This window comes from Nocardioides sp. 503 (genome assembly GCF_004522095.1).
GTDB lineage: Bacteria > Actinomycetota > Actinomycetes > Propionibacteriales > Nocardioidaceae > Nocardioides.
On sequence record NZ_SPUI01000003.1, the window covers coordinates 1,016,431 to 1,072,975 of the forward strand.

Consider the following 56,545-nt stretch of genomic DNA (forward strand, 5'->3'; position numbering starts at 1 on the left):
CCAGCCCCACGCCGACGCCCACGGCGGCGCCGGTGACGTTGTCGATGATGTCGGTGACGTCGCAGGCCCGGTCGATGCGCGCCAGCTCGAGCTGGGTCTTCTCGATGCCCACCGAGTACGCCGCCAGCAGGGCCAGCCCGAGCGGCACCGTCACCCAGCCGCTGCGCCAGCGGGTCGCCGTCAGCGGGAGCAGCACGCCGGACGGCACGAAGATCACGGTGTTGAGCAGCCGCTGCCCGCCGGAGAAGATCCAGAAGCCCTCGGGCGCGGGCCCGCCGATGTCCCAGGAGCAGGTCGCCATCCGCCCCTCGGCCGGGACGATGCCCGGGGCGCCGCCGGCCGGGATGAGCGTCACGAGACCGATGACGACCAGCGACCACAGCAGCGCCGCCAGGGTCCACGCCGTCACGCCGAGCCGGGGGCGCAGCGCGAGGGCGAGCAGCACGAACACCACCGCGGACACCACGGCGCCGAGGAGCATGTACTCGACACCACCGACCGGAAACACGCGACCGACGCTACCGACCCGACCTGTGAGGGTCGGCCACGGTCCTCGTCCCACCGGCCTCAGCGACCCGGTCCTCCTCGACGCCCCGACCCTCGAGGACGTCGGCGCCATCCACCTCCCCGGCCGGGTGCCGGCGGGGTTCCGGGGCAGCTGGGCGCCCGCCGCGGGCCGGTGAGGGGACCGCTCAGTCGAGCGGCGGCAGGACGACCTCGCCGCGGGGCAGCAGCGGGAGGTCGCGGCCGAGGGTGAGGTCGACGGGGTTGGTGAGGCAGCGGATGGAGCCGCCGCCGAGGTGGAACTCCGAGACGTCCACGATCACCACGTCGAAGCCCCAGGCCTCCAGCTGCGCGCGGACGCGGTCGGGGCAGGCCGGCATGACGACGGTGCGGCCCACGACGACGGAGTTGGCGGCGAACGTCGTCAGCGCCTCCTCCTCGGTGAGCACCAGCGGCTCGGGCACCAGCTCCATGAGCGCGCGGGCCGACGGCGCGTCGAGCGCGGCGGGGCAGACGATCGCGCGACGGGAGTCGAGCGGGCAGAAGGCGAGGTCGAGGTGGTACATCCCGGGGTGGGTGATCCGCAGGCCGCGCACGCGCACGCCGAGGTCGAGCGCGAGGTGCTTGAGCGCGAGCTCCTCGGTGCGCGGGCCGTAGCCGACCACGAGGGCGTCGCCGAACGGGAACACGTCGCCTGCCTCGAGGTGGGCGCCCACGCCGTCGCGACCGACGTACGACGTCGTCGCGCCGCGCCCGGCGAACCACTCCTGGGCGGAGCCGGTCTCCATGCGGCGCTGGGGGTAGCGCATGTGCGACATCACGACGCGGTGCTCGCCGTCGGCGCCGACGAGGCCGAGGCCGAGGTTCATCGCGTAGACCATGTCGGGGGCGTCGGGGCGCTGCGGGAGCACGTCGACGGTCGCGCCGAGGCCGCGCAGCGTGGCGACCATCGTCTGCCACTGCTCCATCGCGAGCGCGGGGTCCGGCTGGACCTCGGGGTCCATGAACGGGTTGATGGCGTAGTCGATGCGGAAGTGGGTGGGCTCGACCGCGACGTAGTGACGGCCCCACGCCAGCTCGGCGGTCTCCGTGGTCTCGGTGGTCTCGGTGGTCTGCTCTCGGACCAGCTCAGCGGACTCGGTCAACGCCGTCACCCCATCTCGTGGAAGAATTGTCAGACAATCTGACATTCAGCAGTGTAGGGCACCGCGCGGCGCCGCGCACCAGCGACGGCGCGGTGTCATGGCGCACAATGGCGCCCATGCCCGAGACGTTCGCGACCCTGCACCTGGAGCACGCCTCCACGGTCGACCGGGCCGCCGACGAGCTGCGGCGCGCGATCTTCGACGGCGAGCTGGAGTCGGGCACCAACCTGCGCGAGGTGGCGCTCGCCGCCTCCCTCGGCGTCTCGCGCCCCACGGTCCGCGAGGCCCTCACGATCCTGGTCGCCGAGGGCATCGCCACCCGCGAGCCGCACCGCGGCGTGAGCGTCTCGACGCCGGAGGCGGAGTCGGTGCGCGACGTCTGCGCCGCCCGGTGGGTCCTCGAGGGCGCCGGCGTACGCCGCTGGCGCGCGGCGAGCGACGCCCAGCGGGGCCGCGTGCACGAGACCCTGGCCGACTACATCTCCGCGGTGCGCCAGGGCGCCTCCTACCAGCAGCTCAACGAGCGCCACCTCGCCTTCCACGTGTCCCTGGTGGGCCTCACCGGCAGCGAGCGGCTGGTGCACATGGCCGACAACCTCGTCGTGGAGCTCAAGCTGGCGCTCGCCCAGGTCGACCGGATCCGCCGCAACGCCCACGACCAGGCCGACTCCCACGCGGCGCTGGTGCAGCTGCTCGACGACGGCGACGTGGACGGCGCCGAGGAGTTCCTGCGCCGCCACCTCGAGGACGCCGAGGTCGCGATCATCGAGGCCCTCGGACTCGGCTGACCTGTCAGACTGGCCTCCGTGCGCTTCCTGACCTGGCTCCTGACGACCGCGATCGCCCTCGCCACCGCGGCGTGGCTGATCGACGGCATCCGCTTCACCGGCCCCGACTCGGGCACCGCGGAGCTCCGGGAGAAGCTGCTGCCGCTGCTGCTCGTCTCGCTGATCCTCGGCGTCATCTCCTCCTTCGTGAAGCCGGTGCTGACCGTGCTCTCGATCCCGTCCATCATCGTGACGCTCGGGCTGTTCCTGCTGGTCATCAACGCCGCGACGCTGCTGCTCACCGCCTGGCTGGCCGACGGACTCGACATCGGCTTCGACGTCACCGGCTTCTGGCCGGCGGTCGGCGGCGCGATCGTGATCACGCTGGTCACCTGGATCGTCGACGGCGTCATCGGCCGCCCCGACGAGAGGAAGCGGTGAGGCCCGTCCTCCCCCCGCCGCGCACGCCCGGCTCGTACGCCGTCGCGCTGGTCTGCCTCGGCAACATCTGCCGCTCGCCCATGGCCGACGTCGTGCTGCAGCAGCGGCTGGCGGACGCCGGCCTGGACGACCGGGTCTCGGTGTCCAGCTGCGGCACCGGCGACTGGCACGTCGGCCACCCCATGGACTCCCGCGCCGCGGCCACGCTGCAGGCCGCGGGCTACGACCCGACGCGCCACCGCGCGCAGACCCTGGACGCCACGTGGTTCGAGCGGTTCGACCTGCTGCTCGCCATGGACGCCACCAACCTCGCCGACGTCCGCGCGCTGCGCGGCTCGACCCCCGACCCGGACCGCGCGATGCTGTTCGGCAGCCTCGACCCGGTCGACCCCGGGAGCGAGGTGCCCGACCCGTACTACGGTGGGGATGCCGGCTTCCAGGAGGTGCTCGCGATGGTGGAACGCACCACCGACGCGCTGGTGGCCGCCCTCGCCGAGGAGCTCGACCGCCCGTGACCCGCCAGCCGCTGGTCGCCCGCCGCGCCGAGGAGCTGCTCGGCTCCGCGGTGGTCGCCACCGCCCCGGTCGCCGGCGGCGACGTCTGCACGGCCACCAAGCTGCGCCTCTCCGACGGCACGACCGCCCTGATGAAGACGCTGTCCAACGCGCCGTCGGGCTTCTTCGAGGCCGAGGCGACGGGCCTGCGCTGGCTAGCCGGCTCCGGCGGCGTCCACGTGCCCGAGGTGCTCGCGGTGGACGCGGACTGCCTGGTGCTGCGCTGGGTCGAGCCCGGCCGCAACGGCGTCGAGGCCGCGGCGGCGTTCGGCCGCGCGCTGGCCGCGACCCACGCCGCCGGCGCGCCGGCGTTCGGCGCCGAGACCGACGGCTTCATCGGACGGCTCCCCCTGCCCCACCGCACCGCCCCCACCTGGGCGGAGTTCTACGCCGTCCGCCGGGTGCTGCCCTACCTGAAGCTCGCCCGCGACCGTGGGGCCGTGACCGACGAGGAGGCCGTCACCGTGGAGTCGCTCGTGGGTCGGCTCACCGACCTCCTGCCCGACGAGCCCCCCTCCCGCGTGCACGGCGACCTGTGGAACGGCAACGTCCTGTGGGGCCAGGACGGGCAGGTGTGGGTGATCGACCCGGCGGCGTACGGCGGTCACCGCGAGGTCGACCTCGCGATGCTGGCGATGTTCGGCCTGCCCCACCTGCCCCGGGTGCTCGACGCCTACGACGAGGCCGCGCCGCTCGCCGACGACTGGGAGGACCGGCTCGGCCTGCACCAGGTCTTCCCCCTGCTCGTCCACGCCTGCCTCTTCGGCGGCGGCTACGGCGCCCGCGCCGCCGAGACGGCGTCCCGCTACCTCTGAGCACCGCCTCTCGCCGTCCCGGCGGCGGGAGGTTCTGGGCCTTTCCTGTCGCTTCTGGGGCGGAATTTCGGCCCAGAACGTCAGGTTTTTCAGCATCTGCTGAAACCCCTGCAGCGCTCAGCCGTGCAGCCAGAGGTTGCGCTCGTGCAGCTCGCGCAGGCTGTGCTCGAGGCGGACCAGGAACTCGTCGACCTCGCCGATGGCGTACCCCTCGCGCCACCGGACCAGCTCGAAGCGCGCGTCGCGCACGGCGTCGGGCCCCATCATCCGCGTAGACGCCGGTCCTCCGGGCACCTCGCTCCCGGCGACCCGGCGCGTCTCCAGGTCGTGGTTCTCGGTGCTGAGCGCCAGGTGCGCGGCGGCCGCCTCGTCGAGGAACGCGTCCACCGCATCCATCGCGTAACCGTGGCGGAGCCGGACGGGCGTGAACCGCTGACCCTGGATGTCCTCGGGGCTGAGTGCCATGGCCCCAGCCTGTCACCCACCCGTCACGCCCGACCGGCCCACCGGCAGCGGCGAGGTGAGGTGAGGCGGCACCTTCTGGGCCTTTCCTGTCGCTTCTGGGCCAGAATTCCGGCCCAGAACGTCAGGTTTTTCAGCATCTGCTGAAAACCTGCCCCCGCACGCGCCTCAGCAGTCGGGGCTGGTTGTCCGGGCGCCCGGCATCACCGTCTCGGCACACCCGTCGCCGAGGACCGCGCGGGCGACCGAGGCGCCGACGTCGCGCAGGGCCGCGAGCTCGGCCTCGGTGCGGCCGTCGATGAGCAGCCGGCGTACCTCGGCGGCGTGCCCGGGCGCGGCGGCGACGACCTTGTCGTAGCCGGCGTCGGTGAGGGTGGCGACGATGCTGCGGCGGTCCTGCTCGTGGGGGGCGCGGGTGAGCCAGCCGTGCGCCTCGAGCCGGCCCACGGCGTTGGAGAGGCGCGAGGGGCTCGCGTTGGACTGGGCGGCGAGGTCGCTCATCCGGCGCTGCCGACCCTCGGCCTGGGAGAGCGAGCTGAGCACGAAGTAGTCGAACAGGTTGAGGTCGCTGTCGCGCTGGAGCTGGGCGTCGAGCGGGCCGGGCAGCAGCCACATCATGGCCGTCACCCCCACCCAGGCCAGCTGCTCCTCATGCGTGAGCCAGCGCGGCTGCGTCTCGTCGTCCATCCCACCTCCGCTCCCTGGCGGCGATCGTACCGCCCGATTCATTTCAACCTTGAAGTTTCCATGCTACCGTTATTTCAAGCTTGAAACATCTACGAAGGAGCTCACCATGACCCTGTTCCGACTCGACGCCAGCATCCGCGTGGAGGGCTCGCACAGCCGCGCCCTCGGCGACCTGGTCGAGCACGAGTGGACCCAGGCGCACCCCGGCGACGAGGTCGTACGTCGCCACCTCGGCACCGACCCGCTGCCCGCCACCGCGTGGGCCGACGCCGTCGGCGGCGCCTTCGCCGCGCCGGAGGACCGCTCGCCCGCCCAGGCCGACGCCGCGGCGCTGGCCGCCGGCCTGGTCGACGAGCTGGTGGCCGCGGACGCGCTGCTGTTCGCCGTACCGCTGTACAACTTCGGGGTCTCCCAGCACTTCAAGACCTACGTCGACCTGGTCATCACCGACCCGCGCATGGCCGCGGGCGTGGAGTCGGCCATCGCCGGCAAGCCCGCCGTGCTCGCGACGGTGCGGGGCGGCGCCTACGGGGCCGGCACGCCGCGCGAGGGCTGGGACCACGCCACCGGCTGGATGCGCCGGATCCTCCAGGACGTCTGGGGCCTGGAGCTGCACGCCGTCGAGGAGGAGTTCTCCCTCGTGGGCGTCAACCCGGCGCTCGACCAGTTCGCCGACCTCGCCGAGACGATCCGCGCCGACGCCGCCCGCCTGGCCTCCGAGCACGGCCGCTCGCTCGCCGCCCGTCGTCGCGCCGCCTGAAGGGTCACCTGAGGCGGTGGTTGAGGCGCGCTCGACGCACCTCAACCATCGCGTCACGCGGGCGCCGGGAGTACGAGCGAAGCGAGTACTCCCAATGGAGGCGAGCGAAGCGAGTCTCCACACTCTCAGTCGCGGCTCAGGCACTCCTGGCACAGTAAGGGCGTGCCTCCCGTCCCCAAGCCACGCGTCCTCGTCGTCGAGGACGACCGCGCCGTCCGCGAGTCGCTGCGGCGCTCGCTGGAGTTCAACGGCTACGAGGTGCACCTCGCGGCTGACGGCGCCGAGGCGCTGGCCGGTATCGCGGGGGTCCACCCCGACGTCGTGGTGATGGACGTGATGATGCCGCGCCTCGACGGGCTGGAGACGACCCGCGCGCTGCGTACGGCCGGCAACGCCGTCCCGATCCTGGTCCTCACCGCCCGCGACGCGGTCGGCGACCGGGTCGAGGGCCTCGACGCGGGCGCCGACGACTACCTCACCAAGCCGTTCGCGCTGCAGGAGCTGCTCGCGCGGCTGCGCGCGCTGCTGCGCCGCGTCGTCCTCGACGAGGACGCCCCCGACGAGACGCTGGCCTTCGCCGACCTCACGATGAACGTCGCCACCCGCGAGGTGCTGCGGGGCGCGCGCTCGATGGAGCTCACCCGCACCGAGTTCACGCTGCTCGAGATGTTCCTGCGCCGCCCGCGCCGCGTGCTGGAGCGCTCGTTCATCCTGGAGGAGGTCTGGGGCTACGACTTCCCCACGACGGCCAACTCCCTCGAGGTCTACGTCGGCTACCTGCGGCGCAAGACCGAGGCCGAAGGCGAGCCGCGGCTGATCCACACCGTCCGCGGCGTGGGCTACGTGCTGAAGGAGTCATGACGACCGGCACTCCCCCTCCGCCCGACGTCCTGGGCCGCGAGCCCGATCAGGCGCCGGACGAGGGCTGGTTCCACTACCGCCGCTCCCTGGCCAGCCGGGTGACGCTCCTGACCACGATGGCGGTCGGCCTGACCGTGGCCTTCCTCGCCGCCGGCGCCTACGTCACCGTGCGCATGCAGCTGCAGTCGACGCTCGACGACACGCTCAAGGAGCGGGCCTACCAGACCACCAAGGCCCCCACGCTGATCGACCGGCGCACCGGCGACGAGCTGCCCGCGTGGGCGGTGCTGGCCACCGACCTGCGCATCGCCGTGGTCTTCGCCGACGGCACCGCGCCCTACCGTCCCGAGCAGCTCGACGACGCGCCCCGGCTGGGCGGCCCCGAGCTCGCGGTCGCGCGCGGCGACGCCAAGTCCAGCGTGCGCACGGTGATCGGCGGCGACGAGGAGTACCGCGCGGTCACCGTGCCCTACGGCGACGGCCAGGCGCTGGTCATCGCGCAGTCGCTCGAGGGCCAGCAGCGCGTGCTGACCAAGCTCGGCGTCGTGATGGCGACGTTCGGCCTGCTCGGGGTGCTGGCGGCCGGCATGGCCGGCTGGGGCGTGGCCCGCAACGGCCTGCGCCCGGTGCGGCGGCTGACCCGCTCGGTGGAGCGCATCGCGCGCACCGAGGACCTCACGCCGCTGCCGGTCGAGGGCGACGACGAGATCGCCCGCCTCGCCTCGGCGTTCAACCAGATGCTGCTCGCGCTGGGCGCCTCCCGCGACCGGCAGCGCCAGCTGGTCGCCGACGCCGGCCACGAGCTGCGTACGCCACTGACGTCGCTGCGCACCAACGTCGACCTGCTCACCCAGGCCTCCTCCCCCGACGGGCCGGACCTGCCGCTGGAGGCGCGGACCGAGCTGATGGAGGACATCCGCGCCCAGATCGAGGAGCTCACCACGCTGATCGGGGACCTGGTCGAGCTCGCCCGCGACGAGCCGCTAGCGCTGGTCGTCGAGCCGGTGGACCTCACCGGCATCGTCGACCACGCGGTGAGCCGCGTGCGGCTGCGGGCGCCGTCGCTGGCCTTCGACGTCGACGCCGCCCCGTGGTGGGTGGTCGGCGAGGCCGGCGGGCTGGAGCGGGCGGTGACCAACCTGCTCGACAACGCCGCCAAGTGGAGCCCGCCCGGCGGTCGGGTCCGCGTGCGCCTGGCCCACGGCGTCCTCACCGTCGACGACGAGGGGCCGGGCATCGCCGAGGCCGACCGGCCGCACGTGTTCGACCGGTTCTGGCGCGCCGACGAGTCCCGCGGGCTCCCGGGCTCCGGGCTGGGGCTCTCCATCGTGCGCCAGGTGGTCGAGCGCCACTCCGGCTCGGTGGAGGCGACCGTCTCCCCCTCCGGTGGCGCGCGGCTGGTCCTGCGGCTGCCCGGGTCGGACGTCCCCGCCCCGCCGGAGCCCCCGACCCCGAGGGTGGACGCGCATGCCTGACCGCCGTACGGCCGCGGCGCTGGTGCTGCTGCTCTCCGCCGCGCTGACCGCCTGCTCCGGCGACGACCCGCCCCCCAAGCCGCACGGCGACCCCGCCCCGGTCTGGAACCCCTGCGACGGCATCACCCCCGAGCAGGCGCAGCAGGCGTTCGGCACCGCCTTCACGATCGACGACGGCGAGGAGGGCGACCTGCGCTGCGTGCTCACCCCCGTCGAGGAGGGCGGTCCGGCCCTGGAGGCCAACTACCAGGTCTTCCCCTCCGGCCTGGACGCCGTCTTCGCCGGCATGGGCACCGTGGCCGGCGAGACCCGGGTGGTCGACGTCGCGGGCGCCGACGACGCCCGGCTCGTCGTCAACGCGGAGACCACGTCGCTGCTCATCAGCGGGTTCGTGCAGAACGGCGACCTCATCCAGACCGTCAACCTGGTCGACCCCGCGCCGTTCGACCGCGCCGCCGGCGTGCGCGGCGTCCGGCGGGTGCTGGCGGCGTTCTCTGCGCACGCGGTCGCCGAGAAGGTGGAGTGAGGCCTTGGTCCGCGCCGCTCGGGTAGGGCGTGAGTTTCACCGGGTACCCGGTGAAACTTGGGGCTGGTGGGACCAGGTCAGTCGACGAGCGCCGCGAGCAGGCGCTCGGCCTTGAGGGCGGCCTCGGCGTGCTCGGAGGCGACGTCGGACTGGACGGTGACGCCGCCGCCGGTGCCGAGCAGGTAGGTGCCGTCCCCGTTCGTGGTGAGGGAGCGGATGACGACGCCGAGGTCGGCGCGGCCGTCGGCGGCCACCCAGCCGAACGCACCCGCGTAGACGCCGCGCGGTGAGCCCTCGACGGCCTCGATGATCTGCATCGTGCGGAGCTTGGGCGCCCCGGTCATGGAGCCGGCGGGGAAGAGGGCGCGCAGCGCCGCGACCGTGGAGACGCCGTCGGCCAGGCGGCCCCGCACGGTCGAGACGAGCTGGTGCACGGTGGCGTAGGACTCCACCTCCATCAGCGAGGGGACGGTCACCGTCCCCGGGTCGCAGACCGTCGCGAGGTCGTTGCGCAGGAGGTCGACGATCATGAGGTTCTCGGAGCGGAACCGCGCGTCGGTCGCCAGCTCGTGGCGGTGCCGCTCGTCCTCCTCGACCGTCGCGCCGCGCGGCGTGGTGCCCTTGATGGGCTTGGTCTCCAGGGTGCGGTCGGCGGTGACCAGCGCGTAGCGCTCCGGCGAGGAGCTGAGCAGCCAGCCCCGCGCGCCGGCGACGTCGTGCTGCAGGAAGCCGGCGTACGGCGCGGGGTTGAGCGCCCGCAGCCGGAGGTACGCCGTCACGGGGTCGACGTCGCTGGTCGTCTCCCGGCGATAGGTGAGGTTGACCTCGTAGGAGTTGCCCGCGTGCAGCTCCTCCTGGACCCGGTCGAACGCGGCGGCGTAGTCGGCGGGCGGGCTCGGGCGGGTCGTGTGCCGCAGAGCGCGCCCCGCCGCTGCCTGCGGCACACGACCCGGCTCCGGCTCGCCCGCCACCGTCACCGTCACCGCGTGGTCGAACAGTCGAACGTGGCGAGCCCGCATCCAGACCGCGTCGGGCATCGCGTCGGGCATCGCGTCGGGCATCGCACCGGGCCCCGCGTCGGACCCCGCGTCGGGCCCCACGTCAGGCCCCGCCCCGCGGCCGGCGAGCGCGGCGGGCAGGTCGGGGCGGCTGGCGTAGCCGAGGTAGCCGAACCACTGGTCCGTCGGCCGGCCCGCGGCCAGCTCGGCCTCGAGCACCGCGAAGACGTCGTCGCCCACGACGTCGGCGCGGCCGGAGACGTGGCGGGTGACCTCGCGGCGGGCGGCGGAGTAGGACAGGGAGACGTCGTCCTCGTCCAGCCACCCGATGAGCGAGCGCCGGCCCGACCACTCGCGCGCGCCGCCGCCGTCGAGCCAGAAGCACCGCGGGTGGGCGGCCGCGACCTCGCGGAAGTGGGCGACGGGGTCCTCCGGGCTCACGGGGCGGCCAGGAAGTTGCGGACCAGCGCGGCGCCGTGCTCGGAGAGCACCGACTCGGGGTGGAACTGCACGCCGACCAGCGGCAGGTCGCGGTGGGCCACGGCCATGGTCAGGCCGCTGACCTCGTCGACGGCCGTGCGGCGCAGGCAGTCCGGCAGCTCGAGCGCGGCCAGCGAGTGGTAGCGCACGGCCGTGAACCCGTCGGGCACGCCGGCGAACAGCCCGTCCCCGTCGTGGCGCACGACCGCGGTCACGCCGTGACCGGGCGGCACCCGGTCGACCCGTCCGCCGTACGCCGTCACCAGGCCCTGCATGCCCAGGCAGACCCCCAGCACCGGGCGGGTCGCGGCCAGCAGGACCTCGCGGCCCACCGCGAAGTCGCCCGGCGCGTCGGGGCTCCCGGGTCCGGGCGAGAGCACGACGTGGGAGTGGGCGAGCACCTCGGCGAGCGTGGCCTCGTCGTGCTGCACCACGCGCGGGAGCACGCCGGTCACCTCGGCGACGAGGTGCACGAGGTTGAACGTGTAGGAGTCGTGGTGATCGACCACGACGACGTCCGGGGCGACCACCCGAGCGACCTAGGGCCGCTCGCCCGGACCGTCGAGGAGCAGGCCCACGACGAGCTCGTGCAGGAGGTCGTAGCCACGCTCGGTCAGGATCGACTCGGCGTGGAACTGGATGCCGCGGTAGTGCGGCCCGGTCAGCACGTTGACGTCGCCGGTCTCGGCGTCGGTGTCGACCGACACCCCGTCGGGCAGCGGCCCGTCGCCCGGCCGTCCGACGAAGGTGTTGTAGAAGCCGACCCGCTCCGTGCGGCCGTTGACGACGACCGGCGACTGGGTGCCCTGGAAGACGATGTCCTTGTAGGCCAGCGGGATCCCGAGCTCGTGGCAGAGCGCCTGGTGGCCCAGGCACACGGCCAGGAACGGACGCTCGTCGGCGAGCAGCGCCGCCACGGCCTCGCGCAGCCGCAGCATCTTGGGGTCGGCGTCGTCGCGCGGGTCGCCGGGGCCGGGCCCGACGATCACCAGGTCGAAGCCGTCGAGGCAGCCGGCGACGTAGTCCTCGTGACGCACCACGCTGCTGGTCAGGCCGAGCACGCCGAGCACGTGGCGCAGCATGTTGACGAAGTCGTCCTCGCCGTCGAGGATCACGACGCTCCGCCCGGCGAGCCGGGGGTCCGGCGGCGCGCCCGCCTGGTCGGTCAGCCAGAAGCGGCTCAGCCGGCGGTTGCGGGAGTTCAGCGTGAGCAGCACGTCCTCGTCGTTGACGAGCTCGGCGAGGTTGACGTCCGGCACGGGCGCGGCAGGGACCAGCCCGAAGGCCCGCAGGATGCCGGCGGCCTTGGCGTGCGTCTCGGCCACCTCGTACGCCGGGTCCGAGTCGCGCACGAGCGTCGCGCCGGCGGTCACCTTGAGGCTGCCGTCGAGCCCGACGTCGGCGGAGCGGATGACGATCGGGCTGTCCACGACCGGGCCGCCGGTCGCGTCGCGGCCGAGGATCGCCAGCGCGGCGCCGTAGTAGCCGCGACCCTCGGTCTCGTACTGCTTGATCAGGCGGCAGGCGTTCTCCACCGGGCTGCCGGTGACCGTGGCGGCGTACATGGTGTCGCGCAGGACCTCGCGCACGTCGCGGTCGGTGCGGCCGGCCAGGAGGTACTCGGTGTGGATCAGGTGCGTCATCGGCTTGAGGAACGGCCCGAGCACCTGCCCGCCCTCGTGGCAGATGTCGCACATCATCTTGAGCTCCTCGTCCACCACCATGAAGAGCTCGTAGATCTCCTTCTCATCGTGCAGGAAGTCCAGGAGCTGCTCGCGGATCGGCGCGCCGCCGTCGCCGGAGCGGGGGATGCGGAAGGTGCCGCTGATCGGGTTCATGCGGACGTCGCCGCCGTGGATGGTGACGTGCCGCTCGGGGCTGGCGCCGATGAGGTAGCGGTCGCCGGTGAAGAACACGTAGGTCCAGTAGGCGCCGCGCTCGCGCTCGAGGAGGTTCTTGAACACGGTGAGCGCCACCTCGGGGCCCCAGTCGGCGACCTGCGCCCGGTAGTGGCGCCCGATCACGAGGTTGGCGCCCTCGCCCTGGCCGATCTCGTCGTCGATGATCGCCCGGACCAGCTCGCCGTACTCCTCGTCGCCGGTCTCGAAGCCGCCGCGGTCGGTGAACTCCACCGGCACCTCGTCGATGGCCGCGACGACCTCCGCGACGGAGAACTCCAGCTCGGTGTCGACGTCGACCACCACCAGCGGGGTCCCGTCGTCATGGGCCTCGAAGCCCCGCTCGGCCACCTGCCGGAACGGCACGGCCAGCAGCCGGTCGGCGATGTGGCCGTCGGCGGGCGCGCCCTCGGTGAGCGGTACGTCGAGCAGCGACTCCACCACGCTGCGCCGCCCGCCCACCAGCCCGACGGTGTCGCGGTCACCGGCGCGCGTCGAGCGCCGGATGATCGCCCACGCCTCGTGCCCCTGGAGCGCGGCGATGGCGTCCCGGGCGGCGGAGGTCTCAGGCATGGCCGAAGCCTACGGCCGTTGGTCGAGCAGCGAGCGCCAGCGAGCGCACGTCGAGACCCGGCGAGACGCACCACCGCCCGTACCCGACGCCCTGCGCACGTCACCGGGTCTCGACGGGCGCTCCTCGCCTAGCGGCCTGTCGCTGCTCGACCACCGGCGGGGCGCCTCAGCTGATCGTCGTGAGGAGCTGGGTGGCGCGGGTGAGGACGACGTAGAGGGTGGCCCGGCCGGTGGCGGACTCGTCCTCGATCTCCTGCGGGCGCACGACGACGATCCCGTCGAACTCCAGGCCCTTGGTGTCCAGGCCGGTCAGGACGACGACGCGGTCGGTGCCCGACGGCGCCACCGAGGAGTCCACGGCGGCGCGGGCGCCGGGGGCGTCCTGGGCGAGCTCGGGCCAGCCGGCCAGCCAGGCGTTGACCTCGGAGCGGCGAGCCGCCGGCACGACGATCCCGACGGTGCCGCCGACCTGGCCCGCGACCTCGACCACGGCCGCGCGGGTGGCGGCCTCGAGGTCCGTGACCCCGGTGACCTCGACCGGCTCCACCCCGGTCGAGCGCACGGCGGTCGGCAGGTCGGCATCGAGCCCGACGCGCTCGGCGTAGGCGGCGGCGTACTCGTAGATCTCGGAGGAGTTGCGGTAGTTGGTCGAGAGGTGGAACTCGTGCAGTGCCTTGCCCTGCAGGGCCTCCGCACGAGCGGCGGCCGACTCCTCGGGCACCGGCCAGGAGGACTGCGCCGGGTCGCCGACGATGGTCCAGGAGGCGGCCCGGCCGCGGCGACCGACCATGCGCCACTGCATCGGCGTGAGGTCCTGCGCCTCGTCGATGAGCACGTGCGCGAAGCCGTCGTCCTCGATGCGGTGCGTGGGCGGGGTCCAGGCCCGGCCGGTCGGGGCATACTCGCGGTCCGACGCGGTCGTCAGCTCCTGCATGTCCACGCCGCCCTCCACCAGGGCCAGCGGGTCGTCGCGCTCGTCGTCGGCCTTGGCGGGCACGTCGCCCAGGGCGTAGCGCAGCTCGTCGAGCAGGGGCACGTCCTCCACCGACAGCGAGCCGTCGCCGCTCCACGACTTGGTGAGCAGCCGCTGCTCGTCCGACGTCAGCACGCCCTCGGCGACCCGGCCCAGCAGCTCGGGGTCGCGCAGCCACGTCAGGACGTGGGGAGCGTCGAGCGGCGGCCACCAGCTGACCGCGAAGTCGACGAAGCGCGGGTCGGAGAGCATCTCCTCGTCGAAGGCCTCGCGACCGCGGTCGCGGCCGCGCTCGCCGCGCACCTGGCGCCACATGGCGTCGAGCAGGGTCGGGGCGACCCGCGTCACCTGCTTGTTGCGGCGGCCCTGGCTCATCAGCTGGCGACGGACGCGACCGAGCACGCCGCGGTCCAGCACGATCGTGTCGTCGCGCCAGAAGATCCGCAGGCCGGTGGGGCTGCCGGGCGCCTGCTGACGGGCGGTACGCCGCAGCACCTCGGCCATGCGCGCGGAGCCCTTGACGTCGGCGACCGCGGGCTCGTCGTGGCGGGTGGCGCGCACGCCGTCCACGACCTCGCCCAGCGAGCGCAGCGCCACCGCGGTCTCCCCGAGGCTCGGCAGCACCCGGCCGATGTAGCGCATGAAGACCCCGCTGGGGCCGACGATCAGCACACCGCCGGACTCGTAGCGACGACGGTCGTTGTAGAGCAGGAACGCCGCGCGGTGCAGCGCCACGACGGTCTTGCCGGTGCCGGGGCCGCCGGAGATCGAGACGACGCCCTTGCCCGGGGCGCGGATCGCCTTGTCCTGCTCGGCCTGGATCGTCGCGACGATCGAGTGCATCGACCGGTCGCGGGCCCGCGACAGCTGGGCCATGAGCGCGCCCTCGCCGACGATGGGCAGCTCGACGCCCTGGCCCTCGAGCTCGGCGTGGGCCTCGGAGTCGAGCAGCTCGTCCTCCACGCCGACGACGCGCGGGCCGGTGCAGCGCAGCACCCGGCGGCGTACGACCTGGTGCGGCTCGGCGGCCGTGGCCTGGTAGAACACCGCGGCGGCCGGCGCACGCCAGTCGATGAGCAGCGAGTCGCGCTCGGAGTCACGCAGGCCGATCCGGCCGATGTAGCGGGGCTCGGTGTCGAGCTCGTGGCGCAGGTCGAGACGGCCGAAGACCAGGCCCTCGTGGGCGGCGTCGAGCTGGGCGATCCGCTTGGCCGCCTGGAAGACCATCGCGTCGCGCTCGACGAGCCCGCCCTCGTGGCCGAGCCGGCCACGGTCGTGGCCCTCGCGCGCCAGAGCCCGCGCCGCCGTGGCGGAGTCCTGCAGCTGCACGTAGACGCGGTCCACGAAGTCCTGCTCACGAGCGATCTCGCGCTCGGCCAGCTCCTCAGTCAACGACGTGTCCCCTCAGCACCCGACGGCCCGTGACCCACCGGGGTGCCGGCGGGCAAGTTCTCAAGCCTATACGCCGTCCCTGCGTCTCAGCAGGGGGTTCGGGACAGACGGCGGGCTGACAGGGGAAGACAGCGGAGGCCCCGCTCGCGGCGCGTCCCAGGTGCGCCTCGAGCGGGGCCTCCGCCGTTCGACAGGACCGATCCCCGTGGTCCCCCCAGACCCATGGCTTCGCGTCCTGCGGCCGGTGACTCCCTCGCCACCGACCCTCCTCACGCTACGCGGAGCCCGCCCACGTCCGGGGCACAGCCCGTCCACGGTTCGTCCACGTTCGGTAACAGTGGACGGGGAGCGACTTCGTCGCTCCCTTCGAAGTACTCGCTTCGCTCGTACTTCCGGGGGGGGAGCGACTTCGTCGCTCCCTTCGAAGTACTCGCTTCGCTCGTACTTCCGGGGGGGGAGCGACTTCGTCGCTCCCTTCGAAGTACTCGCTTCGCTCGTACTTCCGGGGAGACCCTGCGTCAGGACTTCTTGCGGGAGAGGAAGGCCACCATCGCCTCGCGGGCCTCGTCGGAGGCGAAGAGGGAGGAGCTGAGGGCGGCCATCTCGTCCCCGCGCGCCGAGATGCGGTCCAGCAGGTCGGTGGCCAGCAGCCGCTTGGTCTCGCGCAGGCCCTGCGGCGAGCCCGTCACCAGCGAGCCGACCACGCGAGCCACGGCCGCGTCGAGCTCGTCGGCGGGCACCGCCTGGGTGACGAGACCCATGTCGACGGCCTGCGCGGCGGTGAACGTCTCCCCGGTGAGGAAGGTCAGCGCCGCGGCCCGCGAGGTGAGCCGGGGAAGGACCGTGAGCGAGATGACCGCCGGGGTGAGGCCGAGCTTGACCTCGGTGAGCGCGAAGCTCGCCTCGTCGACGGCCACGACGATGTCGGAGGCGGCCACGAGGCCGATGCCACCGGCGCGGACGGCGCCCTGGAGCCGGGTGACCACGGGCTTGCGCAGGGACACGATCTGGCGCTGCATCTCCACCAGGACCCGCGCCCCCTGCTCCATGCCGCCGGAGGCCGCCTCGGAGAGGTCGGCGCCGGAGCAGAAGACCCGCCCGGTCGCCTGCAGCACCACCACGCGCACCTCGGGGTCCGCGTCGGCCGTCTCGAGGTGGACGAAGAGCTCCCCGACCAGCTGCTCGGAGAGGGCGTTGCGGTTGTGCGGGGAGTCCAGGGTCAGGGTCGCGACGCCCTCGGCGACCTCGTAGTGGACCAGCTCCTCGGGCGCGGGGGTGAGGTTCGACATGGGGCTCATCCTGCCGCACCCCCATCCGGAACAGGCACGGCGACGAACACCTCTCCATGCGCACCCGACTGGTCTACGCCCTGTTCGGCCTGACGGCCGCCCTCCTCGGGGTGGCGACGGGCCACCTGGTCGCGTCGCTGCTGAACCCCGCCTCCTCCCCGGTGCTGGCGGTGGGCTCCACGGTCATCGACCTGACGCCCACGCCGATGAAGGAGTGGGCGATCCGCCAGTTCGGCAGCAACGACAAGACCATCCTGGTCGGCTCGGTGCTGCTCGTGGTGCTCCTGCTCGCCGCGGTGGCCGGGGTGCTGGCCCGCCGCCGCCTGGCGATCGGCGCGGGCATGCTCGTGGTCCTCGTCGCCGTGGCGGCCGCGGCCGCCCTCAACCGCCCCGCCGCGGACGCCCTCGACCTCGTGCCGAGCCTGTTCACCGCCCTCGCCGGCGTCGCCGCGCTGTGGTGGCTGGACCGTGCCTACCGCACCGGCGCCGTCCTCCGGGACGACGGCGCCGGTGCCGAGCGGCTCACCCTGGGTGCCGACGACCGGGCCCCGAGCCGGCGCGGCGTCCTGGTCGCCCTCGGCGTGATCGCCGCCGCCACCGCCGTCATGGGCGGCGCCGGGCGCCTCATCGGCCGGCTGCGCAGCCGTCCCGAGGACATCGACCTGCCGGCCGCGGCCGAACCCGCTCCGGCGCTGCCGAAGGGCATCGAGGGCGACGTGCCCGGCATGACGTCGTTCCGCACCCCGAGCAAGGACTTCTACCGGGTCGACACCCGGCTGGACACCCCGGTGATCAGCGCCGACGACTGGTCGCTGACCATCGACGGCGACGTCGACAAGGAACTGACGTTCAGCTTCGACGACCTGCTCGGCATGCCCCTGATCGAGCGCGACATCACCCTCACCTGCGTCTCCAACAGCGTCGGAGGGCCCTACGTCGGTGCCGCGCGCTGGACCGGGGTCCGGCTCACCGACCTGCTCGACATGGCGGGCGTCGGCTCGAAGGCCGACCAGATCCTCAGCACCGACTTCGAGGGCATGACGATCAGCACCCCGCTGGACCTGGCGACGGACGGGCGCGATGCGATGGTGGCCCTCGGCATGAACGGCGCCGGGCTGCCGCGCGCCCACGGCTTCCCGGCCCGGCTGGTCATCCCGGGCCTCTACGGCTTCATCAGCGCGACCAAGTGGGTCACGCGCCTCACGCTGACGACGTACGCCGAGAAGTCGGCGTACTGGACCGACAAGGACTGGGACACCGACGCCCCGATCAAGATCTCGGCCCGCATCGACACCCCCAACGCGCTCGACGAGCTCCCGAAGGGCGAGAACCTCATCGGGGGCGTCGCCTGGGCCCAGCAGAAGGACGGGGTGGCGAAGGTCGAGGTGCGCGTCGACGGCGGTCCCTGGAAGCCGGCCGAGCTCGGCCCCGACGGCGGCAACGACTACTGGCGCCAGTGGGTCTACCGCTGGGACGCCGAGCCGGGCCAGCACACCATCGCCGCGCGCGTCACCAGCGGCGACGGCGAGGTCCAGACCGCCGCGACGGCCGAGCCCTTCCCGGGCGGGTCCAGCGGCATCCACGAGTTCCTGGTCTCGGTCGCCTGACGGGCGACCCGAGTCTCGAGAAAAGGCCGCGAGGAGCCCAATCCGGATCCGGGGCGGCACCGAACCACTGTCAGACCGACAAGCACCACACCCCAACGGAAGGCACGACATCATGAAGCTCCAGACCCTCAGCCGCAACGGTGGCATCGCCGCCGCGGCGATCGCCCTGTCGCTCACGCTCGCTGCCTGTGGCGAGGACGACGAGCCCAGCTCGGGCTCCGACAGCTCCGCATCGTCCTCGGAGTCCACGGAGGAGACTCCGATGACCGAGGAGTCCACCCCCGCCGAGCCCGCCGCCGACGCCCCCTTCGGCGACGGCTGCGCCGCCGTGCCGACCTCGGGTGCCGGCTCGTTCGACGGCATGGTCAAGGACCCCGTCGCCACCGCCGCGAGCAACAACCCGCTGCTCTCGACGCTGGTCACCGCCGTCGGCAAGGCCGGCCTGGCCGGGACCCTGAACGACCTGCCCGAGGCCACCGTCTTCGCGCCGGTCAACGACGCGTTCGCCGCGATCCCCGAGGACCAGCTCAACGGGATCCTCGCGGACAAGGCTCTGCTCACCAAGATCCTGACCCACCACGTGGTGGCCGGCAAGCTCGACCCGACCGCGGTGGTCGGGGAGCAGATGACCGTCAACAAGGACACGCTGACCGTCGAGGGCGACGAGACCGGCATGACCGTCACGGACGGCGTGGCCACCGCCAACGTCATCTGCGGCAACGTGCCCACCGCCAACGCCACGGTCTACATCATCGACCAGGTCATGGCCGGCGCGAAGTGACCGTTTCCCAAGAGACGGTCTGAGCGCGAGGATCTGACTCATGGACTCCATCGGACCGGCCGTCGCCGGTGTTCCCTCCTGGGAGGGGACGCCGGCGACGCCGGACCTGGGCGACCTGCTGAAGCTCTCCGCACGCGGGGACCAGGCAGCGTTCGGCCAGCTCTACGACGCCGTCGCGGCTCGTGCCTTCGGGCTCGCGCTGCGCGTCGTGCGGGACCCGGCGCAGGCCGAGGAGGTCACGCAGGAGGCGTTGCTGGAGCTGTGGCGCACGGCGAGCCGCTTCGACAGCGCGCTGGGCACCCCGATGGCCTGGATCCTCACCATCGTGCACCGCAAGGCCGTCGACCGGGTCCGCTCGGCCGAGGCCAGCACCCGGCGGGACACGACGTACCACGTGCAGAACCAGGCGGTCGACCACGACACCACCGCCGACTCCGCGCACGCCTCGCTCGAGGCCAAGCGGGTCAGGGACGCGCTGCAGAGCCTCACCGAGGTGCAGCGCGAGGCCCTGGAGCTCGCCTACTTCGGGGGCTACACGCACACGGAAGTGGCCACGATGCTCGACCTCCCGGTCGGCACGGCCAAGACACGGATCCGCGACGGCCTGATCAGGCTGCGCGACACGATGGGGGTAGGAAGTTGAGCAGCGACATCCACGCGCTCTCGGGTGCCTACGCCGTCGACGCGCTCGACGACATCGAGCGCGCCCAGTTCGAGCGGCACCTCGCCGAGTGCGAGGCGTGCCGGGCCGAGGTCCGGAGCCTGCGCGAAGCGACGGCGATGCTGGCCGAGGCCGTTCAGCAGGAGCCGCCCGCCGGGCTTCGTGAGCGGGTGCTCGCCGGCATCGACACCGTGCGGCCCCTCCCGCCCCTCCCCGCCCAGGTGGACCCGGTCGCCCCGGCCGCGGTCGTTCCGGAGCCCCTCGCGGCGACCGGGTCCGACCTCCCCCGCCGCCGCCGGTTCTCCCTGCTGGTCGCCGCCGCCGCGGTCGCCGCGATGGTCGGCGTGGGCGGCGTCGTCGCCTGGCAGCCCTGGTCCGACGACACCTCGCAGGGCAGCCTGTCCGCCGCGGACCGCGTCCTCCGGGCCCCCGACGCCGAGTCGTGGGAGCAGCGGATGGACGGCGGCGCCAAGGTCACGCTCACCCGCTCCGAGCAGCTCAACCGCGCGGTCGTCACCGCCGAGGGCATGCCCGCGCTCAGCGACGAGCAGGTCTACGAGCTGTGGCTCCAGCACGACGGCGAGATGGTCCCGGCGGGCGTCATGTCGGGCGAGTCCGGCACCCTGCTGCTGGAGGGCGACCCCTCCACGGCCGAGGCCGCGGGCATCACGATCGAGCCGGCCGGAGGCTCCGAGGAGCCGACCAGCGCGCCGATCATGACGTTCCCCTTCGAGCAGATCTGATGGCCCCCGACGACCGCCGCCGCGTCGCGGTGGTGGGATCCGGCGTGGCCGGACTCACCGCCGCCTACGTCGCCTCCACCACCGCCGAGGTCACGGTGTTCGAGGCCGACGACCGGCTCGGCGGCCACGCGGACACCCACCGGGTGCGCGAGGGCGAGCGCGAGCTGGCGGTCGACACGGGCTTCATCGTCCACAACGAGCGCACCTACCCGGTGCTGCTGCGGATGTTCGCCGAGCTCGGCGTCGCCACGCAGGACTCGGAGATGTCGATGTCCATCCGCGACGACGGCACCGGCCTGGAGTGGGCCGGCGCCCTGGGCCGCCGCGGCGTCTTCCCGTCCGCGCGGCACCTCGCCGACCGGCACTACCTGCGGATGCTGACCGAGATCCCGCGCTTCCACCGGCGCGCCCGCCGCCTGCTCGCCACTGACGGCGCGGACACCACGCTGCGCGACTTCCTCGTCGAGGGCGGCTTCACGCCCTACTTCACCCGCCACTTCATGGAGCCGCTCGTCGCCGCCGTCTGGTCCTGCGACCCCGCGGTCTCCCTCAACTACCCGGCGCGCTACCTCTTCACGTTCCTCGAGCACCACGGCATGCTCGCGATCTTCGGCTCGCCGCCGTGGCGCACCGTCACCGGCGGCTCCCACGAGTACGTCGGTCGCCTCGCCGCCCGGCTGGCCGAGCGCGGCGCGCACGTGCGCACCGGCACCAAGGTCACCTCGCTGCTCGAGACGCCCACCGGCGTCGAGGTCACCGACGGCAACGGCGACGTCACGACGTACGACGCCGTCGTGGTCGCCACGCACCCCTCGCAGGCCCTGTCGATGCTGGCCGCGCCCACCGCGGCGCAGCGCGACGTGCTGGGCGCGATGCCCTACGAGCCCAACGTCGCCGTCCTGCACACCGACACCTCGCTGCTGCCGCGCAACACCAACGCCTGGGCGTCCTGGAACCACCGCCGCACGGCGGACGCGCAGGACGGCGTGCTGGTCACCTACGACCTGACCCGGCTGCAGCGCCTCGACACCGAGGTCCACTACCTCGTGACGCTCGGCGGCGAGCACCTGATCAACCCGTCGACCGTCATCGATCGCATGGAGTACGAGCACCCGCTCTACAACCCCGCCTCCGTCGCCGCGCAGCAGCGGCTGCCCGAGATCGACAGCGACCGCGTCGCCTTCGCCGGCGCCTACCACGGGTGGGGCTTCCACGAGGACGGCGCGCGCTCGGGGCTGGCGGCGGCGGAGCGGTTGGGGTTCGGCTGGGACGAGCAGGTGACGGGTGGTTCCGAGACGGGCGCCAGCGCGCCTTCCTCCACCACCGAGGCGGCGCCTTCCGTCACCGCCGGGCCTGCTGTTCCGGCCACCGGCCAGGTCTACGACACGACGATCCGGCACACCCGGCGGTCGCCGTTCGCCCGCACGTTCGAGCACCGCTCCCGCACCTGGCTGGTCGACCTCGACCGGCTGCCCGAGCACGGGGTGCTCGGCCGCTTCGAGGCGCGCGACCACCTCGGTCGGGCCGACAGGTCGATCCGCGCCAACGTGGAGGCGTTCCTCGCCGCCCAGGGCGTGACGCTGGACGGCGGTCGGATCCTCATGGCCGCGCACGCCCGCGCGTTCGGCTACTGCTTCAACCCGATCACCGTCTTCTGGTGCTGGGACGCCGAGGGTGCGCTCGCCGCCACCGTCGTCGAGGTCCACAACACCTACGGCGACCGCCACGCCTACCTCGTCCACCCCGACGCCCAGGGCCGGGCGTCGACCCCCAAGGCCATGTACGTCTCGCCGTTCCACGGCACCGACGGCACCTACGAGCTGGCCGTCCCCGTCCCGGGAGACAGCCTCCAGGTCGCCGTCACGCTGCACAGCGACGACGGCGCGGTCTTCTCGGCCTCGCTCGCCGGCCGCCGCTCCACCGCCGGTCCCTGGCGGGCCGCCCCCGCCGCCCTGCGCGGTGCGGCCCTGATCCGTGCGCACGGCGTGTGGCTCTGGCTGCGCCGCCTCCCGATCCGTCCCCGTCCACCGCACCACCAGGAAGGAGTCTCGCGATGACGCTGACTCCCGCACGCCCGGCCATCGACAGCTGGCCCGGCCTCGACGTCGTCCCCTCGGGCCCCCGGGCCGCCGTCTCCGCCCGCGTGGCCAAGCGGCTCTTCCGCGCCGCGATCGACCGCCTCGACGTCACCGTCGTCTCCGGCGACGAGACCTTCGGCAAGGGCGGCCCGGTGGCCGTCATCCACCGGCCCGAGGAGCTCTACGCCCGCATCGGCCGGCACCAGCTGATCGGCTTCGGCGAGGCCTACCTCACCGGCGCCTGGGGCACCCGCGAGCCCGGCGACCTCGGCGCGTTCCTGACCGTGCTCGCGGCGGAGGTCTCCGACCTGGTGCCGCAGAGCCTCCAGCGCCTGCGGGCAGCGATCGTGGCCCGGCCGCCGAGCCTGCACCGCAACACCGAGCACAACACCCGCGACAACATCGCGCACCACTACGACCTGTCCAACGACCTGTTCGAGCAGTTCCTCGACGGCTCGCTGAGCTACTCCTCCGCGCTCTTCCCCTCCGACGTCGTCGACCGGGGCGAGCACCTGCAGGCCACCGCGCCGTACGCCGTGCCGGCGCGCGCCGACCTGCACGCCGCCCAGCTGCACAAGATCGAGCGGATGCTCGACGAGGCCGGTGTCGGCCCCGGCAGCCACGTGCTCGAGATCGGCTCCGGCTGGGGCGAGCTGGCCATCCGCGCCGCGTCCCGGGGGGCGACGGTCCGCACGATCACGCTGTCGACCGAGCAGCAGGCGCTCGCCCGCCGGCGCGTCGCGGCCGCCGGACTCAGCGACCTGGTGTCGGTGGACCTGTGCGACTACCGCGCCGTCGACGGCACCTACGACGCGATCGTCTCCGTCGAGATGATCGAGGCCGTCGGCTGGGAGTACTGGCAGACCTACTTCCAGACCATCGACCGGGTGCTGGCCCCGGGCGGGCGCGTCGTCATCCAGGCGATCACGATGCCGCACGACCGGATGCTGGCCACCCGCCGCACCTACACGTGGATCAACAAGTACATCTTCCCCGGCGGCTTCCTGCCCTCGGTGCGGGTCCTCGACGAGATCACCGCCGACCACACGACCCTGGCGCTGACCGGCCGCCTGTCCTTCGGCGCCCACTACGCCGAGACGCTGCGCCTGTGGGACGAGGCCTTCCTGGCCGCCTCCCAACGGGTGCTCGAGCTCGGCTTCGACGAGACATTCCTGCGGATGTGGCACTTCTACCTCGAGTACTCCCGCGCCGGCTTCGCCTCGGGCTACCTCGACGTCAACCAGCTCACGTTCACGCGACCCTCGGACGACGCGTGAGCACCACCGCCGTCGCGCCGCGGCTCGCCGCGGCCGTCGCTCCGTTCGTGGGTGGCGAGCTGCCCGTCCGCCTGCGCGCGTGGGACGGCTCCGAGGCCGGCCCGCTCGACGCGCCGCTGGTCGAGCTGCGCTCGCCTGCCGCCGTACGCCGCCTGCTGCGCCACCCCGGCGAGCTCGGCGCCGCGCAGGCCTACGTCACGGGGGAGCTCGAGGTCCACGAACGCGACGGCTGGGACCTCGACGCCGCCCTCACCCATGCGTTCTCGGTCGCTCGCGACCGGGGACTGAGCGGTGGGCGGCCGAGCATCGGCGCGCTCGCGCGCGCCGTACGCACCGTCATGGGGATCGGTGCGCTCGGTCGTCCACCCGCTGCTCCGGCCTCGCAGGCCCGCATCCGCGGACGCCTGCACAGCCCGCTGCGCGACCGCAGGTCGATCAGCCACCACTACGACCTGTCCAACGAGTTCTACTCGCTCATCCTGGACCCGAGCATGGCCTACTCCTGCGGCTACCACGTCACCCCCGACGCGACGCTCGAGGAGGCGCAGTCGGCGAAGCTGTCGCTGGTGTGCCGCAAGCTCGGCCTGGAGCCGGGCATGCGTCTGCTGGACGTCGGCTGCGGCTGGGGGTCGCTGTCCCTGCACGCCGCGGAGCACTTCGGCGCCCGCGTCGTCGGCGTCACGATCGCGGCGGAGCAGAAGCGCTTCATCGACGCCCGGATCGCCGAGCGCGGCCTGCAGGACCGGGTGGAGATCCGGCTGCAGGACTACCGCGAGGTCCCCGAGCGCGACCACTTCGACGCCGTGTCGTCGCTCGAGATGGGCGAGCACGTCGGACAGGACAACTACCCGACGTACGCCGAGGTCCTGCACCGCTCGGTCCGCCCCGGCGGTCGCGTGCTGGTGCAGCAGATGTCGCGCACCGGCGCCTGGCCCGGGGGCGGGCCCTTCATCGAGTCCTTCATCGCCCCGGACATGCACATGCGCCCGGTGGGCGAGACCGTCGCGCTCCTGGAGGGCTCGGGCCTGGAGGCGCGCGACGTGCACGCGCTGCGCGAGCACTACGTGCTCACGGTCGGCGGGTGGCTGCGGCGCTTCGAGAGCAACGTCGAGCGCCTCACCGAGCTCGTCGGCGAGGAGGTCGTGCGCGTCTGGCGGCTCTACCTCGTCGGCGGCGCCATGGCCTTCCGCGACGGGCGCATGGGCGTCGACCAGGTCCTCCTGGTCCGCCCCGGCGCCGCTCACACGCTGCCCTGGCAGCGGACCTGGTGAGCGACATCCTGGTTGTCAGCGCGGCCGCTCTCGGGTCGGTCGCGCTGCTCATGCTCCTCACGGCACTCCTCGCGCGGCGGCTCGGCCGGGTCGCGGTCGTCGACGTCGCGTGGGGTCTCGGCTTCGTCCTCGTGGCCGCGGTCTCCGCGGTCGCGGGCGGAGTCGTGTCCGAGGGGGGCGACTCGACGCCCCGGCGGTGGCTGGTGCTGGGCCTCGTGGCGGCCTGGGGGCTCCGCTTGGCCTGGCACATCCGCCGCCGGGCGGTCGGTCACGGAGAGGACCCGCGCTACGAGAAGGTCCTCGGCGGCACGCTCGCCGAGGTCGGCCTCGGCGTCGCGGTGCGCAAGGTGTTCCTCGTGCAGGGCGCCGCGCTGTGGTTCATCTCGCTCCCGGTGCAGGTGGGCGCGGTCCGCGAGGTGTGGTCCTGGTGGCTGGTCGCCGCCGGCGCCGCGGTGTGGGCCGTCGGCATCGTCTTCGAGACCGTCGGGGACGCCCAGCTGGCGGCGTACAAGCGCGACCCGGAGCGGCCGAAGGTCCTGGACCGCGGACTCTGGCGCTACACCCGCCACCCCAACTACTTCGGCGACGCCTGCGTCTGGTGGGGCCTGTGGCTGGTGGCCGGCCTCGGCTCCGGCTGGCAGGTCGGGCTCGCCACGGTGCTGGCCCCCGTGGCGATGACCTACTTCCTGGTCTTCGCGACCGGCGCGCGACTGCTGGAGCAGACGATGATGCAGCGCGAGGGCTACCGGGCGTACGCCGCCCGCACCTCGATGTTCCTCCCGCGCCCGCCGCGCCGCCGGCCCGGCGGCGCGCGACGCGCGGTCAGCGCCGGCTGAGGGTCAGGCGGGCGACTCCGGCTCGGGGTCGGTGGGCTGCGCCTCTCGCTTGGCCTGCTCGTGACGGCGGCGCTGCTCCTCGGCACGCTCGCGGAGCTGGCGCAGGAACTCCTCGTCCTTGGCGGGGTCGCTGGCGGCCATCCGGCCGGGCCGGTCGTACTCGGGGAACGCCGTCTGGACCCCGGACCGCCGCGTGGTCTCCGGCCGTCCCGCCACGAGCCAGGCGACCGAGCCCACGAGCGGGAAGAACAGCACCAGCAGCAGCCACGCCACCTTGGGCAGGTTGCGGATGCGGCTCTCGTGGCTGCCGATGACGTCGACGAGGCAGAACACCCACAGGGCGAAGGTGACGACGCCGCCGAGCAGCTCGAGCTTGATCATGGACGGATTGTGGACCACCGAGGTCGCCGAGGACCACGGAATGCGCCGATGCGGTCACATGTCGCGGTAGCGCCGCGCCTCGTCGAGCGCGGAGCGCAGGATGTCGGCGCCGGCAGGTCGCGCCGACCAGTCGGGGTAGGTCGTGCCGGGCGTCGCGTACGGCGTCACGTAGGCGCTCGTGTCGCGCTGGACGCGCCACCCCTCGGCGAGGGCTCCGAGGTCGAGGGCGTCGTAGCCGATCGCGTCCAGGAACGCCGTGACCGTCTCCTTGGCCGACGCGTCGTCGCCGGCGATCGTGAGCGTCGAGCGGTCGGGGTCCCCCGCAGGGCGGGCGAGGACGGCCAGGTGGTCGACGTAGATGTTGTTGAAGCCCTTGACCACGTGGGAGTCGGGCAGGTGCGCCTGCAGCAGCTCGCTGGTCGTCGTGGACTCGTCGTCCAGCTCCGCGATGTGCCCGTCGCGGTCCGGGTAGTAGTTGTTGGTGTCGATCACGACCTTGCCGCGCAGCGGCTCCACCGGGACCTCCCGGTAGTTCTTGAGCGGGACCGTCACCACGGCGAGGTCGGCTGCGGCGGCGGCCTCGGCGGCGGTCGCGGCCCGCGCCCGCGGACCGAGCCGCTCGACCAGGTCCGCGAGCGTCTCCGGTCCCCGGCTGTTGCTCACCACCACGTCGTAGCCGGCCTCCACCGCCAGCCGTGCCACGGTGCTGCCGATGTTGCCGCTGCCGATGAGTCCGATGGTCGTCATGGTGGTGGAACGGGCGCGGGCGGCGTGGCATTCCACCCCCGCGTCACCGGTTCGTCACCGGGGCGCCGTCGCGGCCTCGTATCCTGCGACTCGTGACCTCCGACGACACCCTGCCCGCCGCCACCGACGAGGGGCTGGGCGAGGAGCTCGTCCGCCTCGCGTCCGCCGACAACTTCCGCGACGTCGCGGGCCCCGGCTACGCCACCGCCGACGGCGGCGCGCTGCGGCGCGGCGTGCTCTTCCGCTCCAACGAGCTGACCCTCACCGACGAGGACGCCGACGCCCTGGCCCGCTTGGGGATCACGGCGATCTTCGACCTGCGCGACAGCCACGAGGTGGAGGCCCACCCGGACGCGCCGGTGCCGGGTGCCACCTGGCGCCACGTCGAGGTCAAGGGCATCCCCATGGACACCGTGACGACCCTGGAGTCGCGCGAGCAGGGCCTCGCCGTCATGGGCGAGGTCTACCGCGGGTTCGTCGAGAAGGAGGGCGGCCGCGAGGCGTTCAGCACCCTGCTGCGCGAGGTCGCCGCCGGGGACGCCCCCCAGCTCTTCCACTGCACCGCCGGCAAGGACCGCACCGGCTGGGCCTCGGCGCTGCTGCTCCACGTCGCCGGCGTCGACCGCGCGACGGTGCTCGAGGACTACCTCCTCACCAACACGATCTCCTCGGCCACGCGCACCAAGTACCTCGGCATGGTCCGCGAGCACCTCGGCGAGGAGAAGGTCGACGTCTACGAGACCGTCATGGTCGCGGACGCGGACTACCTCCAGCAGGCCTACGACGCCGCCGACGCGACGTACGGCTCCCTCGACGGCTACCTCGCCGACGGGCTAGGGCTTGGTCCCGACACCCTGACCGCCCTGCGGGCTCGCCTCGTCGTCTAGGGGGTCGTCCAGCGGGCCGTCGAGCTGGTCGCTCAGCTGGGCGCTGACGCTCTGGGCGGGGATGCTCTGCGTGCGCGCGCTGCGGCCGTCCTTCTCGTGGCCGTCCAGGACGATCTCGTGGGTGTCGCCGTCGCGGCCGTCGAACCGGACGCTCACGGTCTCGAAGCCCTTGTGCCGCTGCATCTGCGCGTACATCGCGTAGACCCGGCGGTCGGCCTCGGTGAGGTCGACCGCGTCCGTGAACGGCGTCAGCAGGGCGCGCGGCCACAGCCGCTGCGAGAGCACGACGTTGAGCTCCACCCCGAGCACGCCGATGACGGCGGCGATGTAGATGAGCCCGATCAGGCCGAGGACCAGGCCGAAGGTCTTGTTCATGGAGCTGGTGCCGCCCAGCACGTTGGTGGCGTAGACCGTCCCGAGGTGCTGCAGCGCCTGCCAGCCGATCGCGACGAGGAACGCCCCCGGCGCCGTGCGCAGGAAGTGGTCGCGACGCGGGGAGGCCAGGCGGAACAGCAGGGTCAGGACCAGCCCCACCACCACGACGGTCCCGGCGAGGATCACCCAGCGGATCGTGGTGTTGATCTCGGCGCCGAAGTTCTCGGCGTTGCTCCCGAGCACCCCGACCGCCGACAGCACCAGCACCGCGATGCCCGCCGCCGCCAGCAGGGCCAGGCTCTTGAACCGCAGCAGGAACGGATTGGGCCGGCTGTTGCGCGGCACGGCGTACGCCGTCGCCATGGTGTTCTGCGCCGCCATGCCGAGGCCCAGGCAGCCGTACATCGCCGCGAGCGCGCCGACCACCACCGCGCCGGTCGAGCCGCGCAGCCCCTCGGGCCGCCCCAGCTGGTCGCCGATGATCGGGAAGTTGCTCAGCGCGGAGTTGAGCACCTCCTCCTGCAGCTCGGGGTTGCCCTGGAGGATGAAGCCGAAGATCGAGGTCGCCAGCAGCAGCAGCGGGAAGATCGCGACGAAGGCGTAGTAGGTCAGCGCCGCCGACAGGTAGTTGCCCTGGTCGTCGAAGAACTTGTAGATCGTCGCGATCGGGACGCCCAGCACCCGGAACCGCCGCTGCGTGCGGTCGACCTTCCCGACGACGTTGGCCACAGGCCTCACGGTACTGGTGCGACCCCCGCGACGCCCCGGAGGTTGAGGAGGGACGAAGTCCCGTCTCGAAACCCCGGCGCCACCAACGCCTCGGTGGTCGAGGCGCGAGGAGCGCCAGCGACGAGCCTCGAGACCACCCGTGTGCCTGAAGTAGTTTCGCGAGGCGCTAGATGGCCTAGCTAAACCCCTGCCCCTGAGGAGGGACAAAGCGTCCGGTCCGGACCTTCTCGGGATGCTTAGTGGCCCATCGCCGCGGATGACCTGCACTGCCCGATTAGATCTCAAGTGCTCGCTGGCCCCTGCGCTTCGGGTGGGCGACGTTCTGCTTCAGTATTAGGTCCGAACCAGCCCGTCGGATCGTAAATCCAACTACTTGTGGGTCCTGGTGGACTTTCCTCTCCCTGTAGGTCCTCGAGCGTCCAGCGCTCGTCCTGTGCCAGCGCACGCTCGCCTGCCACCCACGCCCCCGAGGTTAGGGACGCGATGGATCGGAAGATTCGCACCGATCTCCTTCGTGACCACAGCGCAACCGCTACACCTTCGACGCCACACCGTTGGGCCCTTCGGAACTCGCGCACAGCCCGCCGCCCCTGTCCAAGGGAACGAAAGATGTGCCCTCGAAGCAGGTGCGCCTGTCCGACGCCCTCTATGTCCATGCCCCGAGTCTTGGTCATCGCTTCCAGCAGCTCTAGAAGAAAGTCACTGCCACCCTCATCACCGAAGTCACTGTCGTCATCATCTTCACGTCGCTCGTCTTGGCCATCCTCGTCCTCCCCCTCGCTCAGGACGAGGGTGCCGTCCAGCCAGTCATTGGCTACCCACATCGCCGCGTCCCCGCTTCCCTGTTGCGCCGCGGCTGCCATCACGACGTGGGCCGCGGCCTCACCCTTCGAGGCGAGGGCAAACCCGGTTGCAAACAGTTCGAGCGCTGATTCGCTGGAGTCAAGAACATCAATGCCAGCTCGGTCCACGGGGTCAGCATTCTCATAGGCAGGGAGCGGGAACGCGGCAGCGGCCAGAGTTCGCGCATGCTCAAGCGCTCGCGAAGCGTCCTCGCCGCCTACTTGGCGTCCATGTATGGCGGAGTTTCGTGCCTTGAGGAGTTCCTCTCGCAACTGCCGGAAGGTGAGTCCTCCCGGAAGTAAACCTCCTTCTGTCTCGAACTTCGCGATCTTCTGGCCAAGGGTCAGTCGGTCGCCCGTACTTTGACCGTCGCCAGACGTAGCCAGGCCGTCTAGCAACTGAGAAAACACCGCCTCGGCCGCGGCACCAGCCTCAGAAGCGACAACTCGGGCCTCTCTTCTTGAGGCAGCGCGGTCGGCTTGCCTGATGAGCTGCCAGGGGAGAGGCACGTCGGCTAGGGCTGCTGCCTGTCGCAAGGTGAAAGCGAGCAGCAAGTTTCCCATGGGAAGAGGCTGTTGTTTGACCTCCGGAGTGATCGTTCCGCTGGCAGGCAACTGCGTCCTCATGCCATCTCGAGTGCGGAACCTGCCGACGGCCATAGGCCGACCAATCCAGTCGATTTGGGGACCCGCGGAGGCGCGAAAAAGGTCAGCCCAGTTCTCGACAATTTTCAGCCAGCGATGAAGGCCCTGATCGACTGCATCAACAACCGCCGCGGGATTGTCAGGGTCAAGCCAGTAGTAGAGACGGCAGGAGTCCGTGTAGACACTTTTCGCATAGTTTGGAGGTTGCAGCACGGCCACTTGCCGCCGCCAACCAGTCGAAGCAAGACCATCCTCCGGCCTGTCCACGCCCGGCATGGGGATATCGGCGGGTATGGCCAGCGGAGACGTCCTGAGAAGGCGAACCTCGACCTTGACGCCTCCCACCCTGGTAGGGAAGGTACTTCCGATCTGAGCTGGGTGTACCGCAAACGGAGTGTGAAAAGGAACGTTCGAAGTGGCCCGGGAACGCATAAGGAGATCATGGCACTCCTCCGCTTCAGGGCTCCGCTTCCAGCGACCGTGGCCTCCGCTTAGAACTATTGTCGGCTGTTGGGCGGATCGGCCGGCGGAACGAACTAGCGCCTGAATTTGCTGGCCATGATCACGTTCGCCGGCAATAGAGCTGGTGGGAGTGGGATGCTAGGCCAACGGCGGCTCAGTAGGACTTCGGCAGCCCCAGCGAGTGCATCGAGACGAAGTTGAGGATCATCTCGCGGCTGACGGGGGCGATCCGACCGGCGCGGGTGGCGACGAGGAGGCCGGCCATGCCGTACTCCTGCGTGATGCCGTTGCCGCCGTGGGTCTGCACGGCCCGGTCGGCGGCGTCGCAGGCGGCCTCGGCGGCGGCGTACTTGGCCATGTTGGCGGCCTCGCCGGCCCCCAGGTCGTCGCCGGCGTCGTAGAGGGCCGCGGCCTTCTGCGTCATCAGCCGGGCCAGCTCGATCTCGATGTGCGACTGCGCCAGCGGGTGCGCGACGGCCTGGTGGGCGCCGATCGGGGTCTTGAAGACGACCCGCTCCTTGGCGTACGCCGTCGCCTTGTCCAGCGCGTAGCGCGCCAGGCCGGTCGAGAACGCCGCCGCCATGATGCGCTCGGGGTTGAGGCCGGCGAAGAGCTGCACGAGCCCGCCGTCCTCGTCGCCCACGAGGGCGTCGGCCGGGAGCCGGACGTCGTCGAGGAACACCTGGAACTGCAGCTCGGGGCTGACGATCTCCATCGCGATCGCCTTTGCCTCCAGCCCCGGCGCGTCGGTGGGCACCACGAACAGGCACGGCTTGAGCTTGCCGGTCTTGGCGTCCTCGGCGCGCGCGACCACCAGGACGTTGTCGGCCTCGTCGACGCCCGAGATGTAGATCTTGCGTCCGTTGAGCACCCAGCCGTCGCCGTCGCGGCGCGCGGTGGTGGTGATGTTGTGGGTGTTGGTGCCGGCGTCGGGCTCGGTGATGGCGAACGCCATCGTGCCGGTGCCGTCGCACAGCCCGGGCAGCCAGCGCTGCTTCTGCTCCTCGGTGCCGTAGCGGCTGATGATCGTGCCGCAGATCGCCGGGCTGACGACCATCAGCAGCAGCGGGCAGCCCTGCGCGGAGAGCTCCTCGCAGACCGCCGCGATGTCGCCGATCCCGCCGCCCCCGCCGCCGTACTGCTCGGGGATGTTGATCCCGAGGTAGCCGTTCTTGCCGATCTCCAGCCACAGGTCGGTGGTCTTCCCACCCGAGCGCGCCTTCTCGGTGAACCAGTCGCGGCCGTACTTCGAGGCGAGCCTGCGCACCGCCGCCCGCAGCTCCTGGCGCTCCTCGGTCTCCGTGAACGTGGTCATGCTTCTTCTCCTGTCTCGACGACGGCGAGGACCTCGCCGGCGGCGACCTGGGTGCCTGGCTGGACGTGGATCTCGGTGACCGTGCCGTCGTGCGGCGCGCTCACGGTGTGCTGCATCTTCATGGCCTCGAGGACCAGGACCGGGTCGCCCGTGGCGACGCTCGCGCCCGGCTCGACGGCGACCCGGACGACGGTGCCCGGCATCGGCGCCAGCAGGCTGCCGCTGGCCACCTGCTCAGCCGGGTCGACGAAGCGCGGGGTCCGCACGAGCCGGGCGTGACCCAGCGGACCGTCGACCTCGACGGCGCCGCCGTCGACCCGCACGGCGTACGTCGACGCGACCCCCTGCTCCTCCAACGTCACCTCGTGGCTACCGGCGACGAGCACCGTGAGGCCGTCGACCTGGTAGCCGTCGCGGCCGCCGAGCCAGCTGACCTCGTGGTCGCCGAACCGGGTGACCTGGGGCTGCGACACGACGTTGCGCCAGGCGACCGGCACGCCGCGCTGGACGGTGCGCCGCTCCCGCGCGTCCTCGGCCAGCGCCAGCGCGGCGGCGACCTGGAGGTGACGGTGCGGCGCCGCCGGTTCACCGGCCTCCACGACGGAGGTGCGCTCGAGGAAGTCGGTGCTGACCTGCCCGTCGAGGAACGACCGCTCGCGCAGGATGCGGACCAGCAGGTCGCGGTTGGTCGTGAGCCCGTGGATGCGAGCCCCGTCGAGCGCGCCGGCGAGCCGTCGGGCCGCGGCCGCGCGGGTCGGTGCCACCGCGATCACCTTGGCCAGCATCGCGTCGTAGTGGGTGGAGACCTCGCTGCCGGACGCGAAGCCCGACTCCACGCGGATCCCCGGGCCGGCCGGGATCTCGAACGCCGTCAGGGTGCCGCTCTGCGGCTGGTAGCCGGCAGCCGGGTCCTCGGCGTAGAGGCGCACCTCGATCGCGTGGCCCTGCGGCGCCCAGTCGCCCGCCGGCAGCACGCCGGTCTCAGCGACCGCGAGCTGGAGCTCGACCAGGTCGACGCCCCACACCTCCTCGGTGACGGGGTGCTCGACCTGGAGGCGGGTGTTCATCTCGAGGAAGAAGAAGCGCTCGGTGGCGGTGTCGTAGAGGAACTCCACGGTGCCGGCGCCGACGTAGCCGATCGCCTCGCCCGCGGCGCGGGCCGCGTCGTGCAGCTGGGCCACGACGGCCGGGTCGAGGTCGGGCGCGGGCGCCTCCTCGACGACCTTCTGGTGGCGGCGCTGGATCGAGCAGTCGCGCTCGCCCAGCACCAGCACGCCGTCGCGGTGGCCGACGACCTGGACCTCGACGTGGCGACCGCGCTCGACGTAGGACTCGACGAAGACGGTGCCGTCGCCGAACGCGGAGGAGGCCTCCTGGCGCGCGGCCTCGATCTCGCGCGGCAGGTCGGCGAGCTCGCGCACGACGCGCATGCCGCGGCCACCGCCCCCGGCCGACGCCTTCACGATCAGCGGCAGGTCGGCCTCGGTGGCGTCGTCGACGGTGAGGTTGCGCAGCACCGGCACGCCGGCGGCCTCCATCAGCAGCTTCGACTCGATCTTGGAGCCCATGCGGCGGATCGAGTCGGGCGCGGGGCCGATCCACGTGCGCCCGGCGTCGAGCACGGCCTGCGCGAAGTCGGCGTTCTCCGAGAGGAACCCGTAGCCGGGGTGGATCGCGTCGGCACCGGTGAGGCGTGCCGCCTCGAGCACCAGGTCGGAGCGCAGGTAGGTGTCGGCCGGCGCGTTGCCCGGCAGGCGCACCGCGACGGTGGCCTCGCGGACGTAGGGCAGGTCGGCGTCGGCGTCGGAGTGGAGCGCCACGGTCTCGATGCCGAGGTCGCGGCAGGTGCGGAACACCCGGCTCGCGATCTCGGCACGGTTGGCGACCAATACTCTGCTGATCATGTCGTACCTCTCGCTGGGTTTCGACGCGCCCGTTGCGACCTCGTGCCTCGGTCGCAGGGCTTGCTCAACCTCGTCTCGCTGACGCGACGTGCTCGTCCCTCGCACGGCGCTGCTCGCTTGATCATGGGCGGAACACTCCGAACCGGTCGGTGCCCTGGAAGGGGAGGTTGTCGATCACGGACAGGCAGATGCCCAGGACGGTGCGGGTGTCGCGGGGGTCGATGACCCCGTCGTCGTAGAGCATCCCGGAGAGGAAGTAGGGCAGGGACTGCTCCTCGACCTGGGCCTCGACGAGCTGCTTGATGCCCTGGAAGCCCTCGGCGTCGAACTCCTGGCCCTTGGACTCCGCCGACTGCTGGGCCACGATCTCGAGCACGCCGGCGAGCTGGGCCGGCCCCATGACCGCGGACTTGGCGGAGGGCCAGGTGAAGAGGAAGCGCGGGTCGAAGGCGCGGCCGTTCATGCCGTAGTTGCCGGCGCCGTAGGACGCGCCCATGATCACCGTCAGGTGCGGCACGGTGGAGTTGCTGATGGCGTTGATCATCATCGCGCCGTGCTTGATGATGCCGCCCTGCTCGTAGTCCTTGCCGACCATGTAGCCGGTGGTGTTGTGCAGGAAGAGCAGGGGCGTGTCGGTCTGGTTGGCCAGCTGCACGAACTGCGTCGCCTTCTGCGCCTCCTCCGAGAACAGCACGCCCTGGGCGTTGGCCAGGATCCCGATCGGGTGCCCGTGCAGCCGGGCCCACCCGGTCACCAGCGAGGTGCCGTAGAGCGGCTTGAACTCGTCGAACACCTGTCCGTTGGTCTCGCTGACGCCGTCACAGATCCGGGCGATCACCTCGCGAGGGTCGAACGGCTCCTTGAGGTCGGTCGGGATCAGGTCGAGCAGGCCGTCGGGGTCGGCGTCCGGCTCGGCGTAGCCCGTCCCCCCGTGGGTCGAGGAAGGCGCGCTAGCGCCTGTCTCGAAACCCGGTGAGGTCCGCGCCTTCCTCCAGTTGAGCCGGGCGACGATGCGGCGCCCGAGGCGGATCGCGTCGTGCTCATCCTCGGCGAGGTAGTCGGCGAGGCCGGAGGTGCGCGCGTGCATCTCGGCGCCGCCCAGCGACTCGTCGTCGGACTCCTCACCCGTGGCCATCTTCACCAGCGGCGGGCCACCGAGGAAGACCTTGGCCTGCTCGCGGACCATCACCGTGTAGTCGCTCATGCCGGGCACGTAGGCGCCGCCGGCCGTGGAGTTGCCGAACACCAGCGCGATGGTCGGCTCCTTGCGGGCGCTGGCGCGGGTGATGTCGCGGAAGAGCTTGCCCCCGGGGATGAAGATCTCCTTCTGCGTCGGCAGGTCCGCGCCGCCGGACTCCACGAGCGCGACGCTCGGGAGCCCGTTCTCCTGGGCGATCTGCGCGGCGCGGAAGATCTTCTTCACCGTCCAGGGGTTGGAGGCGCCGCCCTTCACCGAGGGGTCGTTGGCGGTGATCATGCACTCGACGCCCTCGATCACCCCGATGCCGGTCACGACGCTGGCGCCGACGGTGAAGTCGGAGCCCCAGCCGGCCAGCGGGCTCAGCTCGAGGAACGCCGAGCCCTCGTCGACGAGCAGCTCGATGCGCTCGCGCGGCATCAGCTTGCCGCGGCCGTGGTGGCGCGCGACGGACTTGTCGCCGCCGCCCGCCACCGCCTTCGCGTGCTCGGCGTCGAGCGCCTCGATCTTCTCGAGCATCGCCTCGCGGTTGCTCATGAGCGGTCCTCCTCGGTGGTTGAGGTGCGAGGAGCGCCAGCGACGAGCCTCGAAACCCGGTGACGTGCGTGCGGCCTCACGAGGCGTAGCCCAAGAGCTTCGCGGCGAGGTCGGTGAGGACCTCGGTGGCACCGCCGCCGATGGGCAGGAGCCGGGCGTCGCGGTAGTGCCGCTCGACCTCGGTCCCGTGCATGTAGCCCGTGCCACCGTGCAGCTGGACCGCCTCGTCGCAGACGTACGTCGCGGCGTCGCAGGCGGTCTGCTTGGCCAGGCAGGCCTCGGCGATGACGCTCTCGCCGGCGACGTGGCGGGCGGCGACGGCGTGGGTGTAGGCACGGGCGACCTCCACGCGACGGTGCATCTCGACGAGCTTGTGGCGCACCACCTGGCGCGAGGCCAGCGGCTGCCCGAAGGTCTCGCGATCGCGGCAGTAGGCGGCGGTCAGCGCCAGCGAGCGGGCGGCGATGCCGTAGCCGTGGACCGCCAGCGCCATCCGCTCGACGACGAACTGCTCGGCGATGTACCAGAAGCCGGCGTCCTGCTCGCCGACCAGGTTGCCGACCGGCACCCGCACGTCGGTGAACGACAGCTCGGCGGTGTCGGAGCAGTGCCAGCCCATCTTGGCCAGCCCCCGGTCGACGACGAAGCCCGGCGCGCCCTTGTCGACGACCAGCAGGCTGACGCCCCCCGCGCCCGGCCCGCCGGTGCGCACGGCCGTCGTGACGAAGTCGGCGCGCACCCCGCTGGTGATGAAGGTCTTGGCGCCGTTGACGACGTAGTGCTCGCCGTCGCGCACGGCGGTCGTCCGCAGGTTGCCGACGTCGGAGCCGCCGCCGGGCTCGGTGATCGCGAGCGCGCCGATCAGCTCCCCGGCCAGCGTGGGCCGGACGTAGCGGTCGACGAGGTCGGGCGAGCCGTGGGCCGCGAGGTGGGGCAGTGCGATGCCGTGGGTGAAGAGCCCGGCCATCAGGCCGCTCGAGGCACCGGCGGCGAGCATCGCCTCCTGCAGCGCGACGGTGTCGAGCAGGTCGCCGCCCTCGCCGCCCACCGACTCGGGGAACGAGATCCCGAGCAGGCCCTGGCGCGCCGCCGCCACGTGCAGCTCGCGCGGGATCGACCCGGCGTCCTCCCACGACTGGAGGTGGGGCTCGACCTCGCGGCGGGTGAACTCGGTGCCCAGCGCCCGGAGCTCGGACCTCGGCTCGGCGGTCGTCACAGCAACCCCTCCTGGACGTGCACGATGCGTGAGCGGACCCACTCGCCCAGGCCCTTGGCCTGGGGGTCGAAGCGCGTTGAGGCGGCGACGCCCTCGCCGAGCAGGCCGCGGATGAGCACGTTGACGGCGCCCAGGTGCGGCAGCACGTAGACCTCGACGTCGAGGTCGCGCGCCTCGGGGACCAGCTCGCGGACCTTGCGCGGGCTCATGAACTTGGCCAGCCACGTGACGCGGGCGGCGTGCTTGTCGGCATCGACGGTGTCGTCGTGCGCCACCCAGAGGCCGAGGTTGGCGTCGCCGCCCTTGTCGCCGGAGCGGGCGTGCACGAAGGAGCCGAGCGGGGCGCGGCGCGTGAGGGAGTCGACCGGCGCGGGGTACGGCGAGGGCCGCAGGCCGTCGGCGGCGTCGGCGCCCGAGAAGTCCGTCGGGTCCGGCACGACCTCGCGGCTGCCGTCGGCGTGGACGACGGTGTGGGTGACGGCCGAGCGGTCGACGTACTCGGGCCGGTAGATGCCGTAGGGCGTCGGCGGTCCGGGCGGCGCGGTCATCGTGAAGCCGGGGTACGACGCCAGGGCCAGCTCGACCGCGGGGCCGGTGAACGCCTTGGCGACCGGGCCGGCCTCGGGGTCCAGGACGGTGCACCGCAGCAGGCAGGAGGCGCCCTCCTGGGTGTCGGAGTCGCCGGCGGGCAGGGCGGTGCGGGTCCAGCTGACCGTCGTGGCCGTGAGCGAGGGCTCCAGCTGGGCGCGCACCCAGTCGGCCTTGGCATCGATGTCCAGGCCGGTGAGCACCAGCTCGAGGGAGTTGCGGAAGCCGCCGAGCGTGTTGACGCAGACCTTGAGCCGCTCGGGCGGCGCCGCACCGGTGACGCCGCTGATCGCGACCCGGTCCGGGCCCTCCTGCGCCAGGCGCACCGAGGCGAGGTCGGTGACCACGTCGGGGTTGAGGTAGCGGGTGCTCTGGATCTCGTAGACCAGCTGCGCGGTGACGGTGTCGACCGTGACCGCGCCGCCGGTGCCGTCCTGCTTCGTGACGACGCAGGAGCCGTCGGCGGCGATCTCGGCGAGCGGGAAGCCCAGCGGGCGCCCGGTGTGGGACAGCGTGCGGAAACCGGAGAAGTTGCCTCCCGTGGCCTGGGTGCCGCACTCGAGCACGTGGCCCGCCACGACGGCGCCGGCCAGCTCGTCGTAGGACGTCGGCGTCCAGCCGAAGTGCGCGACGGCCGGGCCCACGACCAGCGAGGCGTCGGTGACACGGCCGGTCACGACGACGTCGGCGCCCTGGCGCAGCGCGGCGGCGATGCCGAAGCCGCCGAGGTAGGCGTTGGCGGTGAGGGCGCCCTCGCTCAGGCCCACCTCCGCGGCGCGCGAGCGCAGGTCGTCGCCCTCGACGTGGGCGATCGCGGGGTCCAGGCCGAGGCCCTTCGCGACCTCGCGCAGCCGGTCGGCCAGGCCCGCGGGGTTGAGGCCGCCGGCGTTGCTGACGATCGTCACGCCCTGCTCGAGGGCGAGCCCCAGGCAGTCCTCCAGCTGACGCACGAAGGTCCGGGCGTAGCCGAGCGAGGGGTCCTTCATCGTGTCGCGGCCCAGGATCAGCATGGTCAGCTCGGCGAGGTAGTCGCCGGTGAGGACGTCGAGGCCGTGACCGTCCCGGGCGCCCTCGAGCATCTCGCGCATGGCGGCCAGCCGGTCGCCGTAGAAGCCGGAGCAGTTGCCGATGCGCAGCACCGGCGCGGTCGCGCCGCTCGCCGCGGTCATCGGCGCGCCCGACCCTCGCCGGGAGGTCCCGCGAAGCACTGTGCGATCCCCAGCCACCGCTCGGCGTCGTCACCCTGCGCCACCAGGGCGGTGTCGTCGCGGTGGACGCGCTGGGTGACCAGCAGGCAGAAGTCGTACGCCGGACCGGTCACCCGCTGTGCCGCGTCCTCGGGACCCCACGTCCAGAGCTCGCCGGACGGCGACGTGAGCTCGACGCGCGGCTCGTCGGCCGGCGGCTCGAGTCCGTTGCTCGCGAACGAGAACCCGCGGGTGCGCACGCCGATGTGGGCCACGTGGCGGATCCGGTCGGTGACCTCGGGCTCGGTGCCGAGGGCCTGGTAGACGTCGAGGGCGTGGGCCCAGGTCTCCATGAAACGGGCCGTCGCCATGGAGGTCGCCGACATCGGCGGGCCGAACCACGGCATCTTCTGCCCGTCCGCGAGCTCGCGCAGCGCCTCGGCGAGCTCGGTGCGGGCCTTGCCCCAGCGCGCGAGCAGCGCCGTGGGGGCCAGCCGGGCGACCTCGTGGGCCGCCGTGTCGACGTACCCGGTGGGGTCGGCGATGGCCTCCAGGACGAGGTCGTCCCAAGCCTGCTTGCCCTCGGGACCGACCAGCGAGCGCGCGGCGGCCGTGGCGGTCTCGTCGGTCCACAGCAGGTGCGCGACCTGCGTGGCGACGCTCCAGCCCGCGGCCGGGGTGGGCGTGGCCCAGCCACCCCGGTCGGAGGCGTCGAGCCCGGCGACGGCGTTCCACAGCCGGTCGGTCTCGGCGTCGAGATCGGCGAGCAGGTCCTCGAGCAGCTGGCTCACGGGGTCTCCTTCAGGGCGGCGTCGAGGGTCAGGGCCCACTGGTCGAGGATCCCCGCGCGGCGGCGGGCGTCGTCGGTGATCGTGTCGGCGAGGCCGAGGCCGCGCACCAGGTCGAGGGTCGCCTGGATGAGCTCGCGCGTGCCCGGGCGCGACTCGTCGGCCCCGAGAAGCTCGACCGTGAGGCGGTGCACCTCGCGGCCGACCCGCTGCTCCAGCGGCGCCACGGCGTCCAGGAGGGTCTTGTCGGTGCGCGCCGCGACCCAGAGCTCCAGGGCCGCCGTGAAGACCGGCGAGGTGAAGTGGTCGCCGAGCATCGTCAGCACCGCGCGAGTGCGCCGCTCGCCTCGCGGCAGGCGGGAGGCGGCCGCGGCGAGCTCGGCACCGCGCACCTCGGTCAGGTGCTCTACCGCGGCGACCACGAGGTCGTTCTTGGTCGGGAAGTGGTGCAGCTGCGCGCCGCGGCTCACGCCGGCCCGCTGCGACACCAGCGTCGTGGTGGTGCCGCCGAAGCCCCGCTCGACGAGCACCTCGACCGTGGCCTGCAGCAGGCGGGCCCGCATCACCCGGGTGCGCTGCTCCTGGGGGACGCGCGTGGCGGGTCCGGTGGTCACGTGGCGAGCATGCCGCGAACCGAACAAACAGTCAAGCCTGACTTTTAGTCCCGGGTGACGGGGGACCGCCACGGGTGGCAGCAAGGGCCGAGCCGTAGGACACAATCCCGTCCATGCCCACGATCCTGATCACCGGAGCGTCCTCCGGCCTCGGCGCCGAGATGGCGCGCCAGTTCGCCGCGAAGGGCCACGACCTCGCCCTGTGCGCCCGTCGTGTGGAGCGGCTCGAGGAGCTGCGCGACGAGATCGCCGCCGCCCACCCCGAGCGCCGGGTGGTGCTCCGGGCGCTGGACGTGACCGACGACGAGCAGGTCTTCGAGGTCTTCCGCGCGTTCCGCGCCGACTTCGGCACCCTCGACCGGGTGATCGTCAACGCCGGGCTCGGCAAGGGCGCCGCGCTCGGCACCGGCCGGTTCGACGCGAACCGGGAGACCGCGATGACCAACTTCGTCGCCGCCCTCGCGCAGACCGAGGCCGCGATGGAGATCTTCCGCGACCAGGAGCACGGCCACCTGGTGATGGTCTCCTCGATGTCGGCCCTGCGCGGGATGCCCAAGTCGATGACGACGTACGCCGCCACCAAGGCCGGCGCGGCGATGCTCGCCGAGGGGATCCGCAACGAGCTCTACGGCAAGCCGCTGGGCAAGCGCCTCAAGGTCACGGTCCTCTACCCCGGCTACATCGCCTCGGAGATGAACGACGCCGTGGCCGACAAGGCGCTCCTCATGACGTCCACCGAGAAGGGCGTGCGCTCGATGGTCTCCGCGATCGAGAAGCAGGTCGCCGACGCCTGCGTCCCCGCGCTGCCCTGGGCCCCCCTCTCCCTCCTCATGAAGCACGCACCGCTGCCGGTCCTCAAGCGCCTCATGTAGCGGCCACGGCGGGGTAGTCCCTAACAAATTCGTGGTGTTCCCGGCTGGAAGACCACGAATCTGTTAGGGACTACCCCGACGTCAGCGGTAGGTGAGGAGGTCCGCGGGGAGGTGGGCGTGCTCGTTGAAGGTGAGGAGGCGGGAGCCGGTCGAGCCGACCATGACGCGGGTGAGGGAGGAGTTGACCGTGACCGTGTTGAGGCGGGACCAGAGGTGGGCGATCGCGGCGGGGTCGTCCGCGGGGGCGAGCAGGGCGGCGACGACGACCGCGATCGTGCCGCCGGAGCTCACCACGACGATCGTGCGGCCGGGCCCGGCGTCCGCGGCCGCGCCCCCCAGTGAGCCCCTCACCCGGGCGACGAAGGCGGCGTAGGACTCCGGGAAGCCGTCGTCCTCCCCCGCGGTCCACCGGGCGGTGGCCCGCTCGAACACCTCCTGGAACGTACGGCGGTCCAGCTCCGCGGGAGCGTCCCCTCGGTGGGCGGCGACCAGCCCCACGTGGTCGAACTCGTCCCACCCGGCGTCCACCGAGCTCGGGACGTCACGCCAGCCGGCTCCGTCGGCCATCGCCTCCGCGGTCTCGCGGTGCCGGCGCATGTCGCCGCGCACCATCGCGCTCGGCGTGACGCCCTGGGCGGCGAGCGCCGCGCCGAGCAGGCGCCCCTGCGCCCAGCCGGTCTCGGACAGCACGTCGTAGTCGGCGGCGCCGAACGACGCCTGGCCGTGGCGGACCAGCAGGACCTGCCCCATCAGCGGTAGCCCGTCATTCGGCCGCGGCGACGAGCCCGCGGCAGCGGGTCTCGAGGTAGCCGACCGCCGGGCCGAACACGGCGTACTGCTCGTTGGTGGTCTGCCCGTGGAAGTAGCGGTACCAGATCTGCTGGGCGATCACGGCGAGCCGGAACAGCCCGAAGACCTCGTAGAAGCGCCAGCGCTCGGGCGTCATCTCGAAGCCCATCCGCTCGCAGTAGTGCGCCACCACCTCCGCGCGCGTCCACATGCCCGGCGCGGTCGTGGGCTGGCGGCGGAACATCTGCAAGAACTCGTCGTCCCCGGCCTCCACCCAGTAGGACAGCATCCCGCCGAGGTCCATCAGCGGGTCGCCGACGGTGGCCATCTCCCAGTCGAGCACGCCCACCACGGTCATCGGGTCGTCCGGGTCGAGCACGAGGTTGTCGAAGCGGAAGTCGTTGTGGATCATCCGCTGCCCGACGTCGCCCGGCTTGTGCGCCTCGAGCCACGCGACGACGTCGGACCAGTCGCCGGTGTCGTCGGTGCGCGCGTCGGCGAAGCGCTTGGTCCAGCCGCCGAGCTGGCGGTCGACGTAGCCGTCGCCGCGCCCGTACGCCGCCAGCTCCGGCGACGCGGTGACGTCGACGGAGTGCAGCGCGACGAGCACGTCGAGCACGCTCTCGCACAGCCGCGAGACCTCCGCGGGCGGCAGGTCCCAGGGCAGGTCACGGCGCGGGATGGTGCCCTCGATGCGCTCCATGACGTAGAAGTCCGAGCCGATGACGCTCGCGTCGGTGCAGTGCCCGACCATCGTGGCGACGTAGGGGAAGAGCGGCGCGAGCTCGCGCTGGATCACGAACTCCCGGCCCATGTCGTGCGCCCCGGCGGCCTTCACCCCGGCCGGCGGGCGGCGCAGCACGAGGTCGCGCGCGGGGTAGCGCAGGAGGTAGGTCAGGTTGGAGGCGCCGCCGGGGAACTGCCGGACCTCCGGCGTCCTTTCGAGGTCCTCGCGGAAGGCCAGCGCGTGCTCGCGCAGCCAGGCCGCGACCGCCTCGACGTCGAAGGCGTCCTCGTCGCGGACGGCCTTCGCCGGGTTGCCGGCGTCGTCGCGCTCGCTCACCGCGCGCCCTCCTCGAGCTTGACCGCCTGGGCCCGCATGACCACGTCGTACGTCGCCCGGTCGGTCTGCTTGAGCGCGTGAGCGTCGCGGGCGGCCTGGTCCGGCACGATCAGCTCGTCGCCGCGGTCGAGGCCCTCGAGGACGGCCGCCGCGATGTCGTCGGCGCTGACCGGCGACTCGTCCACGAGCTTGCTCATCACCTCGGCGAGCGCGGTGTCGGCCCCGCGCAGCGACGACATCAGGCTGGTGCGGAAGTAGGACGGGCACACGACGTGCGCCGTCACGCCATAGGCGGCCAGCTCGTGCCCGGTCGTCTCGGTGAGCGCGACGACGGCCGCCTTGCTGGCGTTGTAGGACGCCATGCCGGCCGGGTGCACGAGCCCGGCGAGCGAGGCGGTGTTGACGATCCGCCCGGAGCGCTGGCGCTTGAACATCGGCACGAACGTGCGGGTCCCGCGGACCGCGCCGAAGAGGTTGATCTCGGTGATCCACTGCCACTCGTCCATGGTGGCGACGTCCAGCCGGCCGCCGCCGGCCACGCCGGCGTTGTTGACCAGCACGTCCAACCCGCCCCACGTGGACTCCACGTGCGCGAGCGCAGCCGCCCAGTCGTCGTCCGACGTGATGTCCAGGCGGTAGCCACCGGAGGTTGAGGAAGGCGCGCTAGCGCCTGTCTCGAAACCCCGCTCGTAGCTGACGTCCGTGCGCAGCACCTCGTCACCGCGCGCCTCGAACGCCGCCGACAGCGCCTCCCCGAGGCCGGACGCGGCGCCGGTGACGAGCACCCGGCTCATCGCTTGGTCCCGTAGCGGCCGAGCTCGAGGCGGGCGACGACGCCGAGGTGCACCTCGTCGGGGCCGTCCGCGAGGCGCAGCGAGCGGGCGGAGGTCCAGGCCTCGGCGAGCGGGAAGTCCGCCGACAGTCCGCCGCCACCGTGGATCTGCATCGCGAAGTCGATGACCTGCTGGGCCATGCGCGGCACGGCCACCTTGATCTGCGACACCTCCGAGAGCGCGTTGACCGGGCCGCCGACGTCCAGCTTCCACGCAGCGTTGAGCACCAGCAGCCGCGCCTGGTCGATCGCGATCCGGGCCTCCGCGATGCGCTCGCGGTTGCCGCCGAGGTTGACCAGGGGCTTGCCGAACGCCGTCCGCTCGGTCCCGCGCTCGCACGCCTTCTCCAGCGCCATCTCGGCCAACCCGATGAGCCGCATGCAGTGGTGGACCCGACCCGGGCCGAGCCGGCCCTGCGCGATGCCGAAGGCCGCGCCGGGGCCGCTGAGGATGTTCGTGACCGGCACGCGCACGTCGGTGAAGGACACCTCGCCGTGGCCGAGCGGCTCGTCGTAGAGGCCCATCACGCTGAGCATCCGCTCGACCTTGACCCCGGGAGTGTCCTTGGGCACCAGCACCATCGAGTGCCGGTGGTGCCGGTCGGCGTCGGGGTCGGTGAGCCCCATGAAGACCAGGACCTTGCAGTCGGGGTGGCCGATGCCGGTGGACCACCACTTGCGGCCGTTGATGACGACCTCGTCGCCGTCGAGGACCGCGGTCGCCTCCATGTTGGTGGCGTCGGAGGACGCGACCCCGGGCTCGGTCATCGTGAACGCCGAGCGGATGCGGCCGTCGAGCAGCGGCTCGAGCCAGTCACGGCGCTGCTCCTCGGTGCCGTAGCGCAGCAGCACCTCCATGTTGCCGGTGTCGGGCGCGTTGCAGTTGAGGACCAGCGGCGTGAGCGCGGAGCGGCCGCTGAGCTCGGCGATCGGGGCGTAGTCGACGTTGGTCAGGCCCTCGCCCCCGTCGGTGCCGAACCGGGCGGCGTACTCCCCCGCGTGCTCGTGGGGCAGGAAGAGGTTCCACAGGCCGCGCTCGCGCGCCTTGGTCTTGAGCTCCTCGATCAGCGGCAGCGGCTGCCACGGGTCGCCGGTGAGACGGGCCTGCGCGAGGTCGCGGTGGTAGCCCTCCTCCGCCGGCTCGATCTCGGTCCGGATGAAGTCCTGGACGCGGGCGGTCAGGTCGGCGGCGCGCGGTGACGGTGAGAAGTCCACGTACCGCACAGTAGTGCGACGATGCACGCGTGCAGACCCCGATCCGGTCCCTCGCGGCGCCCGCCCTGGTGGCGCTGCTCGTCACCGGCTGCTCGGGCGGCGGCGACGACGAGGACCCACGGTCGGCACCCTCCGCCACGTCCAGCACCTCGTCGGGCGCCACCTCAGGGGACGTCGACGAGGCCGCCCTGCGCGACGGCCTGGTCGGCTTGTGGGTCGGTGACGACAGGGGGCCCGAGGACACCGCCACCGGCGAGTGCTTCGCCGACGCGCTGCTCGCGGCGAGCACGCCGGAGGACCTGCGGGCCGCCGGGATCCTCGACGACACCGGCGCCGTGGTCGCCGAGCTGCCGGTCCTGGACGAGCAGGGTGCCGGGCTGTGGGTCGACGCCCAGCTCGCCTGCACCGACTTCGTCGCGGAGTCGACGCGCGCCCAGGTCGCCGCGACGAAGGGCAAGGTCGACCGGACGGCGTACACCGAGTGCCTGCGCGACGCCCTGAGCGAGGAGGAGCAGCGCGCCGCGGCGATCGCCTCGCTCCAGGGCGACCTCTCCGGTGACGCGGTCGCCGCTCTCAGCCAGGCCCAGCTCACCTGCGTCCAGCAGGCGCTGCCGCCCGACTGAGGCCGGAGACGCCGCTGGCCCGTCCGAGTCGGACGGGCCAGCGATCTGAAGTGCGCGTCAGGCCGGGAAGGACCCGCCGGTCTCCGCGAGGTCGCGCAGCCACGGGGTGGGCGCGAACCGGTCGCCGTACGTCGCCGCCAGCTCGTCGGCGCGCTTCACGAACGCCTTGAGGCCGATCTCGCCGTCGGTGCCTTCGTAGCCGGTCATGAACTGCGCGGCGCCACCGGTCATCGGCGGGAAGCCGATGCCCATGATCGAGCCGATGTTGGCCGCCGCCGCAGAGGTGATGACACCCTCCTCGAAGCACTTGGCGGTCTCGAGCGCCTCGGCGAAGAGCATCCGGTCCTTGACGTCCTGGAGCGGGAGCTGCTCCTCGGCGACGGGGAACAGCTCGCCCAGGCCCGACCAGATGGACTGGCGCTTGCCGGCCTCGTCGTAGTCGTAGAAGCCGGCGCCGCGCAGGCGACCGGCGCGGCCGGCCTCCAGCATCCGGTCGACGACCGCGGTGCCGGGGTGCTCGGGGGCCGGGCTGCCCTCGCGCTCGGCGGCCTCGCGGGTCGCCTTGGCGATCTTGGCCATGAGCTCGAGGTTGAGCTCGTCGGAGAGCTGGAGCACGGGCGCGGGGTAGCCGGCCTGCGTGGTCGCGCGCTCGATCGTCCAGGGCTGCACGCCCTCGGCGAGCATCGCCATGCCCTCGTTGACCATGAAGCCGATGACGCGCGAGGTGTAGAAGCCGCGGCTGTCGTTGACGACGATCGGCGTCTTGCGGATCTGCTGCACGACGTCGTAGGCCTTGGCCAGCGCGGCGTCCGAGGTCGCCCTGCCCTTGATGATCTCGACCAGCGGCATCTTGTCGACCGGGCTGAAGAAGTGCAGCCCGATGAAGTCGGCCGGACGGTCGACGCCCTCGGCGAGCTCGGTGATCGGCAGCGTCGAGGTGTTGGAGCACAGGAGCGCGTCGGCGTTGACGTACGGCGCGATCTCGGCGAACACCTGGTGCTTGAGCGAGGGGTCCTCGAAGACGGCCTCGATGACCAGGTCGCAGCCGGCGAGGGCGGCAGGGTCGGTCGTGGCGGTGATCCGTCCGAGCAGCTCGGCCTTCTTGTCCTCGGTGGACTTGCCGCGCGAGATCGCCTTGTCCAGCAGCGCCTCGGAGTAGGCCTTGCCCTTGTCGGCGCTGGCCTGCTCGACGTCCTTGAGGACGACCTCCATGCCCGCACGCGCGCAGGAGTAGGCGATGCCGGCGCCCATCATGCCGGCGCCCAGGACGCCGACCTTGGTGGCCCTGAACGGCTCGAAGCCGTCGGGGCGCAGCGAGCCGGAGTTGATGGCCTGCAGGTCGAAGAAGAACGCCTGGATCATGTTCTTCGAGCCCTGGTTGACGATCAGGTTCGTGAGGTAGCGCGACTCGATGCGCGAGGCGGTGTCGAAGTCGACCTGTGCGCCCTCGACCGCGGCGCTGAGGATCGCCCGGGCGGCGGGGTAGAGCGCGCCCTTGGTCTGCTTGCGCAGCAGCGCGGGGAACGCCGGCAGGAAGCCCGCCAGCGCCGGCGACTTGGGCGTGCCGCCGGGCATCTTGTAGCCCGGGGCGTCCCAGGGGTTCTTCGACGCCTCGGGGTTGGCCTTGATCCACGCCTTCGCGGCGGGGACGAGCTCCTCGCGGGTGGCGACGAGCTCGTCGACCAGGCCCTTCTCCTTGGCCGTGGCCGGGGTGAATTGGGTGCCCTGGAGCAGCACGTCCATGAGCCCGGACTGGATGCCGAGCAGGCGCACGATGCGGGTGACGCCGCCGCCGCCGGGCAGCAGGCCGAGGCTGGACTCGGGCAGGCCGAGCTTGACCGAGGAGTCGTCGACGACGATGCGGTGGTTGGTGGCGAGCGCGATCTCGAAGCCGCCGCCGAGCGCGGCGCCGTTGATGGCGGCGACGACCGGGCGCGGGAAGGTCTCCAGGCGGCGCAGGCCGGCCTTGACGCTCTCGGCGAGCGAGAACACCGAGGCGGCGTCGTCCTTGGTCGCCAGCACCATGGACTTGAGGTTGCCGCCGGCGAAGAAGGTCTTCTTCGCCGAGGCCACGACGACGCCGGTGACGTCGTCGGCCTCGGCGTAGAGGCGGTCGACGGCGTCGGCCATCGAGGAGATGTAGAGCTCGTTCATGGTGTTGGCGCTGGCCGTCGGGTCGTCGAGGGTCAGCGTGACGATGCCGTCGGCGTCGCGCTCGTAGTGCACGGCGGTCTGGGTCGTGGTGCTCATCTGGTGGTCCTGTTCGTCTGGGTGAGTTCAGGGGTACGGCGGGTGGTGGCGGTCGGCGGTCGGCTCACGGGGTCTCGACACGCGGGTCACGGCTTCGCAAGCTCAGCCGTGCCGCTCGCTCGACCACCATCAGCTGGTGTGAGCTCGTCCCTCGCTCACACCAGCTCGACGATCGTGGCGATGCCCATGCCGCCGCCGACGCAGAGCGTGGCGAGGCCGCGGCGCAGGTCGCGGCGCTGGAGCTCGTCGATCAGGGTGCCGAGGATCATCGCGCCGGTGGCGCCGAGGGGGTGGCCCATGGCGATGGCGCCGCCGTTGACGTTGGTGATCTCGTGGCTGATGTCCAGGTCGCGCATGAAGCGCATCGCCACGGCGGCGAAGGCCTCGTTGATCTCGAACAGGTCGATGTCGTCGACGGTCAGGCCGGCCTTGGCCAGCGCCTTGCGGGCGGCGGGGGCCGGGCCGGTCAGCATGATGACCGGGTCGGCGCCGGAGACGGCGGTCGCCAGGACGCGGGCGCGCGGGGTGAGGCCGAGGTCGGTGCCGACCTGCTCGGAGCCGATCAGCGTGATCGCGGCGCCGTCGACGATGCCCGAGGAGTTGCCGGCGTGGTGGACGTGGTTGATCTTCTCCACCCAGTGGTACTTCTCGAGCGCCACGTCGTCGAAGCCGGCGTCGGCGCCGATCTGCGCGAACGACGGCTTCAGGCCGGCGAGGCCCTCGGGGCTGGTGTCGGGGCGGATCGTCTCGTCGTGGTCGAGGACGGTGAGGCCGCTGATGTCCTTGACGGGCACCACGGAGCCGGCGAAGTACCCGTTGGCCCACGCCTTGGCGGCACGGTGGTGCGACTCGGCGGCGTACGCGTCGACGTCGCCCCGGTCCCAGCCCTCGATGGTGGCGATCAGGTCGGCGCCGATGCCCTGCGGCACGAAGCCGGCCTTGAACGCGGTGGCGGGGTCGGAGGCCCAGGCGCCGCCGTCGGAGCCCATGGCCACGCGGCTCATCGACTCGACGCCGCCGGCGAGGATCAGGTCCTCGAAGCCGCCGCGGACGCGGGACGCGGCCTGGTTGACGGCCTCGAGGCCCGAGGCGCAGAAGCGGTTGAGCTGGACGCCCGCGACGGTGTCGGGGTAGCCCGCGGCCAGCGCGGCGGTCTTGGCGATGTCGCCGCCCTGGTCGCCGATCGGCGAGACCACGCCGAGGACGACGTCGTCCACGCGGGCCGGGTCGAGGCCGGGGTTGCGCTCCTTGACGGCGTCGAGCAGGCCGACCACCAGGTCGACCGGCTTGACCTCGTGCAGGGAGCCGGCGGCCTTGCCCTTGCCGCGCGGCGTGCGGATGTGGTCGTACACGAATGCTTCTGCCATGACCGTCCTCGATGTTGGGTGACGCGATGTGGAGACGAGCGTGTGGGTCGGGTGCGTGGACCTCCCGAGACTCCGATTGTGACACTATTGCTGTCACTATCGTCAAGGGCCCGGGTGTGGCCTCACTCACCCGGGCGGGAGTGCGCCACGAAGGAGGCAGGCATGACCCACGGATCCGTCACCGACAACGTCGACGAGCTGCGCGGCCTGCTCACGCTGGAGGAGCTCACCAACCGGGTGGGGATGAGCGTGCGCAACGTGCGCTTCTACACGACCAAGGGGCTCGTGCCGCCGCCCCTGCGGCGCGGCCGCTCGGGCTACTACACGCCCGACCACGTCGCCCGCCTCGAGCTCGTGCAGGAGCTGCAGAGCCACGGCTTCACGCTCGCGGCGATCGAGGGCTACCTCGCCGGCATCCCCGCCGACGCCAGCCCCGAGGACATCGCGCTGCGCCGTACGATGCTCGCCCCCTGGCAGGCCGGACGCCCCGTGCTCCTGACGCTGGCCGACCTGGAGCGGCGCTGCGACCGCTCGCTGTCGGCCGACGACCTGCAGGTGCTGGCGGCTCTCGGGATCGCCGAGCCCGTCGGCGAGGAGACCTACGAGGTCGCCCAGTCCCAGCTCTCCGTGGGCCTGGCCCTGCTCGACCTCGGCTACCCGCTCGAGGCCGCCGTCGCCACCGGCGAGATCTACCGCCGCCACGGCCGCGAGCTGGCCCACGAGCTCTACGACGTCTTCCGGCGGATGGTGTGGCCGGTCTACCGCGAGTCCGGCGCGTCCCCCGAGACCGTCCAGGCCGTCGTCGAGCGCCTCAAGCCGCTCTCGGTCGCCAGCCTGGTGTCGGCCTACGAGGCCGGCATGGACGAGACCAAGCGCGAGAACATCGCCCGCAAGGCGCGCGGCTGAGGGTCGCCGGGCGGCTGCGCGTGAGATTCACCGGGTACCCGGTGAATCTGGTGCTTCCCGTACGAAGTTTCGTACCGGAAGCATGAGTTTCATTGGGTACCCGGTGAATCTTGGGACGCGTGGGACGACGCCGAGGCGCCCGCCACCAGAGGTGACGGGCGCTTCGGGTGGTCGGGCTGAGGGGTCAGCGACGACCGGAGCTGAACGAGGCGGCGGTGTGGCTGCCGCCGGAGGACGACGTCGAGGCGCCGGCGCCGCCGCGCGAGCGGCCGCCACCGGGGCGACCGCCGCCGGCCTTGGGGGCCGCCTTGGCCGAGGAGCCGCCGCGATTGCGACCGCCGCCGCTGCCACCGGACTTGGGCTGGCCGCCGCCGGAGCGACCGCCGCCGCCACCGCCGGAGCGACGGCGCGGGCCGCCCCCGCCACCGGCGGGACGCGAGCCGGACGGCTCGGGGCGGTCGAGCTCGATGCCACCGACGACCACCGTGCGCTCGCCGGGGGCGAGCGTGGTGAGCATCGGGTGCGAGGCGTTGTCGATGCGCGTGGTGGTCGGCTTGATGCCGGCCGCGCGGGTCAGCTGGCGCACGTCGCGCACCTGGTCGTCGGTCATCAGGGTGATGACGGTGCCCGCGGCACCGGCACGCGCCGTACGGCCCGAGCGGTGCAGGTAGGCCTTGTGCTCGGTCGGCGGGTCGGCGTGCACGACGAGCGCCACGTCGTCGACGTGGATGCCGCGCGCGGCGATGTCGGTCGCGACCAGGGTCGTGGCCTTGCCGGAGTGGAACATCTCCATGTTGCGCGTGCGCGCGTTCTGGCTGAGGTTGCCGTGCAGGTCGACCGAGGGCACGCCCGACTTGTTGAGCTGGCGGGCCAGCGCCTTGGCGCCGTGCTTGGTGCGGGTGAAGACCACGGTGCGGCCCGGCGCGCTGGTCAGGTCGACCAGGATCGAGACGCGGTGCTCGCGGGCGACGTGCAGGACGTGGTGGTCCATCGTCGACACCGGCGACTGCGCCGAGTCGGCCTCGTGGACCTTCGGGGAGTGCAGGAAGCGCTTGACCAGGACGTCGATCGCGTTGTCGAGCGTGGCCGAGAAGAGCAGGCGCTGACCCGACGTCGGGGTCTTGTCCATGATCCGGCGTACGGCGGGCAGGAAGCCGAGGTCGGCCATGTGGTCGGCCTCGTCGAGCACGGTGACCTCGATGTTGCCGAGGTCGAGGTGGCCCTGCTGCATGAGGTCCTCGAGGCGACCCGGGCAGGCGACGACGATGTCGACGCCCTTGCGCAGGCCCATGACCTGGGGGTTCTGGCCGACGCCACCGAAGATGGTGATCGTCGAGAAGCCGGCGGCCTTGGCCAGCGGCTGGAGCGCGGCGTGGATCTGTCCGACCAGCTCGCGGGTCGGGGCGAGGATCAGCGCACGCGGGGACTTGGGCGCCGCACGGCGGCCCGAGTCGGAGAGGCGCGAGATCATCGGCAGCAGGAACGCGTAGGTCTTGCCGGAGCCGGTGCGGCCCCGGCCGAGGACGTCACGGCCGGCGAGCGAGTCCGGCAGCGTCGCAGCCTGGATCGGGGTCGGGACGGTGATGCCGTTGTCGGTCAGGATGGAGACGAGCTCGGACGGGACGCCGAGCGCGGCGAAAGAGGGCGAAGCTGAATTCACAGGGAGTCACTAACGTTGGTGTGTCTCACCAAGCTGGCCCGTCGGCGACGGGCGGGAAGCATGTGCCTCACGAAGGAGGGGCGCGACCGGGACCGAAGATCTCGTGCGCGCAGGAGCTCGAGGCAAGACTTGACGAGCTGCTGAAGCAAGCCTAGGGCACCCGGCCACACAACCGGGCATTGCCAACGCTCCCTAGGGTGTGAACATGACCACCGTCCTCGTCACCGGAGCCACGGGCTTCGTGGGCCGCCGTCTCGTGCCCGCGCTCGTCGACCAGGGGCACACGGTGCGCGCCATGACCCGCCACCCCGACACCTACGACGGTCCGGGCGAGGCGGTCGGCGCCGACGTCGGCGACCCCGCCAGCCTCGAGCGCGCGCTGGCCGGCGCGGACGTCGCCGTCTACCTCGTGCACTCGCTCGACGACGACGACTTCGAGCGCAAGGACGCCGAGGCGGCGCGCGCCTTCGGACGGGCCGCCGCCGGAGCCGGCACCCGGCAGATCATCTACCTCGGCGGGCTCGGGGCCGACGGCGACGACCTGTCCGCGCACCTGCGCTCGCGGCGCGAGGTCGAGTCGCTGCTCGGCGAGGCCGGGGTGCCGGTCACGGTCCTGCGGGCCGCGATCGTCGTGGGCGCCGGCGGCATCTCCTGGGAGATGACCCGTCAGCTGGTGAAGAACCTGCCCGCGATGGTGGTGCCCAAGTGGGCCGCCACCCGCACCCAGCCGGTCGCCATCTCCGACGTCGTGCGCTACCTCTCCGGCGTGGTCGACCGCGACGAGGCGATCGGCAAGGTCTTCGAGATCGGCGGCGCCGACCGGCTGAGCTACATCGAGATGCTGCAGCAGGCCTCGCAGGTCATGAACGGCCGGACCCTGCGGGTCTTCCAGGTGCCGGTGCTGACGCCCAAGCTGTCGTCGTACTGGATCTCGTTCGTCACGAACGTCGACGTCACGACCGGGCGCAACCTGATCGACTCGATGGGCACCGAGGTCATCGTCACCGACGACGCGATCCTCGGGGTCGTGCCGGGCGAGCCGCTGAGCTACCGCGAGGCCGTCGAGGTCGCCATCGAGGAGTCGAACGCCTCAGCCGCCGAACAGCAGGGGTAGCGCCAGCAGCATGGTCAGCGACCACGTGCAGTGGGTCAGGATCGGTGCCAGGATCCCGCCCGACGCCCGGCGCTGCAGCCCGACGATCACACCGAGCAGGATCGCCGCGAACGACAGCATGATGTTGCCCGAGGCCAGCGTCGCCACGATGTAGGCGATCGAGGTCCACAGCACCGGGCGCCGCGGGATGGCGGCGTAGGCGGCCCCGCGGAAGAACAGCTCCTCGGCCACGCCGTTGACCGCCGTGATCAGGGCCAGCAGCGGCAGCGAGCCCTGGTCGGCGTAGTCGAGGACCGAGGTCACCTGGCGCTCGAGCGGGTCGATGGTGCGCACGACCAGCGCGCCCACCACGAAGACCGCGGACAGGCCGAGCCCGATCAGGATCGGGGTGAGGACGGGGCGGACGTGGTCGTCGCGCCGCGCGATGCGCCCGAGGTGCAGGGGGCCGGAGGCGAAGGCGCCCACCGTCCAGACGGCCGCCAGCCCGAACGTCGCCGGGTAGAACCACCGGCTGCCGGGATCGATGCGCAGCGACAGGCCGAGCACCAGCGCACCCGCGAGGACGAAGCAGATGGTGACGACCTGACGACGCCGCAGCGCCGTCGGGGTCTCATGGTGGTCGCGTGGGACGACGTCCCACAACGACCGCTCGAGCCACGCACGCACACAGATCACCCCTCGCCGTAAGACTCTACGGGCGAGGGGTGAGCGTGCTCGAACTTGGTGACGGACGCTACTTCTTGAACGCGTCCTTGACGTCGCCGACGGCGTCCTTGGCCTTCTCGGCGCCGTCCTTCAGCGAGGACTTGGCCTGGTCGCCCTTGCCCTCGGCCTCGAGGCTCTCGTCGCCGGTGGCCTTGCCGGTGTGCTCCTTGGCCTTGCCGCCGAGGTCCTCGGCCTTGTTGCTGAGCTTGTCGTCCAGTCCCATCGTGCTACCTCCAGGGTTGTCCGGTCACGCCGCCGGCGGTTTGCCCGCGGACGTGCTTCCAGTGAACGTCACGACGCCGTCCTCCACCACACCCCGGCGGATGGTCCGCAGGTCGGTGACGTAGTTCTGCTTCAGCAGCCACGGCGCCCGGTCGCCCTGCTTGGGCAGCCGGTCCAGGGCGCGCAGGACGTAGCCGGCCTTGAAGTCCATGAACGGCAGCTCGCCGACCGACGGGTCGCGCACCGGCACCACGGTGGTCGTGCCGGTCTCGTCGAGGTGGCGCAGCACCCGGCAGACGTAGTCGGCCACCAGGTCGGCCTTCAGCGTCCATGACGCGTTGGTGTAGCCGATCGTGTAGGCGAAGTTGGGCACGCCGCTGAGCATCAGCGCCTTGTAGGCCATGGTCCGCGACAGCTCCACCGGCACCCCGTCGACGACGAGGTCCACGCCGCCGAACGGCAGCAGCCGCAGGCCGGTGGCCGTCACGATGATGTCGGCCTCGATCTCCTCACCCGACGTCAGCCGGATGCCGCTGGGCGTGAACGTCTCGATGGTGTCGGTGACGACGGAGGCCGTGCCGCGGCGCAGCGCCCGGAACAGGTCGCCGTCCGGGACGAAGCAGACCCGCTGGTCCCACGGGTCGTAGACCGGCTTGAAGTGCTCGTCGACGTCCACGCCCTCGGGCAGCTGCTTCTCGGTCTGGCCGCGGATCATCCTCTTCACCAGCTCCGGGCGCCGCTGGCTGAGCTGGTAGAAGCCGATGGCGGTGAGGATGTTGGACCACCGCACGACCGGGTACGACAGCCGCTGCGGCAGGCGGCGCAGGAGCTTGGCGAGCGGGTCACGGCCCGAGCGCGACATCACGTACGTCGGCGAGCGCTGCAGCATCGTGACGTGCTCGGCGGTCGTGGCCATCGCCGGCACGAGCGTGATCGCCGTGGCGCCGCTGCCGATCACGACGACCCGCTTGCCGGCGTGGTCGAGGTCCTCCGGCCAGTGCTGCGGGTGCACGACCTGTCCGGCGAAGTCGTCCTGGCCGGGGAACGTCGGGGCGTAGCCCTGCTCGTAGTCGTAGTAGCCCGAGCAGCCCCACAGGAAGTCGGTCGTCATGGTCACGGTCTCGCCGTCGTGGTCCGCGGTGACCGTCCAGCGCGCGGTCTCGGAGTCCCAGCTGGCGCCCGTCACCCGGTGGCGGTAGCGGATCAGCTCGTCCACGCCGTACTCGTGGGCGACCGTGCGCAGGTAGTCGAGGATCAGCGGGCCGTCGGCGAGGGCGGTGTCGCCGGGCCAGGGCCGCCAGTGGAACCCGAACGTGAACATGTCGGAGTCCGAGCGGATGCCGGGGTACTTGAAGAGGTCCCACGTCCCGCCGCTGCGCTCCCGGCTCTCCAGGAGCGCCACGCTCCGCCCGGGGTGCTCGGTGCGCAGCCGGCAGGCGGCCCCGATCCCGGCCAGCCCGGCGCCGATGACCAACACGTCCACGTGCTCGGTGCTCATGCCCGCACGCTAGTCGGATCCGGCGGCTGTTGACAGTTGTTCAGCAAGCGGCGTGGGTCACGCCGCGCCGGTGGTCGAGCAGCGAGCGCCGGCGCGCGGGCGTCGAGACCCCCGCACCGGCGCAGGTGCCCTCCCTCGCGGGGTCTCGACGGGCGTTCGTCGCTGGCGCTCCTCGCTGCTCGACCACCGGGTCGCTCAGGCCTGGACGGCGACGCCGCGGGCGAGGAGGTCGTCGACGTCCGCGACGCCCCACGCGGTGAGTGCCTCGCGGGTGTGGGTGCCGGCGGCGGGCGAGGGGGGCAGGCCGAGGGTGGCGGCGGTGCGGGAGAAGCGGGGGGCGGGCTGCGGCTGCACCATGCCGTCCCTCTCGACGAAGGTCTCGCGCGCGACCAGGTGCGGGTGCTCGAAGGCCTCGCTGACGGGGATGATCCCGGCGACGCAGGCGTCCGTGCCCTCGAAGGCCTCGACCCACTCGGCCTGGGTGCGCGAGCCGAGGACCTCGGTGAACACCGCCCGCATCTCGTCGTAGCGCTCCGGCTCGCCCTGGCCCGGGCAGGTGTCCTTGACGCCGAGGAGGGTCACGAGCGTGTCGAAGAACTGCGGCTCGAGGGCGGCCACGGAGAGGTGCCGGCCGTCGGAGGTCTCGTAGACGTCGTAGAACGGCACGCCGCCGTCGAGCAGGTTGGCGCCGCGCTCCTCGGTGAAGCCGCCGCTGGCCAGGAAGGCCGCGGTCATCGCGTTGAGGTGGGCGGTGCCGTCGACGATCGCGGCGTCCACGACCTGACCCTTGCCCGAGAGCCGAGCCTCCAGGAGGGCGGCGAGGATGCCGATGACGAGGTACGTCGAGCCGCCGCCGAAGTCGCCCACCAGGTTGGACGGGAAGTGCGGACGGGCCGGGTCCTGGCCCATGCCGTGCAGGGCTCCGGTGATCGCGATGTAGTTCATGTCGTGGCCGGCCGCCTTGGCCAGCGGGCCGTCCTGGCCCCATCCGGTCATCCGGCCGTAGACGATGCGCTCGTTGACCGCGAGGCAGTCGTCGGGGCCGAGGCCCAGCCGCTCCGTGACGCCGGGCCGCATCCCCTCGATCACGACGTCGGCGCCGCGTACCAGCTCGAGGACGGTGGCGACCGCGTCGGGCTCCTTGAGGTTCAGCGCGACGC

The 56,545-nt window shown here is 72.4% G+C and carries 53 protein-coding genes (2 of these 53 running past the window's edge); 22 read left to right on the forward strand and 31 right to left on the reverse strand.

Features of this window, described 5'->3' with window-relative positions; all coding sequences use genetic code 11:
• Positions 1–508, reverse strand: partial view of a VanZ family protein gene (locus E4622_RS12040; protein ID WP_134740408.1) — the 5' portion only. It extends 71 nt beyond the left edge of the window; the window shows 508 of its 579 coding nt (coding positions 1–508); the start codon lies at positions 506–508; its stop codon lies off the left edge, out of view.
• A gap of 25 nt (positions 509–533) precedes the next feature.
• On the opposite strand from E4622_RS12040, the gene E4622_RS22790 reads away from it, so the two are divergent.
• Positions 534–683: a carotenoid oxygenase family protein gene (locus E4622_RS22790; protein ID WP_167736008.1), complete on the forward strand. Its 150-nt coding sequence runs from the start codon at positions 534–536 to the stop codon at positions 681–683.
• 9 nt (positions 684–692) lie between these two features.
• Here the strand turns inward: E4622_RS22790 and E4622_RS12045 are convergent, their stop codons facing one another.
• On the reverse strand, positions 693–1,649 hold the full coding sequence (locus E4622_RS12045) for an arginine deiminase family protein (RefSeq protein WP_245155994.1): 957 nt from the start codon (positions 1,647–1,649) through the stop codon (positions 693–695).
• Positions 1,650–1,765: 116 nt separating this feature from the next.
• Between E4622_RS12045 and E4622_RS12050 the strand changes: the two genes are divergently transcribed.
• From E4622_RS12050 to E4622_RS12065, 4 genes are read left to right on the forward strand one after another with little or no spacing between them, the layout of a single operon-like run.
• On the forward strand, positions 1,766–2,437 hold the full coding sequence (locus E4622_RS12050; RefSeq protein WP_134740410.1) for a GntR family transcriptional regulator: 672 nt from the start codon (positions 1,766–1,768) through the stop codon (positions 2,435–2,437).
• Between the two features lie 18 nt (positions 2,438–2,455).
• Complete coding sequence (locus E4622_RS12055; protein WP_167736057.1) at positions 2,456–2,857, forward strand: phage holin family protein; 402 nt, start codon at positions 2,456–2,458, stop codon at positions 2,855–2,857.
• Positions 2,854–3,372, forward strand: a complete 519-nt coding sequence (locus E4622_RS12060) for a low molecular weight protein-tyrosine-phosphatase (RefSeq protein WP_245155995.1) — start codon at positions 2,854–2,856, stop codon at positions 3,370–3,372. Before E4622_RS12055 ends, E4622_RS12060 begins: the two co-directional genes overlap by 4 nt.
• Positions 3,369–4,226: a fructosamine kinase family protein gene (locus E4622_RS12065; RefSeq protein WP_134740412.1), complete on the forward strand. Its 858-nt coding sequence runs from the start codon at positions 3,369–3,371 to the stop codon at positions 4,224–4,226. The genes E4622_RS12060 and E4622_RS12065 overlap by 4 nt, the downstream gene beginning before the upstream one ends.
• 117 nt (positions 4,227–4,343) lie before the next feature.
• On the opposite strand, the gene E4622_RS12070 is transcribed toward E4622_RS12065, so the two are convergent.
• Positions 4,344–4,691 (reverse strand): DivIVA domain-containing protein, encoded by a 348-nt coding sequence (locus E4622_RS12070; protein ID WP_134740413.1) that lies wholly within the window; start codon positions 4,689–4,691, stop codon positions 4,344–4,346.
• 165 nt (positions 4,692–4,856) lie between these two features.
• Positions 4,857–5,375 (reverse strand): MarR family transcriptional regulator, encoded by a 519-nt coding sequence (locus E4622_RS12075; protein WP_134740414.1) that lies wholly within the window; start codon positions 5,373–5,375, stop codon positions 4,857–4,859.
• A gap of 106 nt (positions 5,376–5,481) precedes the next feature.
• Between E4622_RS12075 and E4622_RS12080 the strand changes: the two genes are divergently transcribed.
• The 4 genes from E4622_RS12080 (at position 5,482) to E4622_RS12095 (ending at position 8,997) form a co-directional block, all read left to right on the forward strand.
• The gene (locus E4622_RS12080; protein ID WP_134740415.1) at positions 5,482–6,135 is read left to right on the forward strand and encodes an NAD(P)H-dependent oxidoreductase; all 654 of its coding nucleotides are present in this window, start codon (positions 5,482–5,484) and stop codon (positions 6,133–6,135) included.
• Positions 6,136–6,297: 162 nt separating this feature from the next.
• A complete protein-coding gene (locus tag E4622_RS12085) occupies positions 6,298–6,996 on the forward strand; it encodes a response regulator transcription factor (protein ID WP_134740416.1) in 699 nt (232 codons plus the stop codon).
• Positions 6,993–8,471 (forward strand): sensor histidine kinase, encoded by a 1,479-nt coding sequence (locus E4622_RS12090; protein ID WP_134740417.1) that lies wholly within the window; start codon positions 6,993–6,995, stop codon positions 8,469–8,471. The genes E4622_RS12085 and E4622_RS12090 overlap by 4 nt, the downstream gene beginning before the upstream one ends.
• Entirely contained in the window at positions 8,464–8,997 is a 534-nt protein-coding gene (locus tag E4622_RS12095; protein WP_134740418.1) for a hypothetical protein, read from the forward strand. The genes E4622_RS12090 and E4622_RS12095 overlap by 8 nt, the downstream gene beginning before the upstream one ends.
• A gap of 77 nt (positions 8,998–9,074) precedes the next feature.
• Here E4622_RS12095 and E4622_RS12100 read toward each other — a convergent pair whose 3' ends face one another.
• From E4622_RS12100 to E4622_RS12120, 5 genes are all read right to left on the reverse strand, one after another.
• The gene (locus E4622_RS12100; RefSeq protein ID WP_134740419.1) at positions 9,075–10,436 is read right to left on the reverse strand and encodes an anthranilate synthase component I family protein; all 1,362 of its coding nucleotides are present in this window, start codon (positions 10,434–10,436) and stop codon (positions 9,075–9,077) included.
• Positions 10,433–11,005 carry an aminodeoxychorismate/anthranilate synthase component II gene (locus tag E4622_RS12105; protein WP_134740420.1) on the reverse strand — a complete coding sequence of 191 codons (573 nt, stop codon included), beginning with the start codon at positions 11,003–11,005 and terminating at the stop codon, positions 10,433–10,435. The genes E4622_RS12100 and E4622_RS12105 overlap by 4 nt, the downstream gene beginning before the upstream one ends.
• 9 nt (positions 11,006–11,014) lie before the next feature.
• Positions 11,015–12,946, reverse strand: a complete 1,932-nt coding sequence (locus E4622_RS12110; protein WP_134740421.1) for an anthranilate synthase family protein — start codon at positions 12,944–12,946, stop codon at positions 11,015–11,017.
• Between the two features lie 166 nt (positions 12,947–13,112).
• A complete protein-coding gene (locus E4622_RS12115; protein WP_134740422.1) occupies positions 13,113–15,311 on the reverse strand; it encodes an AAA family ATPase in 2,199 nt (732 codons plus the stop codon).
• 518 nt (positions 15,312–15,829) lie between these two features.
• Complete coding sequence (locus E4622_RS12120) at positions 15,830–16,600, reverse strand: enoyl-CoA hydratase family protein (RefSeq protein ID WP_134740423.1); 771 nt, start codon at positions 16,598–16,600, stop codon at positions 15,830–15,832.
• A gap of 56 nt (positions 16,601–16,656) precedes the next feature.
• Between E4622_RS12120 and E4622_RS12125 the strand changes: the two genes are divergently transcribed.
• The 8 genes from E4622_RS12125 to E4622_RS12160 all read left to right on the forward strand — a co-directional run bounded on the left by E4622_RS12125 (position 16,657) and on the right by E4622_RS12160 (position 25,854).
• The gene (locus tag E4622_RS12125; RefSeq protein ID WP_134740424.1) at positions 16,657–18,207 is read left to right on the forward strand and encodes a molybdopterin-dependent oxidoreductase; all 1,551 of its coding nucleotides are present in this window, start codon (positions 16,657–16,659) and stop codon (positions 18,205–18,207) included.
• Between the two features lie 112 nt (positions 18,208–18,319).
• Positions 18,320–18,988 carry a fasciclin domain-containing protein gene (locus E4622_RS12130; protein WP_134740425.1) on the forward strand — a complete coding sequence of 223 codons (669 nt, stop codon included), beginning with the start codon at positions 18,320–18,322 and terminating at the stop codon, positions 18,986–18,988.
• 40 nt (positions 18,989–19,028) lie between these two features.
• Positions 19,029–19,631 carry an ECF RNA polymerase sigma factor SigK gene (gene sigK / locus E4622_RS12135; protein ID WP_134740426.1) on the forward strand — a complete coding sequence of 201 codons (603 nt, stop codon included), beginning with the start codon at positions 19,029–19,031 and terminating at the stop codon, positions 19,629–19,631.
• Complete coding sequence (locus tag E4622_RS12140; RefSeq protein WP_134740427.1) at positions 19,628–20,392, forward strand: anti-sigma factor; 765 nt, start codon at positions 19,628–19,630, stop codon at positions 20,390–20,392. Before sigK ends, E4622_RS12140 begins: the two co-directional genes overlap by 4 nt.
• Positions 20,392–22,449 (forward strand): FAD-dependent oxidoreductase, encoded by a 2,058-nt coding sequence (locus E4622_RS12145; protein ID WP_134740428.1) that lies wholly within the window; start codon positions 20,392–20,394, stop codon positions 22,447–22,449. Before E4622_RS12140 ends, E4622_RS12145 begins: the two co-directional genes overlap by 1 nt.
• The gene (locus tag E4622_RS12150) at positions 22,446–23,747 is read left to right on the forward strand and encodes a cyclopropane-fatty-acyl-phospholipid synthase family protein (protein WP_134740429.1); all 1,302 of its coding nucleotides are present in this window, start codon (positions 22,446–22,448) and stop codon (positions 23,745–23,747) included. Before E4622_RS12145 ends, E4622_RS12150 begins: the two co-directional genes overlap by 4 nt.
• Complete coding sequence (locus E4622_RS12155; RefSeq protein WP_134740430.1) at positions 23,744–25,018, forward strand: cyclopropane-fatty-acyl-phospholipid synthase family protein; 1,275 nt, start codon at positions 23,744–23,746, stop codon at positions 25,016–25,018. Before E4622_RS12150 ends, E4622_RS12155 begins: the two co-directional genes overlap by 4 nt.
• Positions 25,015–25,854: a DUF1295 domain-containing protein gene (locus tag E4622_RS12160; RefSeq protein ID WP_209021889.1), complete on the forward strand. Its 840-nt coding sequence runs from the start codon at positions 25,015–25,017 to the stop codon at positions 25,852–25,854. The genes E4622_RS12155 and E4622_RS12160 overlap by 4 nt, the downstream gene beginning before the upstream one ends.
• Before the next feature lie 3 nt (positions 25,855–25,857).
• On the opposite strand, the gene E4622_RS12165 is transcribed toward E4622_RS12160, so the two are convergent.
• Together E4622_RS12165 and E4622_RS12170 are read right to left on the reverse strand one after the other, a co-directional pair.
• Positions 25,858–26,235 (reverse strand): PLDc N-terminal domain-containing protein, encoded by a 378-nt coding sequence (locus tag E4622_RS12165; protein WP_134740431.1) that lies wholly within the window; start codon positions 26,233–26,235, stop codon positions 25,858–25,860.
• A gap of 54 nt (positions 26,236–26,289) precedes the next feature.
• A complete protein-coding gene (locus tag E4622_RS12170) occupies positions 26,290–27,018 on the reverse strand; it encodes an NAD(P)-binding domain-containing protein (RefSeq protein ID WP_280633759.1) in 729 nt (242 codons plus the stop codon).
• Positions 27,019–27,074: 56 nt separating this feature from the next.
• Here E4622_RS12170 and E4622_RS12175 point away from each other — a divergent pair, with 56 nt between their 5' ends.
• Complete coding sequence (locus E4622_RS12175; protein WP_167736058.1) at positions 27,075–27,869, forward strand: tyrosine-protein phosphatase; 795 nt, start codon at positions 27,075–27,077, stop codon at positions 27,867–27,869.
• Here the strand turns inward: E4622_RS12175 and E4622_RS12180 are convergent.
• From E4622_RS12180 to E4622_RS12220, 9 genes are all read right to left on the reverse strand, one after another.
• The gene (locus E4622_RS12180) at positions 27,816–28,973 is read right to left on the reverse strand and encodes a YihY/virulence factor BrkB family protein (protein ID WP_134740434.1); all 1,158 of its coding nucleotides are present in this window, start codon (positions 28,971–28,973) and stop codon (positions 27,816–27,818) included. The genes E4622_RS12175 and E4622_RS12180 overlap by 54 nt on opposite strands.
• Positions 28,974–29,254: 281 nt before the next feature.
• Positions 29,255–30,805 (reverse strand): hypothetical protein, encoded by a 1,551-nt coding sequence (locus tag E4622_RS12185; protein ID WP_134740435.1) that lies wholly within the window; start codon positions 30,803–30,805, stop codon positions 29,255–29,257.
• 271 nt (positions 30,806–31,076) lie between these two features.
• Positions 31,077–32,237, reverse strand: coding sequence for an acyl-CoA dehydrogenase family protein (locus E4622_RS12190; protein ID WP_134740436.1), 1,161 nt, complete (start codon positions 32,235–32,237; stop codon positions 31,077–31,079).
• Complete coding sequence (locus E4622_RS12195) at positions 32,234–34,141, reverse strand: biotin carboxylase N-terminal domain-containing protein (protein ID WP_134740437.1); 1,908 nt, start codon at positions 34,139–34,141, stop codon at positions 32,234–32,236. The genes E4622_RS12190 and E4622_RS12195 overlap by 4 nt, the downstream gene beginning before the upstream one ends.
• 121 nt (positions 34,142–34,262) lie before the next feature.
• Positions 34,263–35,876, reverse strand: coding sequence for an acyl-CoA carboxylase subunit beta (locus tag E4622_RS12200; protein ID WP_134740438.1), 1,614 nt, complete (start codon positions 35,874–35,876; stop codon positions 34,263–34,265).
• Between the two features lie 76 nt (positions 35,877–35,952).
• Positions 35,953–37,092, reverse strand: coding sequence for an acyl-CoA dehydrogenase family protein (locus E4622_RS12205; RefSeq protein ID WP_134740439.1), 1,140 nt, complete (start codon positions 37,090–37,092; stop codon positions 35,953–35,955).
• Positions 37,089–38,849: an acyclic terpene utilization AtuA family protein gene (locus tag E4622_RS12210; RefSeq protein WP_134740440.1), complete on the reverse strand. Its 1,761-nt coding sequence runs from the start codon at positions 38,847–38,849 to the stop codon at positions 37,089–37,091. The genes E4622_RS12205 and E4622_RS12210 overlap by 4 nt, the downstream gene beginning before the upstream one ends.
• Positions 38,846–39,658, reverse strand: coding sequence for a TIGR03084 family metal-binding protein (locus E4622_RS12215; RefSeq protein ID WP_209021890.1), 813 nt, complete (start codon positions 39,656–39,658; stop codon positions 38,846–38,848). The genes E4622_RS12210 and E4622_RS12215 overlap by 4 nt, the downstream gene beginning before the upstream one ends.
• Positions 39,655–40,269: a TetR/AcrR family transcriptional regulator gene (locus tag E4622_RS12220; RefSeq protein WP_348536995.1), complete on the reverse strand. Its 615-nt coding sequence runs from the start codon at positions 40,267–40,269 to the stop codon at positions 39,655–39,657. Before E4622_RS12220 ends, E4622_RS12215 begins: the two co-directional genes overlap by 4 nt.
• Before the next feature lie 113 nt (positions 40,270–40,382).
• On the opposite strand from E4622_RS12220, the gene E4622_RS12225 reads away from it, so the two are divergent.
• Positions 40,383–41,141 carry an SDR family oxidoreductase gene (locus E4622_RS12225; RefSeq protein WP_134740441.1) on the forward strand — a complete coding sequence of 253 codons (759 nt, stop codon included), beginning with the start codon at positions 40,383–40,385 and terminating at the stop codon, positions 41,139–41,141.
• An 81-nt stretch (positions 41,142–41,222) separates the two neighbouring features.
• Here the strand turns inward: E4622_RS12225 and E4622_RS12230 are convergent, their stop codons facing one another.
• Genes E4622_RS12230 through E4622_RS12245 form a run of 4 tightly spaced genes read right to left on the reverse strand, consistent with a single transcriptional unit; the run spans position 41,223 to position 45,040 of the window.
• Positions 41,223–41,891: a histidine phosphatase family protein gene (locus E4622_RS12230; RefSeq protein WP_134740442.1), complete on the reverse strand. Its 669-nt coding sequence runs from the start codon at positions 41,889–41,891 to the stop codon at positions 41,223–41,225.
• Positions 41,892–41,904: 13 nt separating this feature from the next.
• Entirely contained in the window at positions 41,905–42,993 is a 1,089-nt protein-coding gene (locus E4622_RS12235; RefSeq protein ID WP_134740443.1) for a phosphotransferase family protein, read from the reverse strand.
• Entirely contained in the window at positions 42,990–43,787 is a 798-nt protein-coding gene (locus E4622_RS12240) for an SDR family NAD(P)-dependent oxidoreductase (RefSeq protein WP_134740444.1), read from the reverse strand. The genes E4622_RS12235 and E4622_RS12240 overlap by 4 nt, the downstream gene beginning before the upstream one ends.
• The gene (locus E4622_RS12245) at positions 43,784–45,040 is read right to left on the reverse strand and encodes an acyl-CoA dehydrogenase family protein (RefSeq protein WP_134740445.1); all 1,257 of its coding nucleotides are present in this window, start codon (positions 45,038–45,040) and stop codon (positions 43,784–43,786) included. Before E4622_RS12245 ends, E4622_RS12240 begins: the two co-directional genes overlap by 4 nt.
• 29 nt (positions 45,041–45,069) lie before the next feature.
• Between E4622_RS12245 and E4622_RS12250 the strand changes: the two genes are divergently transcribed.
• On the forward strand, positions 45,070–45,663 hold the full coding sequence (locus tag E4622_RS12250) for a hypothetical protein (RefSeq protein WP_134740446.1): 594 nt from the start codon (positions 45,070–45,072) through the stop codon (positions 45,661–45,663).
• Positions 45,664–45,720: 57 nt separating this feature from the next.
• On the opposite strand, the gene E4622_RS12255 is transcribed toward E4622_RS12250, so the two are convergent.
• Positions 45,721–47,913 (reverse strand): 3-hydroxyacyl-CoA dehydrogenase NAD-binding domain-containing protein, encoded by a 2,193-nt coding sequence (locus E4622_RS12255; RefSeq protein WP_134740447.1) that lies wholly within the window; start codon positions 47,911–47,913, stop codon positions 45,721–45,723.
• Between the two features lie 155 nt (positions 47,914–48,068).
• Positions 48,069–49,280, reverse strand: coding sequence for an acetyl-CoA C-acetyltransferase (locus E4622_RS12260; RefSeq protein ID WP_134740448.1), 1,212 nt, complete (start codon positions 49,278–49,280; stop codon positions 48,069–48,071).
• A gap of 162 nt (positions 49,281–49,442) precedes the next feature.
• Between E4622_RS12260 and E4622_RS12265 the strand changes: the two genes are divergently transcribed.
• Positions 49,443–50,186, forward strand: coding sequence for a MerR family transcriptional regulator (locus E4622_RS12265; protein ID WP_134740449.1), 744 nt, complete (start codon positions 49,443–49,445; stop codon positions 50,184–50,186).
• Between the two features lie 184 nt (positions 50,187–50,370).
• Here the strand turns inward: E4622_RS12265 and E4622_RS12270 are convergent, their stop codons facing one another.
• Positions 50,371–51,846 carry a DEAD/DEAH box helicase gene (locus tag E4622_RS12270; RefSeq protein ID WP_134740450.1) on the reverse strand — a complete coding sequence of 492 codons (1,476 nt, stop codon included), beginning with the start codon at positions 51,844–51,846 and terminating at the stop codon, positions 50,371–50,373.
• Between the two features lie 205 nt (positions 51,847–52,051).
• Between E4622_RS12270 and E4622_RS12275 the strand changes: the two genes are divergently transcribed.
• Positions 52,052–52,960 (forward strand): NAD(P)H-binding protein, encoded by a 909-nt coding sequence (locus tag E4622_RS12275; protein ID WP_134740451.1) that lies wholly within the window; start codon positions 52,052–52,054, stop codon positions 52,958–52,960.
• On the opposite strand, the gene E4622_RS12280 is transcribed toward E4622_RS12275, so the two are convergent.
• The 4 genes from E4622_RS12280 to E4622_RS12295 all read right to left on the reverse strand — a co-directional run.
• Entirely contained in the window at positions 52,937–53,626 is a 690-nt protein-coding gene (locus E4622_RS12280; RefSeq protein WP_134740452.1) for a CPBP family intramembrane glutamic endopeptidase, read from the reverse strand. The two genes, E4622_RS12275 and E4622_RS12280, sit on opposite strands and share 24 nt — an antisense overlap.
• A gap of 67 nt (positions 53,627–53,693) precedes the next feature.
• Positions 53,694–53,888, reverse strand: coding sequence for a CsbD family protein (locus tag E4622_RS12285; RefSeq protein ID WP_134740453.1), 195 nt, complete (start codon positions 53,886–53,888; stop codon positions 53,694–53,696).
• 24 nt (positions 53,889–53,912) lie between these two features.
• On the reverse strand, positions 53,913–55,385 hold the full coding sequence (locus E4622_RS12290; RefSeq protein ID WP_134740454.1) for an NAD(P)/FAD-dependent oxidoreductase: 1,473 nt from the start codon (positions 55,383–55,385) through the stop codon (positions 53,913–53,915).
• A gap of 195 nt (positions 55,386–55,580) precedes the next feature.
• Positions 55,581–56,545: the 3' portion of a CaiB/BaiF CoA-transferase family protein gene (locus E4622_RS12295; RefSeq protein WP_134740455.1), read on the reverse strand. The gene runs 193 nt beyond the window's last position; 965 of the gene's 1,158 nt are visible here — the last part of the coding sequence; its start codon lies beyond the right edge, outside the window; its stop codon occupies positions 55,581–55,583.

Coding starts and splice junctions, on each gene's coding strand:
- E4622_RS12050 (WP_134740410.1), top strand. CDS start 1,766: ATGCCCGAGACGTTCGCGACCCTGCACCTGGAGCACGCCTCCACGGTC.
- sigK (WP_134740426.1), top strand. CDS start 19,029: ATGGACTCCATCGGACCGGCCGTCGCCGGTGTTCCCTCCTGGGAGGGG.
- E4622_RS12150 (WP_134740429.1), top strand. CDS start 22,446: ATGACGCTGACTCCCGCACGCCCGGCCATCGACAGCTGGCCCGGCCTC.
- E4622_RS12130 (WP_134740425.1), top strand. CDS start 18,320: ATGAAGCTCCAGACCCTCAGCCGCAACGGTGGCATCGCCGCCGCGGCG.
- E4622_RS12075 (WP_134740414.1), bottom strand. CDS start 5,375: ATGGACGACGAGACGCAGCCGCGCTGGCTCACGCATGAGGAGCAGCTG.
- E4622_RS12200 (WP_134740438.1), bottom strand. CDS start 35,876: ATGAGCAACCGCGAGGCGATGCTCGAGAAGATCGAGGCGCTCGACGCC.
- E4622_RS12110 (WP_134740421.1), bottom strand. CDS start 12,946: ATGCCTGAGACCTCCGCCGCCCGGGACGCCATCGCCGCGCTCCAGGGG.
- E4622_RS12195 (WP_134740437.1), bottom strand. CDS start 34,141: ATGATCAGCAGAGTATTGGTCGCCAACCGTGCCGAGATCGCGAGCCGG.
- E4622_RS12210 (WP_134740440.1), bottom strand. CDS start 38,849: ATGACCGCGGCGAGCGGCGCGACCGCGCCGGTGCTGCGCATCGGCAAC.
- E4622_RS12090 (WP_134740417.1), top strand. CDS start 6,993: ATGACGACCGGCACTCCCCCTCCGCCCGACGTCCTGGGCCGCGAGCCC.
- E4622_RS12285 (WP_134740453.1), bottom strand. CDS start 53,888: ATGGGACTGGACGACAAGCTCAGCAACAAGGCCGAGGACCTCGGCGGC.
- E4622_RS12190 (WP_134740436.1), bottom strand. CDS start 32,237: ATGACCACGTTCACGGAGACCGAGGAGCGCCAGGAGCTGCGGGCGGCG.
- E4622_RS12275 (WP_134740451.1), top strand. CDS start 52,052: ATGACCACCGTCCTCGTCACCGGAGCCACGGGCTTCGTGGGCCGCCGT.
- E4622_RS12290 (WP_134740454.1), bottom strand. CDS start 55,385: ATGAGCACCGAGCACGTGGACGTGTTGGTCATCGGCGCCGGGCTGGCC.
- E4622_RS12145 (WP_134740428.1), top strand. CDS start 20,392: ATGGCCCCCGACGACCGCCGCCGCGTCGCGGTGGTGGGATCCGGCGTG.
- E4622_RS12070 (WP_134740413.1), bottom strand. CDS start 4,691: ATGGCACTCAGCCCCGAGGACATCCAGGGTCAGCGGTTCACGCCCGTC.
- E4622_RS12165 (WP_134740431.1), bottom strand. CDS start 26,235: ATGATCAAGCTCGAGCTGCTCGGCGGCGTCGTCACCTTCGCCCTGTGG.
- E4622_RS12240 (WP_134740444.1), bottom strand. CDS start 43,787: ATGAGCCGGGTGCTCGTCACCGGCGCCGCGTCCGGCCTCGGGGAGGCG.
- E4622_RS12255 (WP_134740447.1), bottom strand. CDS start 47,913: ATGAGCACCACGACCCAGACCGCCGTGCACTACGAGCGCGACGCCGAC.
- E4622_RS12125 (WP_134740424.1), top strand. CDS start 16,657: ATGCGCACCCGACTGGTCTACGCCCTGTTCGGCCTGACGGCCGCCCTC.
- E4622_RS12230 (WP_134740442.1), bottom strand. CDS start 41,891: ATGGGGCAGGTCCTGCTGGTCCGCCACGGCCAGGCGTCGTTCGGCGCC.
- E4622_RS12225 (WP_134740441.1), top strand. CDS start 40,383: ATGCCCACGATCCTGATCACCGGAGCGTCCTCCGGCCTCGGCGCCGAG.
- E4622_RS12095 (WP_134740418.1), top strand. CDS start 8,464: ATGCCTGACCGCCGTACGGCCGCGGCGCTGGTGCTGCTGCTCTCCGCC.
- E4622_RS12265 (WP_134740449.1), top strand. CDS start 49,443: ATGACCCACGGATCCGTCACCGACAACGTCGACGAGCTGCGCGGCCTG.
- E4622_RS12260 (WP_134740448.1), bottom strand. CDS start 49,280: ATGGCAGAAGCATTCGTGTACGACCACATCCGCACGCCGCGCGGCAAG.
- E4622_RS12120 (WP_134740423.1), bottom strand. CDS start 16,600: ATGTCGAACCTCACCCCCGCGCCCGAGGAGCTGGTCCACTACGAGGTC.
- E4622_RS12080 (WP_134740415.1), top strand. CDS start 5,482: ATGACCCTGTTCCGACTCGACGCCAGCATCCGCGTGGAGGGCTCGCAC.